Origin of the sequence: Trichococcus palustris (genome assembly GCF_900114465.1) — a bacterium.
In the GTDB taxonomy this organism is placed as follows: domain Bacteria; phylum Bacillota; class Bacilli; order Lactobacillales; family Aerococcaceae; genus Trichococcus; species Trichococcus palustris.
In genome coordinates, this window is record NZ_FOTD01000009.1 from 1 (window position 1) to 57671 (window position 57671).

Sequence of the window (57671 nt, forward strand, 5' to 3'; positions counted from 1 at the left end):
AACGACTCGTAAATTTACGACGGTAATATTTTTCACGCTTAATGAGCGCCCAAAACCCTTCCATAGGGCCATTATCAATACAACGAGCGACACGGGACATGCTTTGTATCATACCCGCCTCTCTCAAACGCGCACAGAATTGCTTGCTTGTATATTGAAATCCGCGATCACTGTGAAACAACGGATGAGCATCCGGTTCATTTTGTATGGCCGCATCAAAAGTCTGGAGGACTACCGGCATATCGTTTCAATCACTAATTATGTAGGCGACAATTCGACGGTCATAAAGATCCAAAATGGCACTCAAATATACTTTCTTAATTTCCGGTCCTTCGTAATACTTGAATTCGGTCACATCGGTCAACCATTTTTCATTTGGTGCATCTGCACGAAAGTTCCGGTTGAGGTGATTTTCGGCGATATGATACGGATTTTGTGCACCTTTGGTGATGCTATTTGCACGATGCTTGATTCGGGATTGGATTTGTTGGCTACGACAGATCCGAAGGGCGCGGTTGTCACTGATGATAATGCCATGGTTACCTTCTAACTCGTCGCGTATCCGACGATAACCCATATCGTCATGTTCTTCATAGATCTGTTTTGCCACTTCAGCGATTTGGTTGTTGCGAATCTCCCTTGGACTATGCGGTTGCTTAAGCCAGCGGTAATAGGCGGAGCGTGTCACATGTAAGATTTCGCACATCGCTTGCACCGGATAACCTTTTTCTGTATGGAGTTGCTTGATGGTTTCGTACTCAGCTTGTTTTCTTATTTCCGCCAACGATTCCTCCTTTCTAATTCTTGGAATTTTTTTGTTACATCAAGTTCCATTTGTAGACGTTGGTTTTCGCGTTTTAAACGTGCTAATTCGTCTTGTAGTAATTCCTCGGGAGTCCGGCTGGGCATTGTCCCTTTTCTGCGCCCACGGCGGTCTTCCAACCCTGCTTCTCCCAATTCTTCATATCTCTTTACCCATTGATAGATGTTTTGATAGGAGACTTGGTGTTTTAAAGCCATAGCACCATAATCTTTCCCATTTTCTAAACAGTCCAACACGATTTTTAAACGCTCATCTGCGGTTGTCATCCGACCTTTGCTCATAGTACTTCCTCCACTTTTCGTTTTGAAGTCTTTATGAGTATTATAAACCTTTAACCAGTTCTGCAGTTGCTTCTTGTTCCGCAAACCATATTTTTTAGCGATTTCAATCAGGCTGCCTAGGCCGTTCAGATAGTCCGTGACAGCTGCCAACTTCAACTCCTTGGAGTAATGATTGTTCTTCTTTGCCGGTAGAAGGGCCGATGGGCCACCCGTTTCATAAAGTGTAATCCATCTCTGGATTGTCGATTTCGATACGGTTAGTTCTCTTGCAGCCTCAGAAATACTGATTTCATTATTAAGGCATCTCTCAACGATTCTACATCTCTCTTCCACAGAATATTTCATTTGACGTTTAGACATAACAAAAAACCCCCTATATAAGACTTGAATTAATTCATTGTCCTATATAGAGGGAGCATATCACTGAGGGGGTGTCCCATTCTTTTTATTGTCAGGCCACTCTTTGCTGAGCGTGGAAGCTTGTTTATTCGCTATCTGCTTCGTCTTGGCTTTGTTCGACTTTACTGATGACGATGATTTGCCCATCGTCATCTGCGTCCACAAACAGCTCCTTGATTCTAGGATTGTCCAGATAAAACTCGGCTACTTGATCTTCGATTTGATCTTGGATCACGCGGCGCAACGGTCTGGCGCCCATGCTAGGATCATAGCCTAAATCAATCAAGCGATCTTTCGCTTTTTGCGATACGGTAACGGTGATTTCTTTGTCTTTCAATAGTGCGTTCACATCGTCCAACATCAAGGTCACAATGCTGCTCAAATTTTCTTTGGACAATTGGTTGAATTCGATGATGGCATCGAAACGGTTGATGAACTCCGGTTTGAAGTAATCGTTCAATCGGTTCAGGATGGAATGCGTTTTGCCTTTCATGGCGGCTCCGAACCCTACGCTGGCTTCCTGAACACCTGTACCGGCATTGCTGGTCATGATGATGATGGTGTCTTTGAAGCTGACGGTTCTGCCCTGCGAGTCCGTCAAACGGCCATCGTCCAATATTTGCAGGAACAGATGCATGACATCCGGATGCGCTTTTTCGACTTCATCCAGAAGAACAATGCTGTAAGGATTGCGGCGAACGCGTTCGGTAAGCTGTCCAGCTTCCTCATAGCCGATGTACCCAGGAGGGGAACCGATCAATTTGGAAACGGCGTGTTTTTCCATATATTCGCTCATGTCGAAACGAATGATGGATTCATCGGTACCGAACATTTCGATAGCCAATTGTTTTGCCAACTCTGTTTTCCCTACGCCTGTAGGCCCGACGAACAGGAAGGAACCGATTGGGCGATTTTTACGGCTGAAACCGATCCGATTTCTGCGGATTGCTTTTGAAACCTTGTCGACGGCTTCGTCCTGACCGATGACATGCTTCTTCAAATCGATATCCAAGCTCTTCAATTGCGCTTGTTCTTTTTCCAACAGCTCGCCAACCGGAATGTTCGTTTTGATTTCGATGATTTTTTGAATATCTTCTTCGGTAACGATCGGTTCGCCATCGGCTGGCGATGGATTTTCCTTCATTTTTTGCAGGTTGGTGATTTGGTCACGGTAATAGGCTGCTTTTTCATAATCTTCGGCGTGAAGGGCGGCTTGTTTTTCTTTTTCGGACATCTCGATCCGTTCTTCGATTTGCTTAGGGTCAATCGCTTTGATCGTAAGGTTTTTCTTCGAACCGGATTCATCGAGCAGGTCGATGGCTTTATCCGGCAAGAAACGGTCTTGGATATAGCGGTGGGATAATTTTACGGCTGCTTCCAAGGCTTTGTCCGAGTATTTTACATGATGGTAGTCTTCGTATTTCGGACGGATGCCTTGAAGAATGATCAACGTTTGTTCCGGAGTCGGTTCATTGACGCGGACCGGTTGGAATCTTCTTTCCAAGGCAGCATCTTTTTCGATTCTGCGATATTCATTCAAGGTTGTGGCTCCAACCAATTGGAATTCGCCGCGGGCTAGGGCAGGCTTTAAGATGTTGCCTGCATCCATGCTGCCTTCAGCGCTGCCGGCCCCAACAATTTCATGGATTTCATCGATGAAAAGGATGATGTTTTTATTGGCACGGATTTCATCGAGCAACTGCTGCATCCGTTCTTCGAATTGGCCGCGGATGCCCGTTCCTTGCACCAAGGATACGACGTCCAGACGAATGACTTCCTTTTCCAAAAGCTTTTGCGGAACGTCTCCGTCCACGATTTTTTGGGCTAAACCTTCTACGACTGCCGTTTTACCGACACCGGCTTCGCCGGTCAGGACAGGATTGTTTTTTGTGCGTCTGTTCAGAATTTCGATGACGCGAGCAATTTCGCTATCCCTGCCGATGACAGGGTCGATGGCACCGTCGCGGGCCATTTGGGTCAAATTGATGCCGTATTCATCCAACAGTCCGCCTTTTTTCCCGCCGTTTCCGCCTTGTGCCGTTTCTGGGCCAGGCCGTCTCGGGGCGTTTTGTTCTTGGTTTTGTTGCATCTGTTTGAAAAAGGCATCCAAATTGCCAAAGGAGAAAGGATCTACTGGAGCCTGTGATCTTGGATTGAAGTTATTTCTGTTTTGCGATTGAGACAACTTGAATTCTTGATAGCAACTTTGACATAAGTCGATTTGACGTCTTTGACCATTCACGCTTGCATACAGATGGATGGACGCTTCATTTTTTCCGCAGTTTTGACAAATCATAGGAATCTTCCTTTCTGTCTTCTATTGTAGGGGTTGATTATATAGCGATTTATAGGTTAAGGCATGCGCAAAGAGGTCTGACCTTTGCTGACCTTATGAGCATATTATACATTGACCAATTTTGACTTTCAAGTAATTTGCATCATTTTTGAGGAAAAATATTTAATTTCGTATGCGGTAAGCTCCGGGCGCCTTTTTTCAGGTTCCGCCCAAAGCAGCCGAGAGGGGGGGACAAATTGCTGGTGATTCCAAAAAAATTTTCCGAACAGCTTTGTCTTACACTTAAATCCAGGCAGATGTGCATAAAAGCCCGGATTTTTTTACCTTCCGCACCTTGAGCCAAGTATTAAATAATAGCCTTTTCAACAAATATGACAAAAATTTGAACAAATCTGTTTAAAAACAGTTGTAGTGTATGGGGAAACATGTTAATCTTATAAATGAAAGGGTTATTTTTTTAAACCGTTCTCCCATTTTTTCTGTTATAATGGAAACGTATCAAAAATACCTTAAAATAAATATCTCAAAAGGGGTTTATGACTATGGAAAGAAAAGAATATCACGTAATCGCAGAAACAGGAATCCACGCACGTCCCGCAACTTTGTTAGTACAAACTGCAAGCAAATTTAATTCAGATATTAACTTGGAATACAAAGGTAAATCTGTTAACTTAAAATCTATCATGGGCGTTATGTCTTTAGGCGTTGGCCAAGGCGCTGATGTTGTCATCACTGCTGAAGGTCCAGATGAAGCAGACGCAATGGCAGGCATTACTGAAACTATGGTAAAAGAAGGGTTAGCTAAATAACATGAAAAACCACTTAAAAGGAATTGCAGCAAGTGACGGTATCGCAATAGCGAAAGTATATTTATTGACTGAACCGGACCTTTCCTTTGAGAAACGTAAAGTGGTTGATTCCGAAGGCGAAATTGCTCGCCTTCTGGAAAGTTTTGAAACCGCTAAATCAGAGGTAAGAGTTATCCGAGAAAAGGCGGCAACTGCCCTTGGCGAAGAAGAAGCTCAAGTGTTTGACGCCCATTTGATGGTGCTGTCCGATCCAGAAATGTTGGAAAACATCAAATCAAATATCAAAGATAATCAAGTGAATGCAGAATTCAGTTTATCTGAAGTTGCAAACATGTTTATCGGGCTGTTTGAATCTATGGAAGATAATCCATACATGCAAGAACGTGCAGCGGATATCCGCGACGTTATGGAACGTGTATTGGGTCATTTACTTGGCGTTAAAATACCTAATCCATCAACAATTGACGAAGAAGTCATTGTTGTTGCCAAGGATTTGACACCAAGTGATACTGCACAATTGAACCGTAAATTCGTTAAAGGTTTTGTAACCGATATCGGAGGACGCACTTCGCATTCCGCGATTATGGCCCGTTCATTGGAAATCCCTGCAATCGTGGGCTCCAAAGAAATCACTCAATCCGTTAAAGATGGCGATATCGTTATTCTTGATGGGTTAGATGGCGACGTTTACATCAATCCTGATGAAAAGACATTAGCTGAATACAGACAGAAAGCAAAAGAATTCAGTGAATTGCAAGCAGAATGGCACAAAATGAAGAATTCTGAGACTGTGACAGCTGACGGCAAACATATTGAATTAGCCGCTAATATCGGGACTCCGAAAGATTTAGAGGGCGTTATTGCAAATGGTGCTGAAGGCGTCGGTCTTTACCGTACAGAGTTCTTATACATGGATTCTGCTGATTTCCCTACTGAAGACGAGCAGTTCGAAGCTTACAAAGCAGTATTGGAAGGCATGGATGGAAAACCGGTTGTCGTCAGAACAATGGATATCGGTGGAGATAAAGAATTACCTTATCTCGAATTGCCGAAAGAAATGAATCCGTTTTTAGGATACCGTGCAATCCGTATTTGTTTGGCAGAACCTGAAATGTTCCGTACCCAATTGCGCGCTTTATTGCGTTCATCTGTCTACGGTAAATTACGTATCATGTTCCCGATGATCTCCAATTTGAATGAATTCAGACAAGCGAAAGCTATGCTGGATGAAGAAAAAGCGAATCTTCTTGCCGACGGTGTGGAAGTTGCGGATGATATCCAAGTGGGAATCATGATTGAAATTCCTGCAGCGGCTGTTTTAGCTCACCAATTTGCAAAAGAAGTTGATTTCTTCAGTATTGGAACGAATGATTTGATTCAATACACGATGGCGGCTGACCGCATGAATCAACAAGTATCTTATCTATACCAACCATACAATCCATCTATCTTGACATTGATCAAACATGTCATCGATTCTTCCCATGCGGAAGGAAAATGGACAGGCATGTGTGGCGAAATGGCCGGAGACCAAACTGCTGTTCCGTTATTGGTAGGCTTGGGATTGGATGAATTCTCTATGAGCGCATCCAGCGTATTGAAGACGCGCAGCTTGATGAAACGCCTTGATTCGAAAGAAATGGAAGCGTTAGCTGATAAAGCGATCAATGAATGCACGACTGTAGAAGAAGTCATCGCTTTGGTTGAAGAAATGAAAGCCAAATTAGACTAATCATCTGCTTGAAAAGCCTGGACATCGAAAGATGTTCAGGCTTTTTGTTGTCGTTTTTGATTTCAATATCTATGCAGTCACTTGTTTGAGCTCACGCCCAAAACAATTCTCAGGCTTAAGTTGGGTGACAAAATCCGCATAATTCTATATACTGAAAGAAATGAATCATTAATTATAGAAATTAACTGGACTTTTGAGGTGAAACAATGAAAATAGGCATATTTACAGATTCGTATTTTCCTCAAGTAAGCGGGGTTTCCACTTCCATCCGCACATTGAAAGAGGATTTGGAATCCCAAGGACACGAGGTCATCATTTTTACTACTACTGATCCAAGAGCCGACAACGATGAAAAAAACATCATCAGACTGACCAGCATCCCTTTCCTATCCTTCAAGGATCGCAGGATTGCCGTAAAGGGTATGAATAAAGCTTTAAAAGAAGCGAAGAAACAAAACATAGATATTGTGCATACGCATACGGAATTCAGTCTGGGGTTGACCGGGAAATTTGTCGGTTATATGTTGGGGATACCGACCGTCCACACCTATCACACCATGTATGAAAAATATCTTCACTACATCGCCAACGGGAAAGTTGTGAAACCGAAAGCTGTCAAGATAGCTTCCCGGTATTTCTGCAACCGGACAATGGGCATCATCGCGCCCAGCCAACAAATGAAAGATAAATTGTCATCGTATAATATCTATAAAGAAATCCGCGTGATCCCGACAGGTGTGCAAATACCTGAAAGGATTGCCGGAATCAGGCAAAGCAAAAGAGAAGAGTTGGGGATTGCTGATTCCGAATTGGTGCTGTTGTCGCTTTGCCGATTATCGTCCGAAAAAAATTTAGACAAACTGATCCATGCGTTTCCGGAAGTTTTGGAACAGTATCCCAGCGCTCGCTTAGTTTTTGTGGGAGATGGTCCTTCCCGGAAAGGTTTGGAGGAACTTGTATCGGAATTGGACGTGTCCGAAAAAGTTCTCTTTGTCGGTGAAGTCAAAAATGAAGAGGTTAATGCCTACTACCAAATGGCGGATATCTATATCAATGCTTCTGACTCCGAGACGCAGGGATTGACCTATCTGGAGTCCATCGTGAATGGCTGTCCGGTCATCGCGAAACGGAATGACTACCTATCCGGGTTGATTACCCAAGCGGGATTAGGGAGGTTGTTTGACAAGGATGAAGAAATCGGCCAAACCATCACAGCGTATGCAAACCTTTATAAAACGTCCGATGTCGTTACCCAGCAAGAAGTATGGGACGATCTGATGAATGAAATTTCATCCGAGACATTTGGGAACCGTGTATTGAGTTATTATCGCCAAATCATTGAAAATTATTATCTGCAACCACGCGAAGAAGTTAAGCTGAGAGTGAACCTTTTAGAAAAAATCAAGCGCTAAGGAATGGCTGGGACGAATGTCCTGGCCTTTTTTGGTGCGATATAAACTTGGCGGTGAAAGTCTGTGGTTGAAAGGGCAGCGTGTCCCTCCTGGATTTTCCGTAAGTTTCCCACCAGCCGAGTCCTAACGCTTCTGGTTCCAACCTTATTTTGTTCACTCTTCGCGATGGCTAAGGTATACTATAACTAATGAATGTGAAGAAGGGTTGGATGGAGAGTATGATGAAAACAATCGGTTTTATTGGAACAGGTGTCATGGGATCATCGATGATTAATCATTTATTGCAGGCGGGCTATCCTGTCAATGTGTTCAATCGGACAAAAAACAAGGCGGATGCTGTCGTTGCGGATGGAGCCGTTTGGTATGATACACCCGGGCAGGTGACAAAATATTCGGATGTTGTGATATCCATCGTTGGGTATCCCAAAGACGTTGAAGAAATCTATTTCGGCCACAACGGCATCTTTTCTGAGGCGGATAGCCATCATATCTTGATCGATATGACGACGAGTACCCCTAGCCTAGCGAAAAAAATCTATGATTTCGGTAAAGAAAAGGGCGTACAGACTTTGGATGCTCCTGTTTCCGGTGGGGATAAAGGAGCGAAAAACGGGACCTTGACGACGATGGTCGGCGGTGACCAAGCTGCCTTTGCTGCTGCGAAAGACATTCTGGATAATTTTTCCAGCAAAGTGATGTTGCAGGGTCCTGCGGGAAGCGGCCAACACACCAAAATGGCCAACCAAATCATGATTGCGGGAACAATGACGGGCATGACGGAATTATTGGTCTATGCAAAAGCGGCAGGACTTGATATCGAAAAGGTCATTGAGCAGGTTGGGTCCGGCAGTGCAGGCAACTGGTCGCTTTCGAATTATGCGCCGCGGATTTTAAAGGAAGACTATACGGCCGGCTTTTTTGTGAAACACTTCATCAAAGATTTAAAAATCGCTTTGGATGAGGCAGAGAAAATGAACCTCGATTTGCCGGCGACGAAATTAGCTGCGCAACTATATGAGAAGTTGGCCGGAAAAGGGTTTGAAAATGACGGTACACAGGCACTTATCAAGTTGTGGTGGGGATAATAACACTTTTATATATAAAAATTAAAGTAATTGATGCGAAGCCAGTGGAAAAATGCTAGAATAAATAGAAAGCTAGTCTTGAAAGGGGAAATATCATGAAACCTTCACAACTCTCAGCGATTCTTCGTCGCCTTGAAGTAATGATGGAAGACAACGGGGAAGTTGAAATCCGTCGTTTCGAAAAAGAAGGCGTAGAACGTTGCGTCGTAAAATACAACCGTGAAACTGAAAGCTTCGAATTAGAAGAACACGACTCTAATCAAAGCTACCAATTTGATGATCTTGATTTAGTTGCTATTGAAATTTACGAATTATTGCAAGATTAATTCATTTGAACATCAAAAAAAGGCATAGGAAAAGTGAGTGAAATCATTTTTCCTATGCCTTTTTTCTCTTGATGGCAGAATAATTTCATGATTATTAAAAAAATTTAATTTTTTAGTGGAGGAATGGGGAAAGTTTGAGTATACTGGATAATAACAAAATCAAACGATGAGGTGTAATGATGGCAGACAAGATTTACGTGGGATTATTGGGATTAGGAACAATAGGGACAGGCGTGGCTCGTATCATTGCGGACCACCAAAATAAAATTACCCAAGTAGTCGGTCAAGAGGTTGTAATCAAAACTGTTCTGGATCGCGATATCGAAAAATGTCAAAACTTTTTTGGCGATACAGTGAACTGCACTGATAATTTTGATGATATTTTGAATGATGCTGATATTTCGGTTGTCGTGGAGTTGATAGGATATGTGCCGGCAGCCAAAGAATATATTTCCAAGGCATTATCAGCAGGGAAACATGTCGTTTCGGCCAACAAAGACTTGGTTGCGTTGCATGGCAAGGAACTGATGGGCTTAGCGAAAGAGAACAAATGCGATTTCCTGTATGAAGCGGCTGTTGCCGGCGGGGTGCCGATTCTTCGTGCCATCACGGAAAGTTTTGCTTCCGACAATATCAAAAAAGTGATGGGGATCGTGAACGGTACGACCAATTTCATGATGACCAAAATGGATAAAGAGGGTTATTCCTACGATGAAGCATTGGCTTTGGCTCAGAAATTGGGCTTTGCGGAAAAAAATCCGACCAGTGATGTGGACGGTTTGGATGCGGCAAGAAAGATGGTCATTTTGGCGCGTCTGGCGTTCGGCACGAACGACATCACGCTTGATGATGTAACGATTGCCGGCATCCGCGATGTGTCCATCGAGGACATCAAATTGGCTAACCGCCTGGGTTACAAGATTAAATTGATCGGTACTGCTGAAAAAATCGGCGATAGCGTGAATGTGGAAGTCGGGCCTGTTTTTGTTCCCGAAGCGCATCCATTGGCCAGCGTCAACAATGAAATGAATGCTGTATATGTTGTAGGGGAAGCTCTTGGCGAAACCATGTTCTACGGTGCGGGAGCGGGTGAATTACCGACCGCAACGGCTGTCGTCAGCGATGTCATGAATATCGCGAAAAACATTCTTCTGGGCATCACTGGAAAGAACTTCAACGACTATGAAGTGGAAACGCTTATTGCGACGCCTGAACAAGTCATCAACCCGGAATTCATGCGTCTGGAAGTGACGGACCGTGCAGGGCAATTCTTGGAACTTGCGAAAATTTTTGCGCAAGCTGAAGTGAGCTTCGACAAGATCATCCAAGATCCCTTGGATAACGGCAAAGCCATCATCGTCATCGTTACGCACCCTATGTCGAAAGCGCAGGAAATAGAAATCCTCCAAGCCATGGAAGACAACGAAGATATGAAGCTGAAGGTGCATTTCAAGGTGTTGGAAGGCTGAACAATGTCATTCGAACAGCAACAAACGCTAAGTGAAAAATAGGTTATTATTGTTCTTTTGGAAAGGATTGATTAAGGGATGTTTGATATCCGTGTACCGGCTACTTCTGCCAATTTAGGACCAGGATTTGATTCGCTTGGCTTGGCTGTATCGTTGTATTTAACGCTGACAGTGAAGGAAGAAGCCGAAGAGTGGGAGATTCTCCATGATTTGGGTGAAGAGATTCCCACTGATAAAACAAATTTGATTATTGAGACAGCACTGTCGTTGGCTCCAGACATGAAGCCGCGTAAAATAACGATGGTGAGTGAGGTTCCCGCTGCCAGAGGCTTGGGGAGCAGTTCGGCGGCTATCGTCGCAGGGATTGAGTTGGCGAATCAATGCGCTGATCTGCAATTGACCGTCGATGAAAAAATCCAGATTGCGACACGCATCGAAGGGCATCCCGATAACGTTACGCCAGCCATTACCGGCGATTTCACGGTGGGGACGGTACTGGATTCCAAAGTCTATTGGATGAAGGCAAGCTTCCCGGAAACGGCCCTTGTGGTAACCATTCCCGATAAGGAGTTGCTGACGAAAGAAAGCAGATCTGTATTGCCGGAATCCCTTCCGTTCAAGGAAGCCGTCAAAGGCAGTGCCATTGCGAATATGCTTGTGGCAGCGGTGTTGTCGGGCAACATCGAACAGGCAGGGATGTTGATGGAACAGGACGTTTTCCATGAACCCTACAGAGGGGCATTGGTTCCCGAATTGGCTTCGGTCCGTAAGCTGGGCCATGAATGGGGTGCTTACGGTACCTATCTGAGCGGGGCCGGGACGACTATCTTGACCATGATCCATCCGGAGAAAGCGGCGGCTTTCGTCGCAGCGGCAAAAGCCGGCATCCCGGACAGTGAAGTGAAATTATTGCAGATTGAAAAAAATGGCGTACAAGTGATCAGATAACTGAGGAGAAGAGCGAGGGAGAAATCCCTTGCTCTCTTTTTTTGCCAGTTGCTTCTGTGGTCGCCTTCTCCCGTAAAACATCGCGCTCTATTGAAACGCGCTCTGTTTTACAGAAGGTTGCGCTTAAGCCGACAAGAGCACATGGCCAAGAGCAGGCCATTTAGCTCTTGTCTTCTTAATGCTCACCTTCTCCCGTAAAACATCGCGCTCTTGTATTTTTTTGTTTATGCTTTATAATGTTACTGGAATAGGGTTATAATATACAATTAGATAGTAGTGAGGCTGGGTCAAAACTTTTTGTGTGGTACAATATGCTTTTTGGTGGTGTGTCATGCAGTCTTTTAGGTTTTGGAGCGGGACTTTGGGTTTCTGTGCCCGAAGTTTGCTCGAAAAGTGACGATGTTACTTTTACCCATCCTCTTATTTTTTATGACGAGGAGACGTTATGTTAGATAAATTTAAACCTACATGGATGGTGGAGACCATCTATCACATCACTCCGGAACAACTCGCCAAACACAACGTCAAGGCCGTATTGACGGATCTGGACAATACCTTGATTGCCTGGAATAATCCGCAAGGGACAAAGGAATTGATCGATTGGATCGCATTGATGGAGAAAAATGGCATACCGGTTGTGATCATTTCCAATAATAGCGGAGATCGGATCCAAAAAATTGCCGACAATCTTCATCTGCCGTATGTTCCAAGGTCCATGAAACCTTCTCGCCGTGGATTTGTGAGAGCTTCCAAGGAACTGCAAATCCCTTTGGAACAGTGTGTTATGGTAGGGGATCAGTTGATAACGGATATATTTGGCGCAAATCGCACGGGTGTGCGCAACGTATGGGTGTTGCCTATTATAAATTCTGATGCTTGGAATACACGCATCAACCGGTTTTTTGAAAGAAAGTTATTGAAACGATTGTTGAAAAATGATCCAGGAATGATATGGAGGAAATCACTTGACTAAAGAAGAATTTACAGAAGATGTTTATTGCATAGGCTGTGGAGCGGAAATTCAGACGGAAGACCCTGATGAACGTGGCTATACGCCAGTTGCCGCCCTGCAAAAAGGGATGGAATCAGGGCAATTGCTATGCCAACGTTGTTTCCGTTTGCGTCACTACAATCAAATGGAAAAGGTATCCGTAACGGATGATGAGTTTTTGGCGATGCTGAACACCATTTCCTCAGAGGATGCTTTGGTTGTGAACGTCATTGATTTATTTGATGTTTACGGAAGTTTAATACCGGGACTGCACCGTTTTGCAGGGAACAATCCGGTGCTGGTTGTCGGGAATAAGGTGGATGTTTTGCCGAAATCAGTGAAAATGTCCCGCGTCAGACAATGGTTGACAGAACAAGTCCAAGCGGTCGGCTTGCGTCCGGTTGACGTTGTTTTGGTCAGCGGAAAGAAAGCGACATCGATCGATCAACTATTGGAAACAATCGAAAAATACCGCAAGGGCAGAGACGTTTATGTAGTGGGGGTGACGAATGTCGGGAAATCCACCGTCATGAACCAAATCATAAAAGCTGCCACCGGCAATAATGAAGATGTCATCACGACGTCCCAATTCCCGGGCACCACTCTGGATCAGATTCGCATACCGTTGGACGATGGCCATTTCATCATCGATACTCCAGGTATCATCCACCATCATCAAATGGCGCATGTTCTCAGCGAAAAGGAATTGCGTCTAGTAGCTCCACAATCAGAAATCAAACCGATTACGTATCAATTGAATCCGGAACAAACTCTGTTCTTGGGCGGCGCTTCACGATTTGACTTCATCAGCGGCGAAAAATCATCCTTCACCTGTTATTTTGCAAATGACATGAAGATCCACCGCACAAAACTGGAAAAAGCTGACGAATTTTACAAAAAACATTTAGGCGGCCTACTACAACCACCTTCAGCTGAAGATGTGGAAAATTTCCCTCCTTTGGTCAGACACGAATTCAACGTCAAAGTCCCTATGGATATCGTCTTTTCAGGTCTGGGCTGGATCACGGTCCGTAAGCCGGGGAAAGTCGCTGCATGGGTACCAAAAGGCGTAGACGCAGTGATGCGCAAACCAATCATTTAATAATAGAAGACAGAGGTGCGAAATGGAATTAAGAGGAAAACAAAAACAATATTTGAAAAAAGAAGCACATCATATGAACCCGCTTTTCCAAGTAGGAAAAGGCGGCTTGAACGATGAAATGATTTACCAAATCGGGGAAGCGTTGGAAAGAAGAGAGTTGCTGAAAATCGCTCTTTTACAAAACACGGATGCGGAGACGGAAGACGTCGCAGCAGTCATCGAAGAAAAATTAAAAGCGACAGTCGTCCAAAAAATCGGGCGTACCCTCGTCTTGTTCCGCCCTTCTTCTAAAGAAAAAAATCAACGTTATTCCGTTACTGTCAACAAAATCTAAGGCTGACAACATCTGACTATTCAATTGAGGTGAGAAAAATTGATCGCAACTTTAAATTTGATAGCACAAACAGACTACCTGGTCATAGAGGAAACCGAGACTCAAATTGAATTCACTAATCGGAAACGCATAGGCATCATCGGGGGGACATTCAACCCCCCTCATTTGGGCCATCTCATCCTGGCGCAGCAAGTAGGAGAACAGCTTGGGTTGGATAAGGTCTACTTTATGCCGGATGCTGAACCGCCGCATGTGGATGAGAAGGCATCTATCCCCGCCAAACACAGGGAAATGATGGTGAGGCAATCCATCATGGGGAATCCGTTGTTTGATATCGAAACGATAGAACTTGAACGGGGCGGGAAAAGCTTTACGATCGATACGATGAAGCTGTTGGTTGCGATGCATCCTGATACGGATTACTATTTCATCATCGGCGGCGACATGGTCGCATATTTGCCGAAGTGGGAACGGATCGACGAATTGGTGCAACTGGTGCAATTTGTTGGCGTCGCCAGACACGGCTATGCGAAAGAAAGCCTGTATCCGATCATCTGGGTGGATGCGCCTTTGGTTGACATCAGTTCCACGGAAATACGCAAAATGATCAAAACGGGCCGTTCCATCCAATACTTGGTTCCAGATGATGTGAAGGAGTATATTTCGAAAGAAGGCTTATATTTAGATGAAGACGAGTGAGTTGGCCTATACCGGTACCTACACAGCCTGGAGCCGGGAGGGCATCGTTTCGGAAGTGAAGCAACAGATGAAGACGTCCCGTTTCGAACATGTCCTGCGGGTGGAACAATGTGCCGTCCGCTTGGCGGAAAAGTACGGAGCATCCGCAGAAGCGTGCAGTCTGGCGGCCTTGCTGCATGATTACGCCAAAGAACACGATGTAGAAGAAATGAAAGGAATCATCCTGCGTGAAGGGATGGATCCGGAATTGGTTCATTTCGGAAGCGAAATCATGCATGGGCCGGTAGGCGCCTATTATGCGGAAAAGAAATTTGGGATAACGGATGAAGAGATTTTAAACGCAATCCGCCAGCATACCATCGGCGGAATCGAGATGTCCTTGATCGGCAAAATTATTTTTGTGGCGGATTACATTGAAGCCGGGCGAACCTTCAAGGGCGTGGAAGAAGCCAGAGAATTGGCTGGGAAAAATTTAGATGAGGCAGCATATTATAAAATAGAAAAAACAATCATCCATCTGGTGAAAAAAGAGGTGCCGATCTATCCGGGCACAATCTACGTTTACAACAGCTGGATCCAAAGAAAAGCGGGGAAATAAAATGAAATTAACAAGTGAAGAATTATTGGAAATCGTAGTAAAAGCAGCAGACGACAAATTGGCCCAGGATATCTTGGCCTTGGATGTACATGGTTTGACTTCATTGGCTGACTATTTTGTTGTGATGAACGGTCGTAATGAAAAACAAGTTGCAGCTATCGTGGAATCAATCGTACAGAACGTCGCCAAAAACCAAGGCGACGTCAAAAATGTAGAAGGAAAAGATTCCGGCAGATGGACTCTGATCGATTTGAATGACATCATCGTGCATGTCTTCAATTATGAAGAACGCGGCTATTACAACATCGAAAAACTATGGAGCGACGCACCGTTAGTTGACATCTCCGGTATGGTAAAAGAACAATGAGTTTTCAAATCTTCGCTCATTACTATGACGAAATAATGGACCAGTCTGTCTACGACAGCTGGCTTCGTTATGTAGAAAAGTATACAAATGGGGAAAAAGGATTGAATCTGATGGATCTTGCATGCGGCACAGGCAAGATAGCCGTTCAATTGGCTAAAAAGGGCCACCACGTGACCGGCATCGATTTATCAGATGAGATGTTAGCTGTTGCGTACAATCGCATGTTGGAGGAAAAGACAACCCTTACATTAGCGGTAGGCGATATGCGCGCATTGGAACCTATGGGCGATTATGACGTCATCACTTGTTTTTCCGATTCGCTCTGTTATCTGGCGAACGAGGAAGAAGTGCTGTCGGCATTTAAAGGCGTGAGTGAAAACTTGTCCGATACTGGCGTTTTCCTTTTCGATGTCCATTCTCTTTATCAAGTGAACGAAGTCTTTCCTGGCTACCAATATATTTACCAGGATGAAAAAGGCGCGTTTCTGTGGGAAAGTTTCGAAGGAGAGTCCGAGAACAGCGTCGAACATGATTTGACGTTTTTTGTGGCGACCGAAGCAAATCCGGAATTGTTTGAACGCTATGCCGAATATCATCGGGAAAGAACGTATCCTTTGGCTGTCTACAGAAGATTGCTGCAGGAGGCGGGATTCAGTGATGTGACCGTGACGGCGGATTTCGGCGATGCCGAAGTTGCAGAAGACAGCAAACGTTGGTTTTTTGCTTGTAAAAAATAGGGTTTGTCATTTTTTGACAGCCAGGAAGTATCAAGTTTTTTGATATAAAGCGCATCATTGCAGGCGTTTCACAGGTTCCTAACCTGTTTCACGCCATCACATGATGTCTAGCGGTCCAAGCCTGCCTCTCGGAAATTAGATAAATCTGCCCCATTGCGCTCTACGATGCTCATTCAGGGTCAGATTTCCTAAATTTCTGTCGAGGCAGGGCGGGCTTGGGCCGCTTTTCTTATTTAATATTTGGATGCAACGGGTGAGGGGGTCCTCTTTGATGAAAGCGTGCGGTGTAATTGCGGAGTATAATCCATTTCATAATGGCCATCGTTACCAATTGGCGGAAGCCAAAAAAATGACGAACAGCGATGTGATGGTTGTTGCAATGAGCGGTAATTTCGTGCAAAGAGGGGCTCCCTCTTTGTTGGATAAATGGGCGCGCGCCGAAATTGCTTTACACAACGGCGCGGATGTTGTTGTGGAGATGCCGATACTAGGGAGTGTACAAGCAGCAGATTTATTTGCCAAAACAGGCGTCAAACTATTGCAGGCTTTGCAATGCGATGCTTTCGCATTTGGTGCTGAGGAAGGAATAGCAGCGGATTTCATTGAACGGAACCGGATTTTGAAAGAACATGAAGCGGAAATAAATCAGGTCTTTCAATCCTATCGCAATGATGGCAGAACCTATGCGGCGCAATTGGAGTCGGCAATCGCTGAAGTGTTGCGCAGCAAAGATTCTGCTATTTCATTCTCAACTCCAAATAATCAATTAGGGTTAGCCTATGTCCGCGAAAATGAGCAGTATCGCAATCCGATGGAAACGGCGGTCGTTATCCGCAAAGGTGCAAGCCACCACGCTTCGGTTGCTGCCGTGAATGAATATGCCAGCGGTACGGCCATTCGGGAGTGGGTGCTTGCGAGCGGATCCGCAGATAAATGGGAGCTGCTGAGCAAGTGGGTCCCGGCTGAGTCATTGCGTGCTTTGGAGCAACAACCGGCAATCGATTGGGATCAGTACTGGCAAATGCTGCAGTATCAATTAACCGTGCAATCCGTTTCCGAATTGGCTGAAATTTACCAGGTTGAAGAAGGAATCGAATATCGGCTGAAAAAAATGGCGGAAGCTGCGCCGGATTTTTTAAGTTTTATGGAACACACAAAAACGAAACGCTGGACATGGGCAAGACTGCAACGGGTCTGCACCTATATCTTGTTAGGGATAACCAAAGAAGAGGCTGAACAGTTTCAAAAACAGCTTGGTGTCGTCCGGCTGCTGGGTTTCACGGAAAAAGGCAGAGCCTATCTGCATGCCATCAAAAAAGATGCAGCTTTGCCGATTTTGACGAAGGTCCATCAAAAGGATTTTGGCTTATTGGAAATTGAAGTCAGAAGTGATAGAATATACCGATTGGGATCGCTCAGCAAGTTGAAGGAACAGAATTTCTCTCGCTCGCCCATCTATCTTAAGGATCCTGCGTGTTTTATTGAAAGCAGAAAAGTTTAAAATTTAGTAAATTTAATGCGAAATTGCAATAAGCGTTTGACTGACAACACCCAAAGAAATATAATGGATTAGTTAATAGAAGCCAACTCCGTTTTTACGCGGTTTAAGGCGCGAAGGAGGATAAATAAATGAGTGAAGTAGCCAACTCCGTTAGTTTCGTCCCTGTCATTGTGGGCGGAAATAGAGGCGCTTATAGCTTGGCTAGAGCTTTTTATGAGGCATATCAAGTTAAATCGAATATCATCAGCACCATGGTTGTCGGACCGATCGGGAATTCCCGAATCACCAAACATTATATCCAACCAGAAATAGATGATTTGGATAAATTTTTTGAAACGATCCACCAAATTGGCCGGGACTATCCAAATATGAAAAAAATAATCTTTGGAAGCGATGATCGTTATGCTGAGCTGTTGGTCAGGACGAAAGACCGCTTTGATGAAGATTGGATTATTCCGTATGTGGATACAGATGTTTTCTTGCGTGCGACCAACAAGGAACATTTCTACGGCATCTGTGAGAAGGTAGGGGTGCCTTATCCAAAAACATTGGTAATGAATGAGCTTACTTTAGCGTTGCCGTTTGAATACCCCATCATCATAAAACCGGCAAACGCCATTATGTACCAAGGCCTTCACTTTGAAGATAAAGAAAAAGTGTTCATCGGACGTGACGAAGCGGATTTTAAGCGCATCTATCACCTGATGCGCGAAAACGGCTACACGGACAGTCTCATCCTTCAGGAGTATGTCCCGGGAGATGACACTTATCTGGGGGTTGTGACGGTCTATACTTCGCCGCGCGATAAAGAAATCAAATTGATCGCTTTCGGCCAAATTTTGCTTGAAGATCATACACCATCCGCAATCGGGAACCACTTGACGATTCTGGCAAGAGAGGAATCGAAAATCGTGGAATCCGTCCGTAAGCTGATCGCGGAAACCGAGTTTTATGGCTTTGCCAATTTCGATGTGAAATATGACAAACGTAAGGACGACTACGTGTTCTTTGAATTGAATGGACGTCTTGGCGTCAGCAATTATTACGTGACCGCAGCAGGACACAATGTTGCGAAGTATTATGTCGATGACTATATCGCGAAGAAAAAATTAGGGACAACAATCAATAAGAATGAAGTGTTGTTCAATATGGTCCCCAAAAACTTGCTTCTGAAATTCGTCGAATCCGAAGAATTGCAAAAAAAAGTGAAACAATTATACAAAACCGGAAACGTGGTGCATCCTTTGGATCCGCCGTTTGAAATGAATCCAAAAAGAAAATTCTATATTTTGGCTTCGAAATTGAATTATTACAAAAAATTCAGACAGCATCCGCCAGAAGAGTAGTCTGAATAGAAGCCAACGGGAAAGTGGGGGATGAAAAGCTATGAAAAATTTTTTTGGCATTCTTGGTGGGATGGGGACGTTAGCGACGACTAATTTTTTGGTCGAAATGAACAAACGTCATTTTCCTGAGAACGATCAAGATTATTTCAATTATATTTTGATCAATCATGCGGACATTCCCGATCGCACGGAATACATTCTTGATCCGACGAAGCCGAATCCGGTGGAATCCGTTATAGAAGATGTCCATATGTTGAATCAATTAAAACCGGAATTCATCATCATGCCGTGCAATACAATCCATTATTTCTTTGATGAGATTCAAAAAGAAACCGATATTCCGATACTGAACATGATCGATCTAACCGTTGATTACATTTCTGAACACTTTGAAGGTGCCAAGAAGGTGGGCTTATTTGCTACGGAAGGAACCCATCGCAGCGGGATCTATGAAAGTAAGTTGATCGAAAAAGGATATCAGGTAGTTTTGCCGGACAGGGTGTTGCAAGACAAAATTAATAAAATGATTTATTATTATATTAAAGAACGATCCAATTTGTTTTTCCCGTTATATTACGAAATTTTAGAAGATTTCCAAAGTTGCGGCGCCGATATCGTATTGTTGGGATGTACGGAAGTTTCTTTGATGAACAGTCACGACGAACAAGGACATTATCCGATTGTGGACGCTGAAAAAGTTCTTTTGGATAAGACGATTGCATTGGCAAAACGATTAAAAGTGTAAAAAAAAAATCGTCTCATTTGAGCTTGTAAAGGAAAATACATTGACAAAGGTTTTTTTCACTAGTATAATTCAATTTGTTATTTTAGGGGTGATGGAAATGAAGTGGCCATTAAAAGAATTACAAGAACATCGTGGTGAACCACACTATTTTTCTGTTATAGTTGATAGGGAAAGTTCATTGATGACAAGGAATAATGAAATCCAAGCTGTTTCACCAATTAAGGCGGAAGGTTTCTTATTATATGAAAATCATTCTGTGCTTGCCAATTTCCGAATCGATTTAACGATAACCCTGCCTTCGTCAAGGTCGTTAGAATTAGTGGAAGTACCTATGCAAATAGCAATCGAAGAACTTTACACGGAAAATGAATCACTTTTCCTTGAGCAGGACAATCCTGCGGAAGTTGTGTTACCATTAGAAGGCGATGAAGTAGATTTGATCCCCGCTATCGAGGACAACATCTTATTGAATTTGCCGCTGCAGGTTTATACAGCTGAAGAGTTAAAGTCTGATCAAATGCCGAGTGGAGCTGACTGGGTGGTCATTTCGGAAGAGTCTTTTGAAACAAAGAGGCTGGAAGAAAAGAGCAATCAAATCGATCCGCGTTTAGCAGGTCTGAAGGCCCTATTAGAAGACGAAGAAAAAACAGAATGAGATTTTGACGCTGGATTTACCGAATAACAGCGATTAATACAGGGAGGTGTAAGGAAATGGCAGTACCTAAAAGAAGAACATCTAAAGCAAGAAAAGCAAAAAGACGTACTCACTTCAAATTAGAGATTCCAGGCTTGAACTCATGCCCTAACTGTGGCGAATTGAAAAAGAGCCACCACGTTTGCGCATCATGCGGTTACTATGATGGAGTAGCAGTTATCGAAAAACAAAACTAATTTTCCATGTCTTTAGTGATTTCGGCCAGCAGAATATATTCTGCTGGTTTTTTTGTGCAGCAAAATAGGTTAGAATAGAAACATACTGATTTAAAGGAGTCGTACAAGTGCTTAGTTTCCATTATCTTGAAATCTTATTATATGTTTTTCCAATTCTTGAAATCATACTGATAAATAAATATTTTCGGCCTTATTTGTGCTATAAGGACAAGATTCGTTTGTCTGTTGCGGATGTGGTTCTGCCTTTCCTTTTGGTCGGCATCCAGTTGCTGAGTGTGTACAGTCTCTCTTATTCTTTGTTGCCGCACTTTTTACTGGCCGTCTGTATCGTCGGTTTGCTGCAGACGTTATACTTTGACGCAAAAAGGAAACCTTATCTTCTCAAAAAGTTTTTGCGCGGCTTTATAAAAATCGCTTTTTTGCTGGGTTTGCTGTTTTATTACCTGTTGGTGTTTTTCCGGATGTACCTCTTACTCAGAGGATGACACCGACTTAATCTGAAGATGATAGGGAATGGAGTGTCTTATGAAAGTTTTATTGTATTCTGAAGGATTAAAATATATAGGGAAATCAGGCTTGGGCAGAGCGATTGAACATCAGAAAAAAGCGTTGACGTTGGAGGGGATCGAATATACGACCGACTACCGCGACGACTTTGATCTGATGCACATCAATACCTACTATTGGCAATCTTTCCGCCTGCTGCATAAAGTGAAAAAAGACGGGAAGCCGATTGTCTACCATGCGCATTCTACACAAGAGGATTTCCGGAACTCTTTTATCTTTTCAAATGCGTTAGCGCCGTTGTTCAATAAATGGATTATGCATTGCTACAATTATGGGGATGTCGTGTTGACGCCCACGCTTTACTCGAAGCGGTTATTGCAAAATGCGGGTCTTGATAAACCGATCATCCCCATTTCCAATGGGATCGATCTATCCTTCTATCAGCCGGATGAGGAAATGAGGAAAGCTTTCCGCAAGAAGTACGGCTATGCCGAATGTGACAAAGTAATCATGTCAGTGGGGCTCTATATAAAACGCAAAGGAATACTCGATTTCGTGGCGCTAGCAAAAGCGATGCCGGAATATCAATTCATTTGGTTCGGTTATTTGAACTTGCATCAGGTGCCCCATGAAATTCGTGAAGCTGTGGAAACGCAACTGCCTAACCTCACATTTGCTGGATACGTGACGCCGAGTGAATTACGCAATGCCTATTGCGGAGCCGATTTGTTTTTCTTTCCAACATACGAAGAAACGGAAGGAATCGTTTTGCTGGAAGCGTTGGCCATGGGGCAAGACATTCTGGTCCGGGATATCCCTATCTACGAAAATGACCTGATTGCCGGTGTGCATGTGTACAAAGGGAAAACGAATGCCGAATTTAAACAGCTGATCAGAGGGATATTGGAAGGCGAACTGCCATCTCTCGGTGGAGCAGGGCATGAACAGGTAAAAGGAAAAGATTTACGGTGTATCGGCAGCGAATTGCGGAAAGCCTATGAAACAGCAATATGCTTGAATGAAGCGAACAGCAGCAGGCTTCCGTTGCCGCCTTCTTGATGGAATGCCAGTTGTGGGGAAGGGCCCCACTTTTTGATGATGATGACGAGGAAAGGCCGTTTTTCTTAATTATATAGGCTCTGATGGCCTCCAATATTTCGATAATTGCATACGAATCAGCAGAAACAAATTGGCTTGGATGATAAATTCATCCCCAATTTGTTTTTTTTGTGAATTATTTGGGAAATTGTGGTAGAAAGTGGGGGGATGTGGTAGACTGAATTTATATTTGAAAGTGGGGGCGAGTGTCTGTATGTTGATGGGCGAGTTCAAACACAATATTGATGCAAAAGGCAGATTGATCATGCCCGCAAAATTTCGTGAAGAATTAGGCGATACCTTCATCATTACCCGCGGATTGGACGGCTGTTTATTCGGTTATCCAATGGACCAATGGGAGGCACTACAAGAAAAAATGAAGCAATTACCCCTTGCTAAAAAAGATGCCCGCGCGTTTACCAGATTCTTTTACTCCGCTGCAACTGAAGCAGAGATAGACAAACAGGGGCGCATCAACATACCGAAAAATTTATTGGATTTTGCAAAAATTGAAAAAGAATGCCGTATTGTCGGCGTGTCCGACCGTATCGAAATATGGAGCAATGCGAAGTGGGAAGAATTCACTGAAGAAGCTGAAGAGAACTTCGAAGACATTGCTGAAAAAATGAATGATTTTGGATTGTAGGTGGAAAAATGGAAGAATTTGTACATTATAGTGTATTGCTTCATGAATCGATTGATGGTCTTGCCATCAAGCCTGATGGCGTTTATGTTGATTGTACATTAGGTGGGGCTGGACATAGCAGCGTCATTTTATCAAAGTTAAATGAAAAAGGTCATCTTTACGCATTTGACCAAGACCGCATAGCGATCGAAAATGCCAAAAAGGTCCTTGCTCCCTATATCGAAAAAGGGATGGTAACGCTCATCAAAGCGAATTTCCGTTATATCAAAGAGGAATTGGAAAGCCGTGGCGTCTTAGGGGTCGACGGCATCCTGTACGATTTGGGTGTGTCATCTCCGCAATTGGACCAAGCGGAACGCGGTTTCAGTTATCGTCATGATGCTCCTTTGGATATGCGCATGGACCAAGAACAAGAATTGACGGCCCAAATCATTGTAAATGAATGGCCGTATGCCGAATTGGTCAAGATTTTCTATCGCTACGGCGAAGAGAAGTTTTCCAAACAGATTGCCCGCAGAATCGAAAGCATCCGCGAAAAGGATCCCATCGAGACAACCGGCGAGTTGGTCGAGATCATCAAAGATTGCATCCCTGCCCCCGCAAGACGTAAAGGCGGACATCCGGCTAAACGGATATTCCAAGCGTTGCGTATCGCGGTGAACGATGAATTATCTGCAATCGAGGATTCCCTGGAAGCCGGCTTGGCCATATTGAATGAAGGCGGACGGATGAGCGTCATTTCCTTCCAATCATTGGAAGACCGAATCGTGAAGATGATGTTCAAAGAAGTCAGCACAATCGAGGACTTGCCTCCTATGTTGCCGATACTTCCCAGCGAATACGAACCGGATTATAAACTGATCACGCGTAAGCCAATCTCGCCGAACGAGGGCGAGCTGAGCGAAAATTCACGTTCATCGAGCGCCAAGTTGCGCATCATCGAAAGAACAAAAAGATAGCTGCAACCATTTTGAATAGGAAGGAGAGGACGCTGTGGCATTACCGGAATATAGGATCTCAACGGCTCAACCGGCTTTGCCGGATGAAAGGATAGAACCTAAAAAAACAAAAGTTTTACCCGTAAAGGTAAAGCCCTCTAAAAATAAATACAGCAAAATAGAAAAATTTGCCTTCTATCTGACAGGTCTCATCGGAGCGGTTGTCCTGTTGCTTTCCCTTGCGACACAAGTGACCCTCTCCAATCAAAACAGGGCCTTGCAGGACTTACAAAATGATAGCGTTGCGATTGATTTGGACAACCAAAACCTAGAGCAAGAAGTCCAAGAACTTTCACGCTATGACCGCATCATTGCGATCGCAAAAGAACTTGGCTTAGAAATGAATGAAGCAAACGTTAGGAATGTTACGCGATGAAAAAAAATAATAGTCCGCAAAAAAACCGCAAAAATATGACTCGTTGCATGGTTGGCTTAACAGGGTTCATGTTCCTCGTATTTGTTTTTCGTTTTTCCATGATTATGATCACCAAGAAGGTAAATGGAGAAAATCTAAGCGAGCATGTTAATAACTTATATACCAGAAGTAGTATCCTTGCCGCAAAAAGAGGTACCATCTATGACATAGGTGGCAATCCTATTGCCTTGGATGCTACTTCTTATTCGTTGGTTGCTGTTTTGACCGATGAATGGAGCGAAGACAAAGCGAGTCCGAACCATGTAGTCGATAAAGAAAAAACCGCCGAAGTGCTGGCGAAATACATCAGCATGAGCAAGGACGAAATATTGGCTGCCTTAAGTCAAGCAGACTTAAAACAAGTTGAGTTCGGAACCGCCGGCACAAACTTGAATTATGCAACAAAGGCACAGATTGAAGCAGAAAATCTGCCGGGGATAACCTTTCAGGAGACGCCTTCGCGTCTCTATCCGAACGGCGTCTTCGCTTCCCACCTGGTCGGTTATGCGCAAAGCACAGCCGCAGAGGATGGAAAGGCAACGAACCAAAACAAAAAGCTGGTCGGCATGATGGGCATCGAATCCCTTTACGACGACCAGTTGGACGGCACCGATGGGAAAATCACCTATCAGGAAGATTCAAACGGCTATGTCATTCCAGGGACACAGGTTGAAGATCAGACTCCGGTTGAGGGGAACAATCTCTACCTGACCATAGACAGCAGGCTGCAAATTTATCTCGAGAGCCTGATGACCAAAGTGTATGCAGAGGCGAATCCGGAATCGATGACAGCCATGCTGGTTGATCCGAAGACGGGAGATATCTTAGCGGCTTCACAGCGCCCTACATTCAATGCCACCACTAAAGAGGGGATTGATGACAAATGGCAAAATCTCCTCGTAGAGGACACGTATGAGCCAGGATCAACCTTTAAAATACTTACCTTGGCAGCCGCCGTCAACGAGGGTGTCTTTAGCCCTTTTGCGACCTATGAGTCAGGAAGCATCGCATTGGAAGGCGGAACCATCAACGATTACAATTTGAAAGGCTGGGGAACCATCAGCTATATTGAAGGGCTTGCCCGTTCCAGCAATGTCGCTTTTGTCAAATTGGTGCAGGCTATCGGCTATGATAAATGGGAAGCCTACATGAAAGCCTTCGGCATCGGTAAATCGACCGATTCAGGGTTGGAGAATGAAGCAACCGGTAATTACAGCTACACCTACCCCCTTGAAAAAGCCAATACAGCCTTCGGACAGGGGGTTACCGTCACACCTTTCCAAATGATGCAGGCTTTCACAGCCATCGCCAATGGCGGGAAGATGATGAAGTTGCAGTATTTGGATAAAATCGAAGACCCGAATACGAATAAAGTAACGGTGGTCGAGCCAAAAGAATTAAGTTCGCCGATCACAAAAGAAACCGCAAACTTGGTTTTGACGTATTTAAAAGAGGTTGTATACAATGAACATGGCTCAGGCCAAAGCTATAAGATCGATAACGCCGAGATTGCGGCGAAAACAGGTACCGCCGAAGTGGTGGATTCTACAACCGGGAAATATTATACCGGTTATCAAAATTATCTGTACTCTGTCGTCGGGTTTGCGCCTGCTGAAAATCCAAGTTATATTCTGTATTTGACGATGAAGCGACCTGCCAACATGGACAGTTTGGACGGAGCACATTATTTATCGGAAATATTCAATCCTTTCATGACAAGGGCGATTCAATACAACAACCTGGATCCGGGAGTGACGGGCGACATCAATCAGTCGGCCATGCCGGAAGTAGCTAATCTGACGAAAGAGGAAGCACTGAACGTTTTGAAGGAAAAGGGATACACGGATATCGGCGTCGTAGGCAGCGGCAGCAGGATTGTTCAACAATATCCCTATGTCGGCACGCAGACGATCAGCAATCAAAAAGTTATTTTGATGACGGAAGGCGCCATGACGATGCCGGATGTCTACGGATGGTCGAAAGATGACGTCATGAAGGTTGCAGAAATTGCAGGTGTCAACTTCCAATTTGAAGGCGAAGGGTATGTCGTATTCCAAAGTGTGGATGCCGGCTCGGCATTGAACGCTGCATCAGAAGTGAAAATCGTACTGGAATAGGCGTAAATGAAATGCAAATAAAATTTAGATAAACACCTGTTTAGGAGGAGAAAATATGCAGTGGACAGAAATGCTTTTGCCGTTAGCCATCAGCTTTGCAATAACCATCAGTATGATGCCAATTTTTATCGGCTATTTTAAAATGAAACAATTTGGTCAAATCACACGGGAAGAGGGCCCAAAATGGCATGAAGTGAAAAGCGGAACGCCGACGATGGGTGGGGTCGTCTTCATCATTGGAGCGATATTGACCGCGGTGGGGACGGCCATCTGGAAAGATGTTCTGACCGTAAAAATGGCGATGTTCATTTTTGTGCTATTGTTTTTCGCGGCCATCGGCTTTTGGGATGATTTTCTTAAAATCTTCAAAAAGCAGAACGAAGGCCTGACTTCTAAGCAAAAATTCCTAGCGCAATTGCTCGGATCGTTCGCTTTTGTCGTCCTGTTCTATTTTTCCGGACTGGATCCGCTGATCACACTTCCGTTCATCGGACAGGTACACAGTTGGGTCGTTTTTGCAGTCTTCACGATCATCTGGATTACCGGCTTTTCAAATGCCGTGAATCTGACGGATGGACTGGATGGCTTAGTGGCGGGGACCGCAGGGATCGCCTACAGTGCTTATGGCATTTTGGCGTATCGCCAAAATGAAATGGAAGTCCTCTTGTTCTGCATCGCTATCGTGGGCGGATTGATCGGTTTCTTCTTCTTCAATAAAAAGCCGGCAAAAATCTTCATGGGCGACGTCGGATCTTTGGCATTGGGCGCAGGTCTTGCGGTCATCTCATTGGCGTTGCATTTGGAATGGTCGCTGTTGTTGATCGGCTTGGTCTTTGTCATCGAAACGGCCAGCGTCATGCTGCAGGTAGGCTCCTTCAAACTGCGCGGTAAGCGCATCTTCAAGATGAGCCCGATTCATCACCATTTTGAAATGAGCGGTTGGAGTGAATGGCGCGTCGTCATCACCTTTTGGACAGTCGGACTGATTGCGGCAATCGCTGCATTGGTTTTATTATTTAACTAGTGGGGGTAGGAAGGCATGAAAAAAAATAATCGTTTTGAAAATAAAAAAGTGTTGGTATTGGGTCTTGCCTTAAGCGGGCTGAATGCCGCAAAACTGTTGCTGGAACTCGGTGCGATGGTCACCGTCAATGATGCCAAGGATCTAGCTGACAATCCGGATGCAAAAGAACTGATTTCCTATGGCATCAAAGTCATTGCCGGCTCACACCCGGTGGAACTGTTGGATGAATCCTTCTCATTCATGGTCAAGAATCCCGGGATACCCTACAACAATCCGATGGTCAAGCGGGCTCTGGAAATCGGGATACCGGTTCTGACGGAAGTTGAACTGGCCTCCGAAATATTGGAAGGGCGTCTGATCGGCGTCACGGGAACGAATGGGAAAACAACCACGACCACGATGATCACGGATCTGCTGAATTACGGAAGAAAACAAGGGAAAGCATACAAAGCCGGTAACATCGGTGTCCCAGCATCTGCAGTCGCACGCAAGGCAACCGCGGATGATGATGTGGTCATGGAACTGTCCAGCTTCCAATTGATGGGCATCCAGGATATGCATCCCGCCATTGCGGTCATCACCAACATCACGGAGGCGCATCTGGACTACCACGGCGACCGCGAAGAGTATGTCAAAGCAAAATGGCGCATCACGGAGAACCAAACAGCCGACGACTACTTGGTCCTGAACTGGGATCAAGAAGAATTGCGGGAACTGTCTAAACATTCCAAAGCCCAAATCGTGCCGTTCTCGCGCAGCCAAACAGTGGCTAACGGAGCTTATTTAGCGGATGGGTATCTGTACTTCAGAGGCGAGAAAGTCATGGCTGCTACCGATCTGAAGGTGCCTGGAGAGCATAACATCGAAAATGCTTTGGCGGCCATCGCGGTTGCTAAATTGTCCGGCGTGAGCAATGAAGCAATCATTGCAGCCTTTGCTGTCTTTTATGGTGTGGAGCACCGCATCCAATTCGTCGCCGAATTAAACGGCCGTAGATTCTACAATGACTCGAAGGCTACGAATATCTTGGCAACGAAAACGGCATTGAACAGTTTTCAAGGACCGATTATTTTATTGGCGGGCGGCTTGGACCGAGGGAACACCTTCGAGGAGTTGGTCCCTTACTTGAAGCATGTGAAAACATTGATCGTATTCGGTGAAACGCAAGAGAAATTGATCGATGCAGGCAAAAAAGCCGGAATCAAAGAAATCGTCCCAACCGAAGATGTTGTCAGCGCGGTTCCGATCAGTTACCAGTACAGCGAAGAAGGAGATACAATTTTACTTTCTCCCGCATGCGCCAGCTGGGATCAATTTAAGAACTATGAAATACGCGGCCAACTCTTCAGCGATGCAGTCAACTCATTGGTAACTGCAAAAAGTGAGGAGGAAGGATCATTCCACTGATCCGAGCATATGAAAATATTACTATCGGGCGGAGGGACAGGTGGTCACATCTATCCCGCTTTGGCCTTAATGAATCGCATAAAAGAAAAATACCCCGACAGCGAATTCTTGTATGTGGGGACGGAACGTGGCTTGGAAAGCACGATTGTCCGTAAAGCGGGCGTTCCCTTTGAATCGGTCGAAATCCAAGGGTTGCGCCGCAGTCTGTCTTTAGAAAACGTGAAAACTGTCTATTTGATGCTGAAGAGCATTGCTGATTCAAAAAAAATCATCAAGAATTTCCAGCCGGATGTTGTGATCGGGACAGGCGGCTATGTCTGTGCGCCTGTTCTTTATGCCGCATCCCGTTTGGGCGTCCCTGCCATCATCCATGAACAAAATTCGGTTGCGGGCGTCACGAATAAATTTTTGAGTCGATTTGTGGGCAAGATTTGCATCTGCTTTGAAGATGCACGCAAGGATTTTGAACAGTACGAGGAGAAAATAGTCTATACCGGCAATCCGCGTGCGCAAGAAGTGGCAGCGATAACGGAAGGCGCATCATTGGCCGAGTATCAGTTGAAGGATGGCATCCCGACCGTATTGATTTTTGGCGGCAGCCGAGGAGCGGCAAAGCTGAACGAGTCCTTTGTTGAGGCCTACAACTTGTTTAAAGGCAAGCCGTACCAAGTGATGTTGGTCACCGGGGAAACCCATTTTGAAAAAGTGAGCAAGCAAATTGCGAGTTTGGGCCAGTCTTTGGCGAATATTCGCGTGCTGCCCTATGTTTATGAGATGCCAAAGCTCTTTAAGAGCACAGCACTGATCGTTTCCCGCAGTGGAGCGACAACCTTGACGGAAGTGATGGCATTAGGCTTGCCGAGCATCCTGATACCCAGTCCCTATGTGACGAATAATCATCAACAAAAGAACGCCGAAAGCCTGGTTAAAAATGGTGCAGCAGAAATGATCCTGGAAAAAGAGTTGCATGCGAAATCATTATTCAAAGCAATCGATAGTCTGATGTTGAATGACACTGCACGCAAAGAAATGGCCTTTCAGGCGAAAAGAATGGGGATTACGGATGCATCCGACCGCATTATCCAAGTGATCTTGGATGTAATCAAGTAAGGGACGGGAGCCGGTGAAGATGGATTTTAAAGGTATTAAGCAACGCATGCTTAGAAAAGAAGTCTCACCTGCAGAGACTCCTTGGCAGCGAGCAATGGAAGAAATGAAGAAAAATAAAGTACAGAAGTTGAATGAAAAGGAAAAAGTAAAAGCGGAAGAAAAATATGCAGAGCAGCACCGGCTGCCGAAAGAACAACTGGCTTACTGGAAAGGCAAGCTGTCGGCCCATAGCAGGAAGCAAAGCGGCCAGCAAGAGGACCGACACTCCTACCTGTATTGGTATCTTCTATTTTTAACCGGCGGACTCGCCATGGGCTATCTTATTTCTCCGCTCGGCAGGGTTCAGGAAATATTTGTCGAAGGTGCAGCGTATGTGCCCGAGCAAACGATTATCGACGCGAGCCGCATTTCGGGGAAAGTGACAGCATTGGGAGTCATCGCGAACAGCAAAGACATCGATGGATACATTTCATCAAATTTACCCCAAATAAAAAAGGCGAGTATCGCATTGAAAAATTTCAATGACATCACAATCACGGTACAAGAATATAAAACCATTGCCTACGTCTATTCGGAAAAAGCGTATTATACTGTTTTGGAAAACGGCGTGATCGCCAAAGATGGGTTGAAAGTTCCGATTGGAAATTGCCCTATCATCACAGGATTTGAATTGAATCAAAATTTGAATGATTTGTTGAAACAATATATGAAGTTGACGGATACGGTCCAGAACAGCATTTCAGAAATAAAATATACCGGTACGGAAGAAAATCCGTACAGCATAACGGTCTATATGAATGACGGCAATGAAATAAAAGCCATCTTGCCTACCTTTGCCGAGAAAATCCTTTACTATCCGGATATCGTCAGCCAATTGGGGGCTACGAAAGGGATTGTGGATCTGGAAGTGGGCGCCTATTTTACGCCATTTTCGCAAAGTGCGGCCGAAACGAACACCACAGCCGCGGAAAAAGCGACACCCAAAACCGAGGTTCCCTCGGGAACGGACGCTCAATCGACTAAAGCAGGTAATCCACAAAGCGGAGCCGTCACAAAAACAGAAGTCGCTACTCCAAAGCAAGAGTAAGGGAAAAAGGATTGTTTAGTCAATCCTTGAACAATGCTTGCCGGTAATTGTTGAGGGATTGAATGGAAATGGGCCATGCCCGAATGTTGGAAATATTTCTAAAAATCTTCGTAAATGAAGAACTATTATGATAAAATGATAAAGTATAGCTTTCTGGCATCATGCATTTTTTAACAGCTTACTATTTGGGCGCAGTGCGGGTGTTTGCAAAAAGCCATTATGTTAAATGGAGGTTTCAATAAAACATGAAGAATTCAGGAATATACGTCAGTCTAGATATTGGAACCACTTCAATAAAAGTTGTAGTAGCAGAATATGTGAAAGACCAAATGAATATTATTGGAGTAGGAAACGAAATTTCTAAAGGCCTCAGCCGTGGAGTTATTGTCGATATCGATGAAACTGTTGAATCCATCAGACGTGCAGTCAGCCAAGCTGAGCGAAAAGCGAATATCCAAATATCAAATGTCATTGTCGGCATACCTGGGAACCAAATCAGCATTGAACCTTGTCACGGTATGTATGCTGTTTCAAGTGAAAACAAAGAAATTACGGATAGAGATGTGCAAAATGTTTTTGCAGCCGCTAAAGTTCGCTCTGTGCCACCGGAAAGAGAAATCATATCAGTCATTCCTGAAGAATTCATTGTTGATGGATTTGACGGCATCAGAGATCCAAGAGGGATGATCGGTGTTCGTCTGGAATTGTATGCAAGCATGATTACCGGACCAAAAACAATCATCCACAATATCAAGCGTTGCGTGGAAAAAGCAGGGTTGCGGATCGACGATATGGTCGTTCAGCCTTTGGCGATAGCCAGTGTTGCCATGAATAAAGGCGAACGGGATTTCGGCACCATCCTTGTCGATATGGGTGGCGGTCAAACAACTGCTTCGGTGATCCATGACGATCAATTGAAATTTGCTTTTGTTGATCCTGAGGGCGGAGATTTCGTAACGAAAGATATCTCCATCATCCTGAACACGACCTTGGAAAATGCAGAACGTGTGAAACGGGAATACGGCTACGCCATTTCTGATGAAGCGTCGGCAGATGAATTTTTCCCGGTCGAAACCATTGGGAAAGATCAACCTGTAAAAGTGGATGAAAAATATTTATCCGAAATTATAGAAGCGCGGAACGTTCAAATATTCGAAAATATCAAACGTGCCCTAGATAAAGTGGAGGCTCGCGAACTGCCAGGCGGCATTATTTTAACCGGCGGCGGTGCCGCTTTGCCCGGCATTTTAGAATTGGCGAAAGAAATTTTTGAAATCAACGTGAAACTATATATTCCTGAACAGATGGGAATGCGCAACCCCATTTATGCAACCAGCATCGGACTGATCAAATATGTAGCAGGGTTGGATGACATCTATTTGGTCGCAAAAGGGAAAGTCCAACAAAGCGGTAAGGTGATTCCATTACAGGCGAAAAGCATCAAACAACCTGTAGCAGTCGAAGAACCTGTTTACGAAAATGAACTATATGCCGAAGAGCACGCGGATGAAGAGGGCTTTGTCGGTAAAATGAAACGCTTATTCAACAATTTATTTGAATAGTCACGAAAAACAGAAAATGAAACGGAATTAAATAGGAGGAAATAAAATGGATTTGGAATTCGATTCAAGCATGCATGATGGAGCAAAAATTAAAGTAATCGGGGTCGGCGGAGCGGGTAGCAACGCGGTAAACCGTATGATCGATGAAGGCGTCAAGGGAGTAGAATTCATTGTTGCCAATACGGATACACAAGCCTTGAACGCATCAAGCGCAGAAATTAAAATTCAATTGGGACCTAAATTGACAAAAGGCTTGGGTGCAGGCTCTGTTCCTGACGTAGGCCGCAAAGCAGCCGAAGAAAGTGAACAACAAATCGCTGAAGCTTTAGCTGGTGCAGACATGATCTTCGTTACTTGCGGAATGGGTGGCGGTACTGGTACCGGTGCGGCGCCGATCGTAGCAAGAATCGCAAAAGACTTAGGAGCTTTGACAGTGGGTGTCGTAACGCGTCCATTCAGTTTTGAAGGACCGAAGAGAGGACGCTATGCTGCAGAAGGTATTGCGGAATTAAAAGCAAACGTTGATACATTGGTCATCATCTCAAACAACCGTCTTTTGGAAATCGTCGATAAAAAGACGCCGATGTTGGAAGCTTTCCGTGAAGCGGATAATGTATTACGTCAAGGTGTACAAGGTATCTCCGACTTGATTACGGCTCCAGGATATGTAAACCTGGACTTCGCCGATGTGAAGACGGTCATGAAAGATCAAGGTTCGGCTTTGATGGGTATCGGTATCGCTTCAGGTGAAAACCGTACCGCAGAAGCAACTAAGAAAGCTATCTCCTCTCCATTATTGGAAGTTTCCATCGATGGCGCAGAGCAAATCTTATTGAACATCACAGGCGGATCGGACTTGACCTTATTTGAAGCGCAAGATGCCAGCGATATCGTGGCACAAGCTTCAACTTCTGAAGTGAATATCATTTTCGGTACGTCCATCAACGAAAACCTTGGCGATGAAGTAATCGTTACGGTTATCGCTACAGGGATTGACACCGACAAAAGAAAAGAAGAAAAAAAAACGGCTAATCGCGGAAGCAGCGCGTTCAAAGGACGCAAAGAAGTAAGCAATACACCGGTTTCCTACCAAGAAAAACAAGCACCGATTGAAAAAGCTGAAGAAAAACCAGCGAAAGATCTATTCGGCGACTGGGATATCCGCAGAGACTCAAGCGTGCGCGAACAAGCTCCAGCACAATCGCAACCGGAACCTGAAGTCTTCCCGGTAAAACAAACAGAAGATACCTATCCGCGTTACCATGAACAAAAAGAAGACAAAAATGGCGGGGACGATTCATTGGATACACCTCCCTTCTTCCGCAAGAGACGCAGATAATATGAATATGGAAAGTAATTGTCAGAAAATAGAGGCAATCGTGAGTGAATCTTTGGCGAAGGCCAACCGTGATCGCAGCGATGTAACGGTAGTCGCGGTTACGAAAACAAAACCGGTTGAACAGGTGGCGGAGTTATACCGCTTGGGCTACAGGCACTTCGCCGAAAATCGTCTTGAGGGCTTGGATGAAAAGCAAGCGGCCCTTCCTCAAGACGATATTATCTGGCACTTTATCGGTACATTGCAGACACGCAAAGTAAAAAATGTGATTAATCGCATCGATTATTTTCATGCTTTGGATCGTCTTTCTTTGGCAAAAGAAATAAACGCAAGGGCGGAACAGCCTGTTTCGTGCTTTGTGCAAGTGAACGTCACAGGAGAGGAGTCAAAGCATGGCCTTTCTCCTGCCGCGTTATTAGATTTCGTGTATCAACTGGAAGAATATCCCAATGTTAAGGTGGTCGGCTTGATGACGATGGCTCCTATTGAGGCAACCGACAAAGAATTGCAGCACTGTTTTAAAGGTCTGAAACAACTGCAGGAAAAGGTTGCCGCATTGCAATTGCCGTATGCTCCATGCACAGAAACAAGCATGGGGATGAGCCAGGACTATCCGATTGCCATTGCTGAAGGTTCGACATTTGTTCGTATTGGATCGGCCTTTTTTGCTGAAACAGAGGAGTAGACAAAGAAGAAGCGGGGTGTCTCAAATGGGTCCAAAAGATTTATATCGAAAGTTTTTTGGTTTTGATGAGGAAGATGAGAATGAAGCTGACGCATACTACGATAGCTACGAACAAGAAGGACCCGTCAGTCCCACTCGATACGATCAGCCATCAAAAGAGGACGTTCCCTCCTATCGAAGCAACGTAAAAAGATCAACGAAAGCAAAGGTAATTCCTATGAATCAACAGAGTAAGACTGAAAAAGCAAGCATCCATGTCATTGAACCGAGAGTGTATTCTGAGGTGGAACAGATTGCGGACTATCTTTTGAAGAATCAGTCTGTCCTCTTGAATTTTAAGAGAATAGATTCAGAGCAAGCCAAACGCATTGTTGATTTTTTAACCGGAACTGTTTATGCCATTGGCGGAGACATCCAACGTGTAGGCGATGAAATCTTTTTATGTACTCCCTCTTCAGTCGATGTCGAAGGTATGCTATCCGAAACAATGGAAGAGGAACGTTCACTTTACTAGAAAGGAATTTACATGACACAATTACTGATTTTGCTTTTACAGCTCATCCAATGGGCTGTATCGGCTTATACTACTATTTTGCTGATTTATGCCTTACTGAGTTGGCTGCCTGGTGCAAGCAATTCCAAATTCGGTTATTGGATTGCGCGTTTATCGGAACCGTACCTGGATATCTTCAGGAGATTGATTCCGCCATTAGGCATGGTAAGTTTTAGTGTGTTGGCAGGTATTCTGTTTCTGCGATTAGTGGAATACGGGGCACAGGTCATCATCATTTTCCTTATCAGACTTTTGAGTTGACAACCATTTTTTGAAAGAAACCGATAAATGAGGGATATCTATGCAAGAAGTTTATCAACATTTCCGCAAAGAGGAACAACCTTTCATTGACAATGTCCAATCATGGGTCACCCAAACAGAGGAAACCTATACGCCTTACCTGACCGATTTTTTAGATCCGAGGCAGCAATACATCGTGGAAATGCTTGTCGGCAAAAAAGGCGAGGTGCATGTTTCTTTCTACGGGGGCTATGAGGATGCAGAACGGAGAAGGGCCATCATCTGTCCGGAGTACTTTGAACCGAAAAAAGATGATTTCGAAATTGAACTCATGGAGGTCAACTACCCTTCCAAATTCGCAACGCTATCCCATGGGAAAGTGTTGGGGACGTTGACGGGGACAGGCATGAAGCGAGAACTTTTTGGCGATATCTTATTCGATGGCTTGCGTTGGCAGTTCTTGCTGGCAGCGAACATAGCGAGCTATGTTCAAACACAAGTGTCTAAAATGGGAAATGTCAGTGTCCGGCTCGAATCCAAGATGTATACCGATCTGATTACACCGATCGATAGTTGGACGATCGTGCATGATACGGTCAGTTCCTTGCGCTTGGATACCGTGATTGCAAGCATCTATAATATATCCAGACAAAGAGCGAAAGAATTGGTCACCAGCGGTAAAGTGAAGCTGAACTGGGCAGCCATGGAGCGTCCGGATTTCGAATTGGGGATATTGGATATCGTTTCGGTCCGCGGCTATGGCCGCATCCAAATCCAAGCGATTGAAGGGAAATCCAAAAAAGATAAGTGGCGCGTCGAATTCGGTGTATTATACAAATAATGAATAAACAATCGAAAGGTGTGTTAAAAATGACCTTAACTCCATTAGATATTCAACATAAAGAATTCACGGTTAAAATGAAGGGGTATGACAAAGAGCAAGTAAACGACTTTTTGGATACCATCACAAAAAGCTATGAAGAAGTTTTAAGAGAAAATAAAGATCTGCAAAAGCAATTGAAATTTTCTGAAGAAAAAAACCAACATTTCATCAACCTGCAGGATGCTTTGAATAAATCGATCGTTGTTGCCCAAGATGCAGCGGATCGCCTAAAAGAAAATGCGCGCAAAGAAGCTGAAATCATCTTATTTGAAGCTGAAAAGAGTGCGGATAGACTTTTACACGAAGCAGCCGGAAAAGCTACCAAAATCAACGAAGAGACAGACATCGTCCGCAAAGAGAGCCGTAACTTCAAACAGAAATTACAGCTATTGGTTGAATCGCAATTGAATCTGATCACCAACGACGAATGGAACAACCTTTTGAACGCCCTGCCGGAAGGTGAAGTCGAAACGCCGACATTGAATGAAGTTCTTTCGAACCGCACGCGCGTCATCGATGAATTGATTGCCGATTCTGAAGATGCAGCGGAATTCGCCATGTCCGACAGAAGAACGCCGGCAGCCGATCAAGAAGAAGATCTTTCTGAAGGTTCGATAGAAGCTATTGAAATTCCGGAACAAAACAAGTAAAATCTAGTTATTGATGAATGGAACACCCGAGGGGAAGATACTTCCAGCGAGTTAGCGAGCGGTGAAAGGCTAACAAGTCACTCTTTTCTTAGGATCCTCCACGAGAATCTTTTTGAATATACAACAGTAAAAAAGGTCGCCTGAACAGCGTTAACGGTTTGAATGAGGAAGGAATATCCGCCTGCAGAGGGTCGTTATTGCTTTGAATTTGGGTGGTACCACGAAGACTTCGTCCCTTTAGGAGACGGGTCTTTTTTGCATTGTAGGAAAATATATATATTTTCGAGTGCAGAAGTGCATCACCGTAGGTGTTTCACACGTTAGTAAAATGTTCCGAATGTTAATGAATTGTCCAGCTTCACGGGTTAGCCCTTCGGAAAAGGGATGAAGGAACCTCTTGTCTCTGCGAGCCAAGACATACTGTTCGACTAACCTGCTGACGCAGGAAGTCTCTCAGCAATTGCACTCTACGATGCTCATTTGCATGGGACTCTTAGGGATTCATCCCTTAGAGCCCCAGTATAAGGTGACCGTAGGGAACGTTGCAGGGCCAGATTTCCTAAATTGTCATGACTCTTGCGATTTCAATCGCTTAGAGGCATGATACACTTGACCGTTCAGGTCACAGTGTTTCCTTACTCAGGGCTGAACGAACCCGTTCAGCATTTCTTAATTTCAAAAATCAGTTAAAGGGGATGGCAAATATGAAAATGAAAGAAACCTTGCATCTTGGGAAAACAGCTTTTCCGATGAAAGCAAACTTGCCGGTGCGTGAATTGGAATGGCAAAAAGATTGGGAAGAAAAGAGAATCTATGAGAAACGTCAAGAATTGAATGCCGACAAACCGACGTTCGTATTGCATGATGGCCCTCCATACGCCAATGGCGCCATCCACATGGGACATGCCCTGAATAAAATCAGCAAAGATATCATCGTTCGCTCTAAATCCATGTCAGGATTCCGCTCACCATACGTTCCGGGTTGGGATACGCACGGCTTGCCGATTGAACAAGCTTTGACGAATACGGGTGTAAACCGTAAAGCATTGAGCTTGGCTGACTTCCGTAAACTGTGTGAAGATTATGCTTGGAAACAAATTGACGGACAAAGAACCGTATTCAAACGTTTGGGTGTGGCAGGGGATTGGGAAAATCCGTATGTAACGCTGCAACCTAAATATGAAGAGGCGGAAATCCGTGTATTCGGCAAAATGGCTGAAAACGGCTATATCTACAAAGGCTTAAAACCGATCTACTGGTCTCCATCGAGCGAATCTTCTTTGGCGGAAGCGGAAATCGAATACAAAGATGTAAAATCCGCTTCCATTTTCGTAGCCTTCCAAGTGAAGGACGGCAAAGATTTGTTGGATACAGATACCGCATTCATCATCTGGACGACAACGCCATGGACATTGCCAGCTAACTTAGGTATTTCCGTGAACGCAAATTACGAATATGTATTGGTCAATGCCGATGGCCGTAAATTTGTTGTGGCGAAAGAATTGCTGGAAAAAGTCCAAAATGAAATCGGTTGGGAATCCGTGGAAGTGCTGAACGAATACAAAGGTTCACAGTTCGAATACATGACTGCACAACACCCATTCTATGACCGTGAATCATTGGTTATGGTAGGGGATCACGTAACGCTGGAAGCCGGTACCGGTCTTGTACATACTGCTCCTGGCCACGGGGAGGATGACTACCAGGTCGGCAAAAAATACGGTCTTCCCGTTTTGTCGCCGATCGACAACAAGGGCTGTTATACAGCAGAAGCACCTGGATTCGAAGGGGTCTTCTACGACAAAGCCAACAAAATGGTGACGGAATTATTGACGGAAAAAGGGGCGCTATTGAAGCTCGATTTCTTCGTCCACAGCTATCCGCATGACTGGAGAACGAAAAAACCGGTCATTTACCGTGCAACACCGCAGTGGTTTGCGTCAATCGACAAATTCCGTCAGAACATCCTGGACGAAATCGAAAACGTGGAATGGCTCCATCCTTCCGGTAAGGTAAGATTGTTCAATATGATCCGCGACCGCGGCGACTGGGTAATCTCCCGCCAACGTGTATGGGGCGTTCCATTGCCGATCTTCTACGCAGAAAACGGCGAACCGATCATCACTCCTGAAACAATCGACCATGCAGCAACCTTGATCGGCGAATTCGGATCAAATGTTTGGTTCGAAAGAGAAGCGAAAGAATTGCTTCCTGAAGGCTTTACCCACCCAGGCAGCCCTAACGGTGAATTCACGAAAGAAATGGACATCATGGATGTATGGTTCGATTCGGGCTCATCACATGAAGCTGTCCTGCGCGGCAGAGAAGACTTGACCTTCCCGGCAGATATGTATCTGGAAGGATCTGACCAATACCGCGGCTGGTTCAACTCCAGCTTAACAACAAGTGTTGCCATCAACGGAGTGGCTCCATATAAGAGCGTACTTTCCCAAGGCTTCGTATTGGATGGAGAAGGCCGCAAGATGAGCAAATCTTTGGGCAATACGGTCCTTCCTGAAAAAGTCGTGAAGAATATGGGAGCGGATATCATTCGTCTTTGGGTATCCAGCGTCGATTATGAATCAGACGTTAGAGTCAGTGATGACATCCTGAAGCAAGTCTCTGAAACATACCGTAAAATCCGCAATACCATGCGTTTCTTGATCGGCAACACGGAAGATTTCCAACCAAAAGAACATGCCGTCGCTTACGAAGAGTTGCGCAATGTCGATAAATACATGATGGCTCGTTTGAATGCAGTCGTGGATACCTGTCTGACCGCTTATAAGGAATACAGATTCTCAACGATCTATCAAACAATCATGAACTTCTGTACGGTTGACCTATCCGCGTTCTACTTGGATTTTGCAAAAGATGTCGTTTACATCGAAAAAGAAGATGAATTTGAACGCCGCGCGATGCAGACCGTATTCTATAGTGTCTTGGTGAAATTGGCTAAATTATTGACGCCGATCATCCCTCATACAACAGAAGAAATCTGGAGCTACCTGAAAGAAGACGAAGAGTACGTTCAATGGTCTGAGCTGCCTGAAGCGGAATCGCATGTAGGCCAACAAGAATTACTTGTTGATTGGTCAAACTTCCTGAAGGTTCGCGACGATGTATTGAAAGCCTTGGAAGTGGCGCGTAACGAAAAAATCATCGGTAAATCATTCGAAGCGCATCTGACGTTATTCGTCAATGATGAAACAAAAGCTTTGTTTGAAAAGCTGAATGCTAACCTGGAACAATTATTCATCGTTTCCCAAATCACCATCAAAGATGCTGCAGGAGCAACCGCTGAAGCGCTGGCCTTTGAAAATGGGGCAGTCTTGGTGGAACATGCGCATGGCGAAACATGCGAAAGATGCCGTGCCATCAAAGAAGAAGTGGGAACAATCGAAGATGCACCAACGCTATGCCATCGTTGTGCAGATATCGTCCGTTCCGATTTCCCGGAAGCACTCGTTGCCGAAGCGGAATAACGGAACACCAGCGACTGACGTCAAGGAATAGACAGAGGCACTAAAAAAATATACTTGAATCTTTGGCTAACCCAAACGGTTCAAGTATATTTTTCTTTGCTTCATTTTTTCGAATAGAGCTAAAACACGAATGAAAAAATGAGATTTATTTAAGAAAGCGTATAAATTACTCTTGAATATACAAAAGAAATTCGTTATACTTATATTAGTAACTTGAACTAATATGATACTAATAATTATATTATCAACTTACCAATTGAATATTTTGGAGGTACTACACTATTATGGAACAAGGCAAAGTAAAATGGTTTAATGGCGAAAAAGGTTTTGGATTTATCGAAGTTGAAGGAAAAGACGATGTATTCGTACATTTCTCAGCTATCCAAGGCGAAGGCTTCAAAACTTTAGAAGAAGGCCAAGAAGTTGAATTCGAAATCGTTGAAGGCAACCGTGGACCTCAAGCAGCTAACGTTGTAAAATTATAATCTCATATTTTTTCTGACATTAGCGAATCCAAAAGCGTCACAGAATCTATTCTGTGGCGCTTTTTTCAGTTGTGTGCCATTCTTCTATTTCATTCATCATGCGTTAAAAGAAATAAGGAAGGGCGAGAACACCCATGATTAAATCACGGTGTTCTCGCCTTCCCATAAATTATTTTATTATAAAGAAAAGATATTTTTTTCTATTTTTTCATATTCCGCAATACAAGAGAAACGATAAAAATTAGGATGACTGCACCGACTAAAGCTGGAAGAAGGTAGAAGCCTCCGACTGCAGGACCCCACGCTCCGAATAATTTAGCACCTATCCAAGCGCCAATAAAACCGGCAACAATATTGCCAATGATTCCGCCTGGGACATCTTTGCCTAAAATAGCACCTGCAAGAGCACCCAACACACCGCCGACGATCAATTGCCAAATCAAAGCCATTTTTAGTTCCTCCTTTACCAAACCAACCAGAGCAATAACAACATAATTACTATTTATTAATAATAACTACACACTCATTATAAAGAAAATCGCCCAGAACTCAAACGATAACGCTTGAAAGCGATCGCGTATTTTGTGGGTTGGCAGAGCTGAATCATTATGAACCAACAGCGCATAGATGGCTATTTTCCGCGTATATGCCCATTAAGATGGCCGATCAGAAGATAAATACGAAAAGGACCTGAGCGAATTGGCTCAGGCCCTCCGATAGATTGCAGCAAGCCGCGGCATTTCAAAAAAGCCAGCTTCCAAGCATAACCGATTACACTGGATGCGTTCAACCGTTGATTTTGCATACGGTACAATTTTTGCGCCCTGAAATGTCAGCGGAGCTCTTTTTCTTCTTTTTGGATGGAAAGCAATTTGACTTTCAGATCATTTTCCATGAAAGTAAGTTCCTTTTCGGCTTCCTTGCGTTTCATGCGGCCTTCTTGTTGGATCTTCAGGGTTTCTTCCAACGTTTCAATCAGGTCTTGTTGTGTCTGCTTGAGTGTTTCGATGTCAATCACACCCCGTTCGTTTTCTTTGGCAGTCTCAATCGCTGAAATCTTCAGCATTTCCGAATTTTTCCTCATCAAATCGTTCGTTGTCTGGGAAACTTGTCGTTGTGCCGTGACGGCGTCTTTCTGGCGCAGCAGGGTGAGGGCGATGGCCACTTGATTTTTCCATAGCGGGATCGCCGTATGGATGGATGACTGGATCTTTTCTGCCAATGCCTGGTTCGTGTTTTGAATCAGACGGATTTGCGGGGCTTGCTGGATGGTCATTTGCCTTGTCAGGAGCAGATCATGCTTCCTCTTGTCGAGCCTGTCCAGGAATTGCTTCAAGTCATTGACGATTTGGACATCCATTTGGCTTTGGCTCGTTTCAGCTTGTTGGATGGCCTGAGGGATCAGTTTTTTCTCGATGTCCTCCATTTTTACTTCTCCGGCAGCGATGTAAATATTCAATGCATCATAATAGTCCTTGTTCTTTTGATACAGCTGCTCCAACATCAGGTTGTCGTTCAACAGGCTGTTCTTTTCCTTGTCCAATTTGATGGCGATTTTGTCGATCTGGGCGCCGATTTTTTGGTATTTTGCAGTCATTTCATAGGCCGATTGTTTGACCTTTCCGAAGATTTTGCGGAAAACATTATTGTCCTCGGCACGCAGATCTTCCGGTTTTGCCTCGTTCAGGCGATACATCAGCTCGTTGAGGGAATCCCCGATTTCGCCCGTATCCTGGTTCTGCACATGGTCCAGCATCGAGTGGGAGAATTCGCCCAATTGTTTTTGCGCGGCGGCCCCGTAGCTGATGATGGCTTGCATATTCTTTTCATCTATCTGGCCGGCTAAGGCGAGAGCCTGTTTTTGCCTTTCTTCCGGCAATTTGTCGATCAGTTTAGCGGGTTGCGGCATTTCTGCAAGCTCCGTTTTGGGATCCAGCTTAGCCACGGGATTGGCAAACGGATCCGTGAATGGGTTTGCCAAGAGGTCATCCAATTCCTGGTTAACGTTTTTGATTTCTTGCTTGTCGGTTGGGTTCGTTGAATCAAATCTCTCCATCTTATTTCCCCCTATAATTCTTCATCCAATGCATTTTCGTTGTCTTTGCTACTATTATCCCTTTTCAAAACTTGCTTGGCAAGTTCCATCTCGATATCCAAATCCTTGATGTCGTTGGACATGAATGTCACATAATCCTCGGCAATCAGTTGGCACATCTCGTCGATGGTCCGGGCGCTCTCTTCCAGAGCCGCATAGGTGCCCTTTGTTTTCGAAACATGCCCGTCAATGTCGATGTATTTCTCTGTCAATTCTTTTAAGTTCGGCAGATGAGTATATAGAAATTTATCGACCTCATGCAGGCGTTGCGGCTGCTCGACGATGTTTTTGAAAAAGTCTTTCAGAATGTCCATGGTGTCATTCCGGATAGAGATGGCTTTCAATTTGGAAACCTGATCGAAATTATATTCGATGTCTTGGATATTGCTTTTCGCTTGGAACAGCGTGTTGCGGAAATAGGCGATTTGATCTTTTGTCAGGCCCTTTGACAGGTAGAAAGCTTCTTTCGTAGGGCTTACTTTTGCGATAGCTGTCGGCTTGCTCTTTGATTTTTTAGGGAAAGAAAATCCTCGTGCGGATTGCAGATAGAAAAGGATTGCTCCCATTACTACCGTCAGGCCGATGGACGTCCAAAAATCAAAACCGAAGACGAAATAGAAAACTGCCAGTCCGATCAGACAGGCTAAGCTGGAAAATGTGTACTTCATGATGTCTTTTATATTGTTCCACATGATTGTTCCTCCTCTGAGAACGTGTTTTCGTTGCTATACATAGTTTAGCACAAAAATGCCCCCTATACCTATCAGCCCAAAGGATGATTTTCCTTGCCTTGAACAGCGGATTGTCCAAGTCATTTTGCCAGCCTATTGTAAATGATGGAAAAGATGAGGTATCATTGTATTTACAGAAAAATCAGAGACATGGAGGTCGCGATAGTGGAATTTGAAGAAAAAACATTGACCAGTGAAAAAATATTTGATGGCGTGCTGCTGCATTTGGTGAGGGAGGAAGTATTATTGCCAAACGGTAAAACTTCCATCCGGGAGATGATCCGGCATCCGGGTGCGGTTGCGATGATCCCTTTTACAAATGACGGCAAGATGGTAATGGTACGCCAATTCCGTAAACCGTTGGATCGTACCGTAGTGGAAATTCCAGCCGGGAAATTGGAGCGTTCGGACACGGAGCCCTTCCAGGCGGCAGTCAGGGAACTGGAGGAGGAAACGGATTACCGTGCTGATAAATGGACGGAATTGACCACGTTTTATCCGACGCCAGCCTACCTGGATGAACGCATTACGCTTTACTTGGCGGAAGGATTGACGAAAGTGCAAGATTCCCTGCCGATGGATGAAGATGAGTTCATCGAAATATTGGAGTTGACGTATGAAGAAGCGAAAGCCCTGCAGGATTCCGGTGAAATTTGTGATTCAAAAACAATTTACGCTATGTTATTCTGGGAAATGCGTTTATTGCAAAAGAAAATAGGTGAGTAAAATGTCCAACCCGAAAAAACCGTTGATTACGAGGGAAAGGTACAGGGAGTATCAAAAAGAACAGACGAAAAAAAGTGCCAGCCCGAGCAAAGCGGGTACTGAAATAATCAAGGGGAAAGTTGATGCCATCAAGACACCCTTAGGTTCAACCGGTAAAGAACCAATCAGCAGGAAAAAAGAAAATCCGGGAACGCAAAGTAACGGAAACAACGCTTCCAGAAAAAGCCAGACCGCAGTAAAGAAAGAGCCCAAGAAGAGCGATAAAAAGACAAAAGACCTTCGTCTGACTTCGAAAGAAAAAGGGCGCCAATTGGATATTTTTTTAAACAAAGCCATCGTTTTTGTCATTTTGCTGATTATATTGGTCTTTGTCATTGCGTTTATACTATAATAATGGAGTAATTTGAATCGGAAAGGAACAGGATATGATCGGGATTATTGGAGCAATGGAAGAGGAGAACCGTATTCTTTTGGAGAATATGGAAAATAAGACTGAGGAAAAACAGTACCACCTGATTTTCACAAGGGGTACAATCGAAAACCAGGAAGTGGTCTTGGTGCAGTCCGGCATCGGCAAGGTCAATTCGGCTTTAGCGGCTGCTTTCATGATCGGGCATTATCACCCGGATGTTGTCATCAACACGGGTTCAGCCGGCGGATTGCATCCTGATTTACACGTCGGTGATGTTGTTATCGCCGACAGACTGGCCTATCATGACGTGGATGCGACGGCATTTGGTTATGAGCTTGGCCAAGTTCCGCAAATGCCGCACTATTATCCGGCAGATGCGACCGTCGTCAGTCAAATCACAAAAGCGGCAGAAGCGGTCGGCTTGCGCACGGTAACGGGAACCATCGTTTCCAGCGATTCCTTCATCGCTTCGGAAAGCGGCATCGCACGCATCAAAAAGAACTTCCCGGATGCCTACGCAACGGAGATGGAGGGGGCTTCCATCGCGCAGGTGTGTTATGTGCTGGGGACGCCGTTCGCGGTCATCCGTGCCATCTCCGATGGAGCAAGCGAGGATGCTGCCCTGACGTTTGATGAATTCATTGTGGAAGCAGGCAAGAAGTCTGCGGAAATGGTCATCGAGTTATTGAAGCATTTAGAAAAAAAGGGGTGATCCGTCATGAGGGCATTGATTTCCATTGATTATACCAACGACTTTGTTGCAACCGATGGCGCTTTGACAACAGGAGAAGCGGGGCAAGCAATTGAAACGGAACTGGTCGCCGTCACGAAATCGTTCATCGCTCAGGGGGATTTTGTCGTATTTGCAATCGATTGCCATGATGCGGAGGATCGCTACCATCCTGAAAATGCATTTTTCCCGCCGCATAATCTGATTGGGACAGCCGGACGCGCGTTATATGGCAGCCTGTCCGACCTCTATGAAGAGAATAAAGGGAAACGGAATGTCTATTGGATAGACAAACGCCATTATTCAGCCTTCAGCGGTACCGATCTGGATATCCGGTTGCGTGAACGCGGCATTACCGAAATCCACCTGACCGGCGTCTGCACCGATATCTGCGTGCTGCACACGGCCGTGGATGCGTACAATCTGGGCTATAAGATAGTCATCCATGAGAAGGCTGTCGCCAGTTTCGATCCGGTCGGGCATGCCTGGGCTTTGACCCATTTCACCGGTTCTTTGGGAGCAAAAGTAACAAAATAAACGAAAAATGGCCTTGCAGTTCCTCGCTAAGCGGGATTGCGGGGCCGTTATTTTTTAGACAACCAAGTCAACATTCTCCTGTCCTTCGCATGGCAGCGTATATTATATTTCATTCGACGAGTGCATAATCTTGAAAGCCCTTTCCGTAAATTGTAAAATAGGGATGAAGTTATAGTCTAAGGAGGAAATCGTTATGGCTCAGGGATTGGTTATCGGACGAGGCGAGGAACCGGCAATTCTATATATGGATAAACTGAATCGACACGGTCTGATTGCCGGAGCAACGGGCACTGGAAAGACTGTAACGTTAAAAGTGATGGCGGAGAAGTTGAGCGAGGCAGGCATCCCGGTATTCATGGCCGATGTGAAGGGCGATTTGGCGAGCGTAGCGGAAGCGGGCGAGCGATCCGATAAAATCATGGAAAGGGTAAACAAGCTTCAGATCGAAGGCTTTGAACTGCGTTCCTTTCCAGTGGAATTGTTGGATATCTTTGGGATGAGCGGCGTGCCGGTGCGGACGACCGTTTCTGACATGGGGCCGATCTTGTTGTCGCGCCTATTGGGGCTGAATGAAACGCAGGAGGGCATATTGAATATCGCCTTTAAAGTCGCCGACGAGAAGCAGTTGCTGATAATCGACCTGAAGGATCTGAAGGCGATCCTCAACTTCGTGGGCGATAATGCTGCTGAATTGCGCAGAGAATACGGAAACATATCCAAGCAGTCGATCGGTGCCATTCTGCGGGGGCTGTTGGTCATCGAAGAGCAGGGCGGGGATACATTTTTTGGCGAACCGATGTTTGACATCAAGGATTTGCTGCGTGTCGACAGTCAAGGGCGGGGAATCGTGAATGTGTTGATGGCGAGCAAGTTGTTCATGTCGCCGAAGCTCTATTCCACATTCCTGCTATGGTTCCTGTCGGAATTATATGAGCAGTTGCCCGAGGTAGGCGATTTGGAAAAACCGAAGATTGTCTTCTTTTTTGATGAAGCGCATGTATTGTTCCAAGATATACCGGATGTGTTGGAAGAGAAAATCGAACTGATTGTGCGACTTATTCGCTCAAAAGGTGTCGGCATCTTTTTCATCACCCAAAACCCGACCGATTTGCCGAATGTCATTTTGAGCCAATTGGGGAATAAAGTGCAGCATGCTTTGCGTGCCTTTACGCCAAAGGAGCAAAAAACGGTCAAAGCGGTCGCTGATACTTTCCGCCAACACGAGGGTGAAAACCTGGAAAAAAAATTGACCGAACTGAAAGTGGGCGAGGCCCTGGTTTCTTTTCTGGATTCGGAAGGGATTCCGGGCTATGTCCAGCAAGTGATGATTTATCCGCCTGAAAGTAAAATGGGCATCTTGGATCCGCTCGTCAAAGAAGAACGGATCAATCACTCCCTGTTATATATGAAATACGGCGAAATGATCGATAGGGAATCCTCCTACGAACAGCTGCAACGGCTCGCTGAAATAAAAGCTGTCGAATTGGAAGAGAATGAAGAACTCGCAGCAAGGGAGAAGGAAAAAGAAGAGCAGCTCAAGCAACGGGAAAAAGAGCGGGCCAGAGAAGAATCCCTCCAGAAAAAAACGAAGCCAACGAATCGGGACACGACGATGGACCGCTTCACAAAGAACTTGATGTCACAGTTTGGCAGGGAAGTGGGAAGGGTCATCAGCCGCGGCATCTTGGGGATCCTGAAAAAATAACCGATACAATCGTTATGAAAAAGCCAGTAGCAGATTATCTGCATACTGGCTTTTTCTGTGTTCATCAGGCGAAAACAGGGTAATGGCAGCTTGTTGGACTCGTTTTTGGGGGAGGCTTAGATTTTCCATCTCTTCCGGTTTTCTATATAATGAAAGCAAACGATTCGAAGGAGCTGCACATTTTGGAAAATATCCATTTCAACAAAGAAGATTTTGAAGTCTTTTCGATAAAAGGTTTGGAAGAACGGATGGTCGGCATCCGGGAACACATCCAACCGAAGTTTCGGCATTTTGCCGGCGAGGCAACTGCTTTGCTTAAGGAGGAGTTGGGAGGCGTAAGCTTGCCCGTCCATGTCGCCAAGCATCTGCGCCGGACAAAATACGCGCCCGATAATACGTGGTGCGCCATCGGTGGGGATACGAGGGGCTACAAAAAATACCCTCATTTCCAAATAGCAATTTCAGGGGATGGCGTCGCTTTCTATCTGTGTCTGATCGATCAGCCGTTGAAGGAAAAGGAGATGGCGAAACGATTGCTGGCGAACATCCCTCTGTTGGGGACATTGCCCGATGATTTCGTCGTTTCGGTTGATCACACGGTGGCTGACGTCATGCGGATAGCGGAAACGGATTGGCCCCTTGCCCTGGCTCGGCTGCGCGACGTCAAGAAGGCGGAGCTGATGATCGGTACGAAAATCCAGCATGACGATCTGCGCCTGAACAGTGAAAAGGGCACAGAAACCCTTATGAAGGATACGTTTATGCAGTTGCTGCCCATCTACAAGCTGTGCATTGCCGAGTATGAATGAAAAAGGATCCGCATCGACTTTCCTGTCGTTACGGATCCTTTTTTTTTAGATTGAACGCACAAAAAAAACCGACAAATTGCTTTGCCGGTTTTTTCAGGAAAGACAATCCCGGAAAGGATTATCCTAATTTGTTGTAGTATTCAACGATGAATGATTCGTCAACTTCAGCAGACAATTCTTCGCGAACTGGAAGACGGTTCAATGAACCTTCTAATGTTTCTGCATCGAAAGTGATGAATTCAGGACGTCCGAATAAGCCTTCAACTGCAGCTTTAACGATTACTAGGTCTTTAGATTTTTCGCGTACGCCGATTACTTGGCCAACAGCAACTGAGTATGAAGGGATATCCACACGTTTGCCATCAACAGTGATGTGTCCGTGAGCTACTAATTGACGAGCTTGACGACGAGTAGAAGCCAAACCTAGACGGTAAACTACGTTATCTAAACGTTGTTCTAATAAGATCATGAAGTTAACGCCGTGTTTGCCTTCTCTGATTTTACCAGCTTTTTTGAATAGAGTAGAGAATTGACGTTCGTTCATGCCGTACATGTGACGCAATTTTTGTTTTTCTTGTAATTGCATACCATATTCAGATAATTTTTTACGGTTGTTAGGGCCGTGTTGACCTGGGATGTAAGGACGACGTTCTAATTCTTTACCTGTTCCTAAAAGTGAAATGCCTAAACGACGAGATTGTTTCCAACTTGGTCCTGTATAACGTGACATATTAAAATTCCTCCAATAAAATGTTTTTTGGAGTAAAATAAGAATGAAAATTCAGCAATACGTGCAGGTTATCCTTCAATCTTCACCTTATGCAGCCGCAAGGTTACACAATTGAACCATGTGATGGCGATAAACTGTTGACGTGGGTGCTTCTTTCTCGCTGCATTATTTTACACGAAGCTCATTGTACCAAAGAAAGCCAGCTGATGCAAGAATTAGTTGGCATTTCCAATCAGATCAGTGTATCTTGTATCTTGTTATGTGAAAAACTAAATTCTAGTTGGCTGATTCAGGGGAAAAGAAGCAGAACATGCGAAATGCAAAGCATGCTAAAATTTTTGGTACATGAACAGTTCTTTATATGTTATACTAAAAAATGATATATTGGGCGTTTTCATTTTTATAAATAAAATAAACGAAATTATTGGAATAGGTGGAGGATTGTTACATGGAGTTTATATACTGGTTAGTTGCGATCATAATGATAGTCTTGATTGGATATGGAGTGGTTATGTACTTAACCAAACAACAAGCAAATCGAATTAAGGAAATTGACGACAAAAAACAAAAAGCTATGGCCATTCCGGTAGCTGATAATTTATTTACTTTAAAAAATATGAATTTGACAGGCCAAACAAAAAGTACCTATGAAAGCTGGCAAGCAACTTGGCAGACCATCACCCGGTTTCAGTATCCTGAAATTGAGGCTGCTTTGGTCAGCGCCGAACAACATATCCAACGGATGAATTTCATTAAAGCGAAACAAGCCATCGTTCATGCGGATCAATTGATCGATGAAACCAAAAACAGTGTCGAAAAAGTCAATAAGGCTTTGGAGAAATTGTTGGAAAGCGCAAAGGAAAACCGCAAAGAATTGGAAGAAATCCAAGAGCGCTACAATAAAATCCGCAAGCAATTGTTGGCGCATAGCTTCAATTTTGGGCCTGCCATCGAAACGTTGGAAAAAAATCTCAACTATATGGAATTGGATTTCACGAAGTTCAACTCTTTGACAAGCGAAGGCGACCATATGGAAGCGAAAGAAGTCCTCTCCCGCATTGAACAGGACTTGACGGTGATGGAAGAAGTTGTTGAAACAATTCCTCAATTGAATGAGCAGATCAAAGCGGAGTACGAAGAACAGATCATTGATTTGAAAGATGGCTATCAACGTCTGTTGAATGAAAAATATGTCTTTGAAACGGTTGATGTCCCTGCAGAAATCGCTTCCGTTGAACGGATCATCCAAGAAGCGAAAGATTCGATCGGACTTGCCGACGTCAATGAAGCAAGAAAGAAAATGGATAAAGCGTCAAGGGAAATCGATTCGATATACGGCATCATGGAAAATGAAATGGGAGCCAAAGAGTATGTCGATCGCCATACAGCAAACCTGCAAAGAAAAATGGATCACGTCTTGCAAAGCAACCGTTATGTGTTGCTGGAAATTGATCGCGTCGCCCAAAATTACTTTTTGAATAAGAACGAATTGGGCCGTGCACAGGAATTCGAAGAACAATTGCTGAAAGAGAACGAAGCGCTACGTTACTACGAAAAAATGATGAGGGAACACCAAATCGCTTATTCGGTCGTCAGAGATTACTACGAAAAAATTAGCCAGCGTTTGTCTGAAATCGATAAAGAACAGTCTGAGCTGGTCAGTAGCCTGAGCGATTTGCGCAACCGCGAGAAAGAAATAAAAGACAGCATCGATGTGTATGAGCTGGATATGCGCAATATGAAACGTACAATCGAAAAATATCATCTGCCCGGTTTGCCCAACGTATACTTGGATCTGTTTTTCTCCGTGACAGACCGCATCGAAGAATTGGCTTCTAAATTGAACCGAGTGAAGATTGATATGGAAGAAATCGAAAATATTTCGCAAATGTGTGAAGAGGACATCGAGATGTTGGATAATCAGACCCAAGCGATTGTCGACAACGCCATGCTGACGGAATACATGATTCAATATGCGAACCGTTACCGCCATTCCCATGTTGAAATTGAGAATGCCATCAATAGGGCCCTGGAACTGTTCCATCGTCAATATAAATACGACGAGTCCCTTGCAGCGATAAAAATTCCGTTGAACCGTATTGAGCCAGGTGCAGCTAAAAAAGTGGAAGATTCCTATTTCGAAGAAAAGAACCGCCGCATTTTCTAATCCACCCACCAAACAATCCATTCCATGAAAGAAAGAGTCTGGGACATTCGTGTCCCAGGCTCTTTCTTTTAACCACCTTCGTTCGATATGTGCAGCAAAGAGAAATATGAGAATATGGCGAGACTTACTTTTCATAGTGGCAAGTTTTCTATATAATGGGTTAGATGTTTGAGAGGCAGTCTGAATGACATAAGGAAGTGTGGCGTAACGATGATTTATTTTGATAACAGTGCAACGACTAAGATGTATCCGGAAGCCTTGGATACTTATCTGAAAGTGAACGAAAAGATATTTGGGAATCCATCCAGTCTGCACCAGCTCGGGAATATGGCGGAGGCTTTGCTGAAACAATCCCGCAAGCAAATCGCCGATCTGCTGGGCGTAAAGACGGATGAAGTATTCTTTACGAGCGGTGGGACAGAGAGCGATAATTGGGCCATCAAAGGCACTGCCATGGAAAAACGTGCTGCGGGTAAGCACATGATTGCTTCTTCGGTGGAACATCCCGCGGTGACAAGGACAATGGAACAATTGGAAATGCTGGGCTTCGAAATCACCTATCTGCCGGTAAACGATAGAGGCGTTGTTTCAGTCGCTGACCTGGAGCAAGCGCTGCGCAAGGATACGATTTTGGTTTCGATCATGGCCATCAACAATGAGGTGGGAAGCATCCAGCCGATCAAAGAAATCGGAGCATTGTTGGAAGAGTACCCTTGGGTGCATTTCCATGTGGATGCCGTCCAAGCTGCGGGGGAGAGCAATCCGATCATCCAGCATCCCAGAATCGATCTGCTGTCTTTATCCGCCCATAAATTTCATGGGCCCAAAGGAGTGGGCATCCTTTATAAGAAACATGGAAAACGAATCGCTCCGCTGTTGACCGGAGGCGGCCAGGAATCAGGCATGCGCAGCACAACCGAGAATGTCGGCGGCATCGCGGCTATGTCAAAGGCATTGCGCATGACGTTGGAAGCAAGCGAAGAAAACACCAAACAGGAACGGTTGATCCGCGATAAACTGGCTGCCTTTTTGAGCGCCTATGAAGATGTTCACGTGTTCTCCCCTGAGGACGGCGCTTCGCATATCCTCTGTTTTGCGATGAAAGGGGTACGCGGGGAAGTGATGGTCCATGCCTTCGAGAATGAAGGGATATTCATTTCCACAACGAGCGCCTGCTCCAGCAAAAAAAATGATGTGCCGTATACATTGGGCTCGATGGGCGTCAATCCGGCATGGTCCAGATGCGCCGTACGGATCAGCCTTGCAGGGGAGAATACGGAAGCGGAAGCGGAAGCCTTTATGGAACATTTCAGGACATTACATAAAAAATTCAAAAAAATACAATAGGTACAGAAGGGAACAACAAATGGAAACTCGCATACAAATTCGTTTCGGCGAATTATCGACTAAAGGAAAAAATAAAAAGCGGTTTGTGCAACAGTTGGCAAAAAATATCCGCATGGTGATGACGGGATACCCGCAAATCAAGATCAATGCGGAGCATGATTCAATGTCGCTGGAATTGAACGGCGCGGACGAAACGGTTGTATTGGAAAAATTAAAACATGTATTCGGCATCCAAAACTTTTCGCCGGTCTATGCGGTATCCCGGGAATTGGATGAAGTCAAGCGTATGCTTGTCGCGTTGCTGGGCAAAATGGACCTTGAAGGGAAAACGTTCAAGATTGCGACGCGCCGCGCCGACCATGATTATGAATACGACACGAATTTTTTGAATGCGGCATTAGGCGAAACGGTATTGGCGGCTTTCCCTTCCCTTACCGTGAAAATGAAACATCCGGATATCTTGGTCCGGGTGGACGTAAAAGACAAAGGGATCTTGCTGAGTACGGAAACGTATCAAGGCGCTGGTGGGTTGCCGGTGGGATCGAGCGGCCGCGGCATGCTGATGCTGTCCGGCGGCATCGATTCTCCGGTTGCCGGATATTTGGCGATGAAGCGCGGCGTCAAAGTGGAGGCTGTGCATTTCCATAGCCCGCCATATACGAGCCCGCAGGCATTGCAGAAAGCCAAAGATTTGGCGGCCAAATTGACGAAGTTTGGTGGGGATATCCAATTTGTGGAGGTGCCGTTCACCGAAATCCAGGAAGAGATCAAGAATCTTGTGCCGGCGGATTATTTGATGACGATCACCCGCAGGATGATGCTGCGCATAACGGATGCCATCCGCGAGGAGCGCCAAGGGTTGGCCATCTTCAATGGCGAATCCTTGGCGCAAGTGGCTTCGCAGACATTGGAAAGCATGATTGCGATAAACGATGTGACGACGACGCCGATCATTCGCCCCGTTGTGACGATGGACAAGCTGGAAATCATCGCGATTGCGGAGCGTATCGATACCTTCGATCTTTCGGTCCAACCGTTCGAAGACTGTTGCACCATCTTTGCCCCGCCTTCGCCGAAGACGAAGCCGCATTTGGACAAGGCGAGGAAATTCGAAGCGAAATTGGATGTCGAAGGGTTGATCGAACGGGCGATGGCCGGCTTAGTCGTGACGCACATCACCGGAGCAGAGGACAGTTCCCATCAACAGGAATCGTTCTTTGCTGACTTGCTTTAATCGTCCGTTCCGTTTTTTTCGGAAATGCTTTCGGTTTGTGGAGCGTTTCCTTATCGTAATTTCCTACTTGTCTGTATAATGAAGTTATTATCGTATAAGGGGGAATTTGTAATGCAAGTAACGCTTAAAGGGGAACCAGTTGAATTAGTAGGGGTCCAACCGATTGTTGGGGAACAAGCTCCGGGATTTTCGTTGTTCAATACTCAGGATGCAAAAGTAACGTTGGATGATCTGAGGGGCAGTGTTGTTTTGATCAGTGTGTTCCCGGATATCAATACTCGCGTATGCGATGCGCAAACAAGACAGTTCAATAAATCGGCGGCAAATTTGGATGGCGTGATTTTGCTTTCCGTTTCCAAAAATACAAAAGAAGAATTGCTGGATTGGTGTGCGGCAAACGGCATCGATATGCAGATGCTGCATGACGATCAAGGCGAGTTCGCCCTTGCCTATGGCTTGGCTATCCCAAAAATGGACAATAAGTTGGCTCGCAGCGTGTTTATCATTGATCAGCATGGCGTATTGGCCTACAAGGAAATCGTGCCGGAAATCTCTACAGCACCCGATTTCGATGCTGCACTAGCGGCAGCTAAAAAATTACTTTAATCTCATTGAGATTTTTATGAAAAGATGCTAAACTGTTTGAGTATAAACAAAGCGACGATCAAGAGGAGTAACTTTACCGGAACTACCAAAGAGAGAAAAGCAGTTGGTGAGAGCTTTTTTGGGGAAGGAAAGCGAAGTAGCTTGTGAGCAGGTGGTGTGAACGTCTACGGACTGGGTAGCATGACTCGGAGTATACTCCGTTATCAAAAAGAGAGACAGGGGAAAGTCCCTGTAATTTAGGTGGTACCGCGATAATAATCGTCCTGCATATAGTTGCAGGGCGTTTTTTTTATTTTCGTTATTAATGAAAGAAGAGAGGGAGTGGCTGAATGTCTAAAGCAGATGCAATGCCGACAAAATACCAACCCCAAGCTGTCGAAGCTGGGAAATATCAAAAATGGGTCGAAGAGGGCCTTTTTAAACCAAGTGGGGATAAAACAAAGAAACCTTATTCCATCGTCATTCCGCCTCCGAACGTAACCGGGAAACTGCATTTGGGGCATGCATGGGATGTTACCCTGCAGGATATGCTGATCCGCCAAAAGAGGATGCAGGGCTATGATACGTTATGGTTGCCGGGTATGGACCATGCCGGTATCGCAACCCAAGCGAAAGTGGAAGCGAAATTGGCCGAAGACGGCATCAGCCGTTACGATTTGGGACGTGAAGCTTTCGTCGATAAAGTTTGGGAATGGAAAGAGGATTACGCCAGCGTCATCCGCGAACAATGGGGCAAGATGGGCATTTCCGTCGATTATTCGCGTGAGCGTTTCACCTTGGATGAAGGCCTATCCGATGCGGTCCGCAAAGTCTTCGTGACCCTTTATGAAAAAGACTTGATCTACCGTGGCGCCTACATCATCAACTGGGACCCGAAAGCAAAAACAGCTCTATCCGATATCGAGGTTATCCATAAAGATGTCAATGGTGCTTTCTATCATTTCCGCTATCCTTTAACGGATGGTTCCGGGTACCTGGAGTTGGCGACGACACGTCCGGAAACGATGCTCGGCGATACTGCCGTTGCCGTCCATCCGGATGATGAAAGATATGCACAATACATCGGAAAAACGATCACTTTGCCGTTGGTGAACCGTGAAATCCCGGTCATCGCCGACGATTATGTCGAAATGGATTTCGGGACCGGTGTTGTTAAAATCACGCCGGCACACGACCCTAACGACTTCGAAGTCGGCCTGCGCCATAACTTGCCGCAGATCAATGTCATGAACGACGATGCGACGATGAATGAGCTTGCCGGCAAATATGAAGGCATGGACCGCTTTGAAGCCAGAAAAGCGATCGTCAAAGATATGGAGGCGCAAGGCTTCCTGGTGAAAGTGGAAGAAATGATGCACAGCGTCGGCCATTCGGAACGTACGGATGTCATTGTGGAGCCGCGCATCTCCACCCAATGGTTCGTCAAGATGAAGCCTTTATCCGAAAGAGCCGTTCAAAACCAAAGTACAGACGAAAAAGTATCCTTCTATCCGGAGCGTTTTGAAAATACCTTCCTGACGTGGATGGATAATGTCCATGACTGGGTAATCTCACGCCAATTATGGTGGGGACATCAAATCCCGGCTTGGTATCATAAAGAAACTGGCGAAATGTACGTCGGCATGGAAGCACCGGCCGACAGCGAAAACTGGACACAGGACGAAGATGTCTTGGATACGTGGTTCAGCTCCGCTTTATGGCCATTCTCGACGATGGGCTGGCCGGATGAAGATGCCGAAGATTTCAAACGTTACTTCCCGACAAGCACATTGGTGACGGGCTATGACATCATTTTCTTCTGGGTAAGCCGGATGATTTTCCAAAGTCTGGAATTCACCGATCACCGTCCGTTTGAGAATGTTTTGATCCACGGTCTGATCCGCGATGAGCAAGGACGCAAGATGAGCAAGTCCTTGGGCAACGGCATCGATCCGATGGATGTTGTCGAAAAATATGGCGCCGATGCTTTGCGTTGGTTCTTGGCGAATGGCTCAGCGCCCGGACAGGATGTCCGTTTCAGCTACGAAAAAATGGATGCGGCCTGGAACTTCAACAACAAGATCTGGAACGCCAGCCGTTATGTTTTGATGAACCTTGGAGACCTGGAATACAAGGATATCGCCATCACCGGCGAAAAAACGACTGCCGATAAATGGATCCTATCCAACCTGAACAAAACGATCGCGAAAGTGACGGACTTGTTCGAGAAATTTGAATTCGGTGAAGCGGGCCGTCTGCTGTATCACTTCATCTGGGATGATTACTGCGATTGGTACATCGAAATGACCAAAGAAGTGCTGCAAGGGGATGATGAAGAAGCGAAGCGCACGACAAGAAGCATCCTGGCCCATGTGTTGGATAATGTGTTGCGCCTATTGCACCCGATCATGCCGTTCATGACCGAAGAAATTTGGCAGAATGTACCGCATGAAGGCAGCTCGCTCGTTGTTGCGGCTTACCCGACAGCTGATGCGGCCTACTTCGATGAGGCAGCCGAAGAGGCGATGGATAAATTGATCGAACTGATCCGCAGTGTGCGCAATGTCCGCAGCGAAATGAATACACCGTTGTCCAAAAAGGTCAATATGCAAATCAAAGTGAATGATGCCGAAACGGAAACAATCTTCAACGAAAATAAATCTTACATTATCCGTTTCTGT

56 protein-coding genes and 1 other annotated feature (1 of these 57 running past the window's edge) are annotated in these 57671 nt (G+C 44.9%); of the genes, 49 read left to right on the forward strand and 7 right to left on the reverse strand.

The window, feature by feature from the left end; translation table 11 throughout:
• Positions 1–247: 247 nt before the first annotated feature.
• The 3 genes from BM101_RS07325 to BM101_RS07335 form a co-directional block, all read right to left on the reverse strand.
• A complete protein-coding gene (locus BM101_RS07325) occupies positions 248–784 on the reverse strand; it encodes an IS3 family transposase (RefSeq protein WP_093399848.1) in 537 nt (178 codons plus the stop codon).
• Positions 772–1464, reverse strand: coding sequence for a helix-turn-helix domain-containing protein (locus BM101_RS07330; RefSeq protein ID WP_093399850.1), 693 nt, complete (start codon positions 1462–1464; stop codon positions 772–774). Before BM101_RS07330 ends, BM101_RS07325 begins: the two co-directional genes overlap by 13 nt.
• Before the next feature lie 124 nt (positions 1465–1588).
• The gene (locus BM101_RS07335; RefSeq protein ID WP_087033337.1) at positions 1589–3799 is read right to left on the reverse strand and encodes an ATP-dependent Clp protease ATP-binding subunit; all 2211 of its coding nucleotides are present in this window, start codon (positions 3797–3799) and stop codon (positions 1589–1591) included.
• A 542-nt stretch (positions 3800–4341) separates the two neighbouring features.
• On the opposite strand from BM101_RS07335, the gene BM101_RS07340 reads away from it, so the two are divergent.
• The 38 genes from BM101_RS07340 to cspD all read left to right on the forward strand — a co-directional run bounded on the left by BM101_RS07340 (position 4342) and on the right by cspD (position 41182).
• A complete protein-coding gene (locus BM101_RS07340) occupies positions 4342–4608 on the forward strand; it encodes a phosphocarrier protein HPr (RefSeq protein ID WP_087033338.1) in 267 nt (88 codons plus the stop codon).
• Position 4609: 1 nt separating this feature from the next.
• On the forward strand, positions 4610–6340 hold the full coding sequence (gene ptsP / locus BM101_RS07345) for a phosphoenolpyruvate--protein phosphotransferase (protein WP_087033339.1): 1731 nt from the start codon (positions 4610–4612) through the stop codon (positions 6338–6340).
• A gap of 206 nt (positions 6341–6546) precedes the next feature.
• Positions 6547–7752: a glycosyltransferase family 4 protein gene (locus BM101_RS07350; RefSeq protein ID WP_087033340.1), complete on the forward strand. Its 1206-nt coding sequence runs from the start codon at positions 6547–6549 to the stop codon at positions 7750–7752.
• Positions 7753–7970: 218 nt separating this feature from the next.
• Positions 7971–8837: an NAD(P)-dependent oxidoreductase gene (locus BM101_RS07355; protein WP_409373497.1), complete on the forward strand. Its 867-nt coding sequence runs from the start codon at positions 7971–7973 to the stop codon at positions 8835–8837.
• 95 nt (positions 8838–8932) lie between these two features.
• Positions 8933–9163, forward strand: coding sequence for a YkuJ family protein (locus BM101_RS07360; RefSeq protein WP_087033341.1), 231 nt, complete (start codon positions 8933–8935; stop codon positions 9161–9163).
• Between the two features lie 179 nt (positions 9164–9342).
• Positions 9343–10632: a homoserine dehydrogenase gene (locus BM101_RS07365; RefSeq protein WP_087033342.1), complete on the forward strand. Its 1290-nt coding sequence runs from the start codon at positions 9343–9345 to the stop codon at positions 10630–10632.
• 78 nt (positions 10633–10710) lie between these two features.
• Positions 10711–11580 carry a homoserine kinase gene (gene thrB / locus BM101_RS07370; RefSeq protein ID WP_087033343.1) on the forward strand — a complete coding sequence of 290 codons (870 nt, stop codon included), beginning with the start codon at positions 10711–10713 and terminating at the stop codon, positions 11578–11580.
• A gap of 445 nt (positions 11581–12025) precedes the next feature.
• On the forward strand, positions 12026–12553 hold the full coding sequence (locus BM101_RS07375; protein WP_087033344.1) for a YqeG family HAD IIIA-type phosphatase: 528 nt from the start codon (positions 12026–12028) through the stop codon (positions 12551–12553).
• Positions 12546–13673 (forward strand): ribosome biogenesis GTPase YqeH, encoded by a 1128-nt coding sequence (gene yqeH, locus BM101_RS07380; protein WP_087033345.1) that lies wholly within the window; start codon positions 12546–12548, stop codon positions 13671–13673. The genes BM101_RS07375 and yqeH overlap by 8 nt, the downstream gene beginning before the upstream one ends.
• Positions 13674–13695: 22 nt before the next feature.
• Positions 13696–14007 carry a ribosome assembly RNA-binding protein YhbY gene (gene yhbY / locus BM101_RS07385; RefSeq protein WP_087033346.1) on the forward strand — a complete coding sequence of 104 codons (312 nt, stop codon included), beginning with the start codon at positions 13696–13698 and terminating at the stop codon, positions 14005–14007.
• 39 nt (positions 14008–14046) lie between these two features.
• Positions 14047–14706 carry a nicotinate-nucleotide adenylyltransferase gene (locus BM101_RS07390; protein ID WP_087033347.1) on the forward strand — a complete coding sequence of 220 codons (660 nt, stop codon included), beginning with the start codon at positions 14047–14049 and terminating at the stop codon, positions 14704–14706.
• Positions 14693–15304 carry a bis(5'-nucleosyl)-tetraphosphatase (symmetrical) YqeK gene (gene yqeK, locus BM101_RS07395; protein WP_087033348.1) on the forward strand — a complete coding sequence of 204 codons (612 nt, stop codon included), beginning with the start codon at positions 14693–14695 and terminating at the stop codon, positions 15302–15304. Before BM101_RS07390 ends, yqeK begins: the two co-directional genes overlap by 14 nt.
• Position 15305: 1 nt before the next feature.
• Positions 15306–15671, forward strand: coding sequence for a ribosome silencing factor (gene rsfS, locus BM101_RS07400; RefSeq protein WP_087033349.1), 366 nt, complete (start codon positions 15306–15308; stop codon positions 15669–15671).
• A complete protein-coding gene (locus BM101_RS07405; protein WP_087033350.1) occupies positions 15668–16408 on the forward strand; it encodes a class I SAM-dependent DNA methyltransferase in 741 nt (246 codons plus the stop codon). Before rsfS ends, BM101_RS07405 begins: the two co-directional genes overlap by 4 nt.
• Before the next feature lie 271 nt (positions 16409–16679).
• On the forward strand, positions 16680–17909 hold the full coding sequence (locus BM101_RS07410) for a nucleotidyltransferase (protein ID WP_177194432.1): 1230 nt from the start codon (positions 16680–16682) through the stop codon (positions 17907–17909).
• 128 nt (positions 17910–18037) lie between these two features.
• Positions 18038–19255 (forward strand): carboxylate--amine ligase, encoded by a 1218-nt coding sequence (locus BM101_RS07415; protein WP_087033352.1) that lies wholly within the window; start codon positions 18038–18040, stop codon positions 19253–19255.
• 40 nt (positions 19256–19295) lie between these two features.
• Entirely contained in the window at positions 19296–20000 is a 705-nt protein-coding gene (locus BM101_RS07420) for an aspartate/glutamate racemase family protein (RefSeq protein WP_087033353.1), read from the forward strand.
• Between the two features lie 97 nt (positions 20001–20097).
• Positions 20098–20655 carry a YceD family protein gene (locus tag BM101_RS07425; protein WP_177194433.1) on the forward strand — a complete coding sequence of 186 codons (558 nt, stop codon included), beginning with the start codon at positions 20098–20100 and terminating at the stop codon, positions 20653–20655.
• Positions 20656–20711: 56 nt separating this feature from the next.
• Positions 20712–20891, forward strand: coding sequence for a 50S ribosomal protein L32 (gene rpmF, locus BM101_RS07430; RefSeq protein ID WP_087033355.1), 180 nt, complete (start codon positions 20712–20714; stop codon positions 20889–20891).
• Between the two features lie 107 nt (positions 20892–20998).
• Positions 20999–21376, forward strand: coding sequence for a DUF3397 family protein (locus tag BM101_RS07435; protein WP_087033356.1), 378 nt, complete (start codon positions 20999–21001; stop codon positions 21374–21376).
• A 40-nt stretch (positions 21377–21416) separates the two neighbouring features.
• Positions 21417–22457 (forward strand): glycosyltransferase, encoded by a 1041-nt coding sequence (locus BM101_RS07440; protein WP_087033357.1) that lies wholly within the window; start codon positions 21417–21419, stop codon positions 22455–22457.
• A 253-nt stretch (positions 22458–22710) separates the two neighbouring features.
• Positions 22711–23142, forward strand: coding sequence for a division/cell wall cluster transcriptional repressor MraZ (gene mraZ, locus BM101_RS07445; protein WP_087033358.1), 432 nt, complete (start codon positions 22711–22713; stop codon positions 23140–23142).
• A gap of 8 nt (positions 23143–23150) precedes the next feature.
• Positions 23151–24101 carry a 16S rRNA (cytosine(1402)-N(4))-methyltransferase RsmH gene (gene rsmH / locus BM101_RS07450; RefSeq protein WP_087033359.1) on the forward strand — a complete coding sequence of 317 codons (951 nt, stop codon included), beginning with the start codon at positions 23151–23153 and terminating at the stop codon, positions 24099–24101.
• A 34-nt stretch (positions 24102–24135) separates the two neighbouring features.
• Positions 24136–24516, forward strand: coding sequence for a cell division protein FtsL (gene ftsL / locus BM101_RS07455; protein ID WP_087033360.1), 381 nt, complete (start codon positions 24136–24138; stop codon positions 24514–24516).
• The gene (locus BM101_RS07460; RefSeq protein WP_087033361.1) at positions 24513–26672 is read left to right on the forward strand and encodes a penicillin-binding protein; all 2160 of its coding nucleotides are present in this window, start codon (positions 24513–24515) and stop codon (positions 26670–26672) included. The genes ftsL and BM101_RS07460 overlap by 4 nt, the downstream gene beginning before the upstream one ends.
• 55 nt (positions 26673–26727) lie before the next feature.
• A complete protein-coding gene (gene mraY, locus BM101_RS07465; RefSeq protein WP_087033362.1) occupies positions 26728–27696 on the forward strand; it encodes a phospho-N-acetylmuramoyl-pentapeptide-transferase in 969 nt (322 codons plus the stop codon).
• A 15-nt stretch (positions 27697–27711) separates the two neighbouring features.
• On the forward strand, positions 27712–29103 hold the full coding sequence (murD, locus tag BM101_RS07470; protein WP_087033363.1) for a UDP-N-acetylmuramoyl-L-alanine--D-glutamate ligase: 1392 nt from the start codon (positions 27712–27714) through the stop codon (positions 29101–29103).
• Between the two features lie 9 nt (positions 29104–29112).
• The gene (gene murG / locus BM101_RS07475) at positions 29113–30213 is read left to right on the forward strand and encodes an undecaprenyldiphospho-muramoylpentapeptide beta-N-acetylglucosaminyltransferase (protein WP_087033364.1); all 1101 of its coding nucleotides are present in this window, start codon (positions 29113–29115) and stop codon (positions 30211–30213) included.
• Between the two features lie 19 nt (positions 30214–30232).
• Positions 30233–31300, forward strand: coding sequence for a cell division protein FtsQ/DivIB (locus BM101_RS07480; protein WP_087033365.1), 1068 nt, complete (start codon positions 30233–30235; stop codon positions 31298–31300).
• 245 nt (positions 31301–31545) lie between these two features.
• Positions 31546–32862, forward strand: a complete 1317-nt coding sequence (gene ftsA / locus BM101_RS07485) for a cell division protein FtsA (protein ID WP_087033366.1) — start codon at positions 31546–31548, stop codon at positions 32860–32862.
• 46 nt (positions 32863–32908) lie between these two features.
• Entirely contained in the window at positions 32909–34201 is a 1293-nt protein-coding gene (gene ftsZ / locus BM101_RS07490) for a cell division protein FtsZ (RefSeq protein WP_087033367.1), read from the forward strand.
• A gap of 1 nt (position 34202) precedes the next feature.
• Positions 34203–34886: a YggS family pyridoxal phosphate-dependent enzyme gene (locus tag BM101_RS07495; protein WP_087033368.1), complete on the forward strand. Its 684-nt coding sequence runs from the start codon at positions 34203–34205 to the stop codon at positions 34884–34886.
• Positions 34887–34911: 25 nt separating this feature from the next.
• Positions 34912–35400, forward strand: coding sequence for a cell division protein SepF (locus tag BM101_RS07500; protein WP_087033369.1), 489 nt, complete (start codon positions 34912–34914; stop codon positions 35398–35400).
• Positions 35401–35412: 12 nt separating this feature from the next.
• Complete coding sequence (locus BM101_RS07505) at positions 35413–35700, forward strand: YggT family protein (protein WP_087033370.1); 288 nt, start codon at positions 35413–35415, stop codon at positions 35698–35700.
• Positions 35701–35740: 40 nt separating this feature from the next.
• On the forward strand, positions 35741–36520 hold the full coding sequence (locus BM101_RS07510; protein ID WP_087033371.1) for a YlmH family RNA-binding protein: 780 nt from the start codon (positions 35741–35743) through the stop codon (positions 36518–36520).
• A gap of 29 nt (positions 36521–36549) precedes the next feature.
• Complete coding sequence (locus BM101_RS07515; protein ID WP_087033518.1) at positions 36550–37212, forward strand: DivIVA domain-containing protein; 663 nt, start codon at positions 36550–36552, stop codon at positions 37210–37212.
• A 704-nt stretch (positions 37213–37916) separates the two neighbouring features.
• Positions 37917–40697, forward strand: coding sequence for an isoleucine--tRNA ligase (ileS, locus tag BM101_RS07520; protein WP_087033372.1), 2781 nt, complete (start codon positions 37917–37919; stop codon positions 40695–40697).
• Positions 40698–40981: 284 nt separating this feature from the next.
• Complete coding sequence (gene cspD / locus BM101_RS07525) at positions 40982–41182, forward strand: cold-shock protein CspD (RefSeq protein WP_087033373.1); 201 nt, start codon at positions 40982–40984, stop codon at positions 41180–41182.
• 200 nt (positions 41183–41382) lie between these two features.
• Here cspD and BM101_RS07530 read toward each other — a convergent pair whose 3' ends face one another.
• The 3 genes from BM101_RS07530 to BM101_RS07540 all read right to left on the reverse strand — a co-directional run bounded on the left by BM101_RS07530 (position 41383) and on the right by BM101_RS07540 (position 43969).
• Positions 41383–41631 carry a GlsB/YeaQ/YmgE family stress response membrane protein gene (locus BM101_RS07530; RefSeq protein ID WP_087033374.1) on the reverse strand — a complete coding sequence of 83 codons (249 nt, stop codon included), beginning with the start codon at positions 41629–41631 and terminating at the stop codon, positions 41383–41385.
• 383 nt (positions 41632–42014) lie between these two features.
• Positions 42015–43238, reverse strand: coding sequence for a toxic anion resistance protein (locus BM101_RS07535; RefSeq protein ID WP_087033375.1), 1224 nt, complete (start codon positions 43236–43238; stop codon positions 42015–42017).
• Positions 43239–43249: 11 nt separating this feature from the next.
• Positions 43250–43969 (reverse strand): 5-bromo-4-chloroindolyl phosphate hydrolysis family protein, encoded by a 720-nt coding sequence (locus BM101_RS07540; protein WP_087033376.1) that lies wholly within the window; start codon positions 43967–43969, stop codon positions 43250–43252.
• A 204-nt stretch (positions 43970–44173) separates the two neighbouring features.
• Between BM101_RS07540 and BM101_RS07545 the strand changes: the two genes are divergently transcribed.
• The 6 genes from BM101_RS07545 (at position 44174) to BM101_RS07570 (ending at position 48927) form a co-directional block, all read left to right on the forward strand.
• Positions 44174–44734 carry an NUDIX domain-containing protein gene (locus BM101_RS07545; RefSeq protein ID WP_087033377.1) on the forward strand — a complete coding sequence of 187 codons (561 nt, stop codon included), beginning with the start codon at positions 44174–44176 and terminating at the stop codon, positions 44732–44734.
• Position 44735: 1 nt separating this feature from the next.
• Positions 44736–45125, forward strand: coding sequence for a hypothetical protein (locus BM101_RS07550; protein ID WP_087033378.1), 390 nt, complete (start codon positions 44736–44738; stop codon positions 45123–45125).
• Between the two features lie 34 nt (positions 45126–45159).
• On the forward strand, positions 45160–45858 hold the full coding sequence (locus BM101_RS07555; protein WP_087033379.1) for a 5'-methylthioadenosine/adenosylhomocysteine nucleosidase: 699 nt from the start codon (positions 45160–45162) through the stop codon (positions 45856–45858).
• Positions 45859–45864: 6 nt separating this feature from the next.
• Positions 45865–46413: a cysteine hydrolase family protein gene (locus BM101_RS07560; RefSeq protein WP_087033380.1), complete on the forward strand. Its 549-nt coding sequence runs from the start codon at positions 45865–45867 to the stop codon at positions 46411–46413.
• Between the two features lie 193 nt (positions 46414–46606).
• Entirely contained in the window at positions 46607–48118 is a 1512-nt protein-coding gene (locus BM101_RS07565) for a helicase HerA-like domain-containing protein (RefSeq protein ID WP_087033381.1), read from the forward strand.
• A gap of 182 nt (positions 48119–48300) precedes the next feature.
• Positions 48301–48927, forward strand: a complete 627-nt coding sequence (locus BM101_RS07570) for a DUF1054 family protein (RefSeq protein ID WP_177194434.1) — start codon at positions 48301–48303, stop codon at positions 48925–48927.
• Positions 48928–49045: 118 nt separating this feature from the next.
• On the opposite strand, the gene rpsD is transcribed toward BM101_RS07570, so the two are convergent.
• Positions 49046–49657: a 30S ribosomal protein S4 gene (gene rpsD / locus BM101_RS07575; protein ID WP_087033383.1), complete on the reverse strand. Its 612-nt coding sequence runs from the start codon at positions 49655–49657 to the stop codon at positions 49046–49048.
• A gap of 448 nt (positions 49658–50105) precedes the next feature.
• Here rpsD and BM101_RS07580 point away from each other — a divergent pair, with 448 nt between their 5' ends.
• The 5 genes from BM101_RS07580 to BM101_RS07600 all read left to right on the forward strand — a co-directional run.
• A complete protein-coding gene (locus BM101_RS07580; protein WP_087033384.1) occupies positions 50106–51824 on the forward strand; it encodes a septation ring formation regulator EzrA in 1719 nt (572 codons plus the stop codon).
• A gap of 210 nt (positions 51825–52034) precedes the next feature.
• Positions 52035–53171, forward strand: coding sequence for a cysteine desulfurase family protein (locus BM101_RS07585; protein WP_087033385.1), 1137 nt, complete (start codon positions 52035–52037; stop codon positions 53169–53171).
• Between the two features lie 19 nt (positions 53172–53190).
• Entirely contained in the window at positions 53191–54405 is a 1215-nt protein-coding gene (gene thiI, locus BM101_RS07590; protein WP_087033386.1) for a tRNA uracil 4-sulfurtransferase ThiI, read from the forward strand.
• A gap of 111 nt (positions 54406–54516) precedes the next feature.
• Positions 54517–55011 (forward strand): thiol peroxidase, encoded by a 495-nt coding sequence (gene tpx, locus BM101_RS07595; protein WP_087033387.1) that lies wholly within the window; start codon positions 54517–54519, stop codon positions 55009–55011.
• 45 nt (positions 55012–55056) lie between these two features.
• Positions 55057–55280: a binding site (T-box leader), on the forward strand.
• A gap of 60 nt (positions 55281–55340) precedes the next feature.
• Positions 55341–57671, forward strand: the 5' portion of a protein-coding gene (locus BM101_RS07600; protein ID WP_087033388.1) for a valine--tRNA ligase. Its footprint extends 318 nt past the window's final position; only the first 2331 of its 2649 coding nucleotides appear in the window; the start codon lies at positions 55341–55343; the stop codon falls past the right edge of the window.

What these genes read in the sequence shown, in the direction of transcription:
- ileS (WP_087033372.1), top strand. Translation starts at nt 37,917, where the DNA reads ATGAAAATGAAAGAAACCTTGCATCTTGGGAAAACAGCTTTTCCGATG.
- BM101_RS07585 (WP_087033385.1), top strand. Translation starts at nt 52,035, where the DNA reads ATGATTTATTTTGATAACAGTGCAACGACTAAGATGTATCCGGAAGCC.
- BM101_RS07415 (WP_087033352.1), top strand. Translation starts at nt 18,038, where the DNA reads ATGAGTGAAGTAGCCAACTCCGTTAGTTTCGTCCCTGTCATTGTGGGC.
- BM101_RS07335 (WP_087033337.1), bottom strand. Translation starts at nt 3,799, where the DNA reads ATGATTTGTCAAAACTGCGGAAAAAATGAAGCGTCCATCCATCTGTAT.
- BM101_RS07410 (WP_177194432.1), top strand. Translation starts at nt 16,680, where the DNA reads ATGAAAGCGTGCGGTGTAATTGCGGAGTATAATCCATTTCATAATGGC.
- thrB (WP_087033343.1), top strand. Translation starts at nt 10,711, where the DNA reads ATGTTTGATATCCGTGTACCGGCTACTTCTGCCAATTTAGGACCAGGA.
- rpmF (WP_087033355.1), top strand. Translation starts at nt 20,712, where the DNA reads ATGGCAGTACCTAAAAGAAGAACATCTAAAGCAAGAAAAGCAAAAAGA.
- BM101_RS07580 (WP_087033384.1), top strand. Translation starts at nt 50,106, where the DNA reads ATGGAGTTTATATACTGGTTAGTTGCGATCATAATGATAGTCTTGATT.
- BM101_RS07355 (WP_409373497.1), top strand. Translation starts at nt 7,971, where the DNA reads ATGATGAAAACAATCGGTTTTATTGGAACAGGTGTCATGGGATCATCG.
- rpsD (WP_087033383.1), bottom strand. Translation starts at nt 49,657, where the DNA reads ATGTCACGTTATACAGGACCAAGTTGGAAACAATCTCGTCGTTTAGGC.
- BM101_RS07540 (WP_087033376.1), bottom strand. Translation starts at nt 43,969, where the DNA reads ATGTGGAACAATATAAAAGACATCATGAAGTACACATTTTCCAGCTTA.
- BM101_RS07500 (WP_087033369.1), top strand. Translation starts at nt 34,912, where the DNA reads ATGGGTCCAAAAGATTTATATCGAAAGTTTTTTGGTTTTGATGAGGAA.
- yqeK (WP_087033348.1), top strand. Translation starts at nt 14,693, where the DNA reads ATGAAGACGAGTGAGTTGGCCTATACCGGTACCTACACAGCCTGGAGC.
- ftsA (WP_087033366.1), top strand. Translation starts at nt 31,546, where the DNA reads ATGAAGAATTCAGGAATATACGTCAGTCTAGATATTGGAACCACTTCA.
- BM101_RS07460 (WP_087033361.1), top strand. Translation starts at nt 24,513, where the DNA reads ATGAAAAAAAATAATAGTCCGCAAAAAAACCGCAAAAATATGACTCGT.
- ftsZ (WP_087033367.1), top strand. Translation starts at nt 32,909, where the DNA reads ATGGATTTGGAATTCGATTCAAGCATGCATGATGGAGCAAAAATTAAA.
- BM101_RS07360 (WP_087033341.1), top strand. Translation starts at nt 8,933, where the DNA reads ATGAAACCTTCACAACTCTCAGCGATTCTTCGTCGCCTTGAAGTAATG.
- murD (WP_087033363.1), top strand. Translation starts at nt 27,712, where the DNA reads ATGAAAAAAAATAATCGTTTTGAAAATAAAAAAGTGTTGGTATTGGGT.
- BM101_RS07505 (WP_087033370.1), top strand. Translation starts at nt 35,413, where the DNA reads ATGACACAATTACTGATTTTGCTTTTACAGCTCATCCAATGGGCTGTA.
- BM101_RS07330 (WP_093399850.1), bottom strand. Translation starts at nt 1,464, where the DNA reads ATGTCTAAACGTCAAATGAAATATTCTGTGGAAGAGAGATGTAGAATC.
- BM101_RS07480 (WP_087033365.1), top strand. Translation starts at nt 30,233, where the DNA reads ATGGATTTTAAAGGTATTAAGCAACGCATGCTTAGAAAAGAAGTCTCA.
- BM101_RS07425 (WP_177194433.1), top strand. Translation starts at nt 20,098, where the DNA reads ATGAAGTGGCCATTAAAAGAATTACAAGAACATCGTGGTGAACCACAC.
- BM101_RS07365 (WP_087033342.1), top strand. Translation starts at nt 9,343, where the DNA reads ATGGCAGACAAGATTTACGTGGGATTATTGGGATTAGGAACAATAGGG.
- BM101_RS07535 (WP_087033375.1), bottom strand. Translation starts at nt 43,238, where the DNA reads ATGGAGAGATTTGATTCAACGAACCCAACCGACAAGCAAGAAATCAAA.
- BM101_RS07560 (WP_087033380.1), top strand. Translation starts at nt 45,865, where the DNA reads ATGAGGGCATTGATTTCCATTGATTATACCAACGACTTTGTTGCAACC.
- BM101_RS07565 (WP_087033381.1), top strand. Translation starts at nt 46,607, where the DNA reads ATGGCTCAGGGATTGGTTATCGGACGAGGCGAGGAACCGGCAATTCTA.
- thiI (WP_087033386.1), top strand. Translation starts at nt 53,191, where the DNA reads ATGGAAACTCGCATACAAATTCGTTTCGGCGAATTATCGACTAAAGGA.
- BM101_RS07405 (WP_087033350.1), top strand. Translation starts at nt 15,668, where the DNA reads ATGAGTTTTCAAATCTTCGCTCATTACTATGACGAAATAATGGACCAG.
- BM101_RS07495 (WP_087033368.1), top strand. Translation starts at nt 34,203, where the DNA reads ATGAATATGGAAAGTAATTGTCAGAAAATAGAGGCAATCGTGAGTGAA.
- mraZ (WP_087033358.1), top strand. Translation starts at nt 22,711, where the DNA reads ATGTTGATGGGCGAGTTCAAACACAATATTGATGCAAAAGGCAGATTG.
- ptsP (WP_087033339.1), top strand. Translation starts at nt 4,610, where the DNA reads ATGAAAAACCACTTAAAAGGAATTGCAGCAAGTGACGGTATCGCAATA.
- rsfS (WP_087033349.1), top strand. Translation starts at nt 15,306, where the DNA reads ATGAAATTAACAAGTGAAGAATTATTGGAAATCGTAGTAAAAGCAGCA.
- BM101_RS07555 (WP_087033379.1), top strand. Translation starts at nt 45,160, where the DNA reads ATGATCGGGATTATTGGAGCAATGGAAGAGGAGAACCGTATTCTTTTG.
- BM101_RS07340 (WP_087033338.1), top strand. Translation starts at nt 4,342, where the DNA reads ATGGAAAGAAAAGAATATCACGTAATCGCAGAAACAGGAATCCACGCA.
- BM101_RS07510 (WP_087033371.1), top strand. Translation starts at nt 35,741, where the DNA reads ATGCAAGAAGTTTATCAACATTTCCGCAAAGAGGAACAACCTTTCATT.
- BM101_RS07350 (WP_087033340.1), top strand. Translation starts at nt 6,547, where the DNA reads ATGAAAATAGGCATATTTACAGATTCGTATTTTCCTCAAGTAAGCGGG.
- BM101_RS07515 (WP_087033518.1), top strand. Translation starts at nt 36,550, where the DNA reads ATGACCTTAACTCCATTAGATATTCAACATAAAGAATTCACGGTTAAA.
- tpx (WP_087033387.1), top strand. Translation starts at nt 54,517, where the DNA reads ATGCAAGTAACGCTTAAAGGGGAACCAGTTGAATTAGTAGGGGTCCAA.
- yhbY (WP_087033346.1), top strand. Translation starts at nt 13,696, where the DNA reads ATGGAATTAAGAGGAAAACAAAAACAATATTTGAAAAAAGAAGCACAT.
- rsmH (WP_087033359.1), top strand. Translation starts at nt 23,151, where the DNA reads ATGGAAGAATTTGTACATTATAGTGTATTGCTTCATGAATCGATTGAT.
- BM101_RS07550 (WP_087033378.1), top strand. Translation starts at nt 44,736, where the DNA reads ATGTCCAACCCGAAAAAACCGTTGATTACGAGGGAAAGGTACAGGGAG.
- murG (WP_087033364.1), top strand. Translation starts at nt 29,113, where the DNA reads ATGAAAATATTACTATCGGGCGGAGGGACAGGTGGTCACATCTATCCC.
- mraY (WP_087033362.1), top strand. Translation starts at nt 26,728, where the DNA reads ATGCAGTGGACAGAAATGCTTTTGCCGTTAGCCATCAGCTTTGCAATA.
- BM101_RS07375 (WP_087033344.1), top strand. Translation starts at nt 12,026, where the DNA reads ATGTTAGATAAATTTAAACCTACATGGATGGTGGAGACCATCTATCAC.
- BM101_RS07420 (WP_087033353.1), top strand. Translation starts at nt 19,296, where the DNA reads ATGAAAAATTTTTTTGGCATTCTTGGTGGGATGGGGACGTTAGCGACG.
- cspD (WP_087033373.1), top strand. Translation starts at nt 40,982, where the DNA reads ATGGAACAAGGCAAAGTAAAATGGTTTAATGGCGAAAAAGGTTTTGGA.
- BM101_RS07530 (WP_087033374.1), bottom strand. Translation starts at nt 41,631, where the DNA reads ATGGCTTTGATTTGGCAATTGATCGTCGGCGGTGTGTTGGGTGCTCTT.
- BM101_RS07440 (WP_087033357.1), top strand. Translation starts at nt 21,417, where the DNA reads ATGAAAGTTTTATTGTATTCTGAAGGATTAAAATATATAGGGAAATCA.